The 56281-nt window shown below is 66.3% G+C and carries 52 protein-coding genes (2 of these 52 running past the window's edge); 26 read left to right on the top strand and 26 right to left on the bottom strand.

The features are described 5' to 3' along the window. Positions 1–112, bottom strand: partial view of a signal recognition particle protein gene (gene ffh, locus ACQR1X_RS28390; RefSeq protein ID WP_434900080.1) — the start only. 1436 nt of this gene lie to the left of the window's left edge; only the first 112 of its 1548 coding nucleotides appear in the window; it begins with the start codon at positions 110–112; the stop codon falls past the left edge of the window. A 337-nt stretch (positions 113–449) separates the two neighbouring features. On the opposite strand from ffh, the gene ACQR1X_RS28385 reads away from it, so the two are divergent. Then, the gene (locus ACQR1X_RS28385) at positions 450–1442 is read left to right on the top strand and encodes an MBL fold metallo-hydrolase (protein ID WP_434900079.1); all 993 of its coding nucleotides are present in this window, start codon (positions 450–452) and stop codon (positions 1440–1442) included. 197 nt (positions 1443–1639) lie between these two features. On the opposite strand, the gene ACQR1X_RS28380 is transcribed toward ACQR1X_RS28385, so the two are convergent. Together ACQR1X_RS28380 and ACQR1X_RS28375 are read right to left on the bottom strand one after the other, a co-directional pair. Then, the gene (locus tag ACQR1X_RS28380; protein WP_434891438.1) at positions 1640–2350 is read right to left on the bottom strand and encodes an SIMPL domain-containing protein; all 711 of its coding nucleotides are present in this window, start codon (positions 2348–2350) and stop codon (positions 1640–1642) included. Between the two features lie 5 nt (positions 2351–2355). Next, complete coding sequence (locus tag ACQR1X_RS28375; protein WP_316180301.1) at positions 2356–3126, bottom strand: GyrI-like domain-containing protein; 771 nt, start codon at positions 3124–3126, stop codon at positions 2356–2358. 170 nt (positions 3127–3296) lie between these two features. Here ACQR1X_RS28375 and dapF point away from each other — a divergent pair, with 170 nt between their 5' ends. Continuing rightward, positions 3297–4163 (top strand): diaminopimelate epimerase, encoded by an 867-nt coding sequence (gene dapF / locus ACQR1X_RS28370; protein WP_316215508.1) that lies wholly within the window; start codon positions 3297–3299, stop codon positions 4161–4163. Then, complete coding sequence (mtaB, locus tag ACQR1X_RS28365; RefSeq protein ID WP_434900078.1) at positions 4160–5470, top strand: tRNA (N(6)-L-threonylcarbamoyladenosine(37)-C(2))-methylthiotransferase MtaB; 1311 nt, start codon at positions 4160–4162, stop codon at positions 5468–5470. Before dapF ends, mtaB begins: the two co-directional genes overlap by 4 nt. 102 nt (positions 5471–5572) lie before the next feature. Here the strand turns inward: mtaB and ACQR1X_RS28360 are convergent, their stop codons facing one another. After that, a complete protein-coding gene (locus tag ACQR1X_RS28360) occupies positions 5573–6469 on the bottom strand; it encodes an RluA family pseudouridine synthase (protein ID WP_434900077.1) in 897 nt (298 codons plus the stop codon). A gap of 59 nt (positions 6470–6528) precedes the next feature. Here ACQR1X_RS28360 and ftsY point away from each other — a divergent pair, with 59 nt between their 5' ends. Both ftsY and ACQR1X_RS28350 read left to right on the top strand, forming a co-directional pair. Then, on the top strand, positions 6529–7476 hold the full coding sequence (gene ftsY / locus ACQR1X_RS28355; RefSeq protein ID WP_315800717.1) for a signal recognition particle-docking protein FtsY: 948 nt from the start codon (positions 6529–6531) through the stop codon (positions 7474–7476). An 85-nt stretch (positions 7477–7561) separates the two neighbouring features. Further along, on the top strand, positions 7562–8164 hold the full coding sequence (locus ACQR1X_RS28350) for a septation protein A (RefSeq protein ID WP_315800716.1): 603 nt from the start codon (positions 7562–7564) through the stop codon (positions 8162–8164). 215 nt (positions 8165–8379) lie between these two features. Here ACQR1X_RS28350 and ACQR1X_RS28345 read toward each other — a convergent pair whose 3' ends face one another. From ACQR1X_RS28345 to ccmA, 5 genes are all read right to left on the bottom strand, one after another. Continuing rightward, the gene (locus tag ACQR1X_RS28345; protein ID WP_434881662.1) at positions 8380–8976 is read right to left on the bottom strand and encodes a DsbE family thiol:disulfide interchange protein; all 597 of its coding nucleotides are present in this window, start codon (positions 8974–8976) and stop codon (positions 8380–8382) included. Beyond that, complete coding sequence (gene ccmD, locus ACQR1X_RS28340; protein ID WP_316215512.1) at positions 8973–9152, bottom strand: heme exporter protein CcmD; 180 nt, start codon at positions 9150–9152, stop codon at positions 8973–8975. The genes ACQR1X_RS28345 and ccmD overlap by 4 nt, the downstream gene beginning before the upstream one ends. A 1-nt stretch (position 9153) precedes the next feature. After that, positions 9154–9930 (bottom strand): heme ABC transporter permease, encoded by a 777-nt coding sequence (locus tag ACQR1X_RS28335; RefSeq protein WP_434893699.1) that lies wholly within the window; start codon positions 9928–9930, stop codon positions 9154–9156. A gap of 93 nt (positions 9931–10023) precedes the next feature. Beyond that, positions 10024–10692: a heme exporter protein CcmB gene (gene ccmB / locus ACQR1X_RS28330; protein WP_315715915.1), complete on the bottom strand. Its 669-nt coding sequence runs from the start codon at positions 10690–10692 to the stop codon at positions 10024–10026. Between the two features lie 313 nt (positions 10693–11005). Continuing rightward, a complete protein-coding gene (gene ccmA / locus ACQR1X_RS28325) occupies positions 11006–11635 on the bottom strand; it encodes a heme ABC exporter ATP-binding protein CcmA (protein ID WP_434900076.1) in 630 nt (209 codons plus the stop codon). Between the two features lie 223 nt (positions 11636–11858). On the opposite strand from ccmA, the gene acnA reads away from it, so the two are divergent. From acnA to ACQR1X_RS28310, 3 genes are all read left to right on the top strand, one after another. Then, the gene (acnA, locus tag ACQR1X_RS28320; protein ID WP_434900075.1) at positions 11859–14579 is read left to right on the top strand and encodes an aconitate hydratase AcnA; all 2721 of its coding nucleotides are present in this window, start codon (positions 11859–11861) and stop codon (positions 14577–14579) included. Between the two features lie 188 nt (positions 14580–14767). After that, positions 14768–15550 (top strand): DUF1223 domain-containing protein, encoded by a 783-nt coding sequence (locus ACQR1X_RS28315; RefSeq protein WP_315800925.1) that lies wholly within the window; start codon positions 14768–14770, stop codon positions 15548–15550. A gap of 418 nt (positions 15551–15968) precedes the next feature. After that, on the top strand, positions 15969–16334 hold the full coding sequence (locus ACQR1X_RS28310; protein ID WP_315800711.1) for a DUF2794 domain-containing protein: 366 nt from the start codon (positions 15969–15971) through the stop codon (positions 16332–16334). A gap of 41 nt (positions 16335–16375) precedes the next feature. Here the strand turns inward: ACQR1X_RS28310 and ACQR1X_RS28305 are convergent, their stop codons facing one another. The 4 genes from ACQR1X_RS28305 to ACQR1X_RS28290 all read right to left on the bottom strand — a co-directional run bounded on the left by ACQR1X_RS28305 (position 16376) and on the right by ACQR1X_RS28290 (position 21432). Next, the gene (locus tag ACQR1X_RS28305; RefSeq protein WP_315800710.1) at positions 16376–16903 is read right to left on the bottom strand and encodes a GNAT family N-acetyltransferase; all 528 of its coding nucleotides are present in this window, start codon (positions 16901–16903) and stop codon (positions 16376–16378) included. A 156-nt stretch (positions 16904–17059) separates the two neighbouring features. Then, complete coding sequence (locus ACQR1X_RS28300; RefSeq protein WP_315800709.1) at positions 17060–17851, bottom strand: Bax inhibitor-1/YccA family protein; 792 nt, start codon at positions 17849–17851, stop codon at positions 17060–17062. Positions 17852–18127: 276 nt separating this feature from the next. After that, positions 18128–20698, bottom strand: coding sequence for an ABC transporter permease (locus ACQR1X_RS28295; protein WP_434890069.1), 2571 nt, complete (start codon positions 20696–20698; stop codon positions 18128–18130). Next, positions 20695–21432, bottom strand: a complete 738-nt coding sequence (locus ACQR1X_RS28290) for an ABC transporter ATP-binding protein (RefSeq protein WP_315800707.1) — start codon at positions 21430–21432, stop codon at positions 20695–20697. The genes ACQR1X_RS28295 and ACQR1X_RS28290 overlap by 4 nt, the downstream gene beginning before the upstream one ends. Positions 21433–21487: 55 nt before the next feature. On the opposite strand from ACQR1X_RS28290, the gene ACQR1X_RS28285 reads away from it, so the two are divergent. From ACQR1X_RS28285 to ACQR1X_RS28235, 11 genes are all read left to right on the top strand, one after another. After that, the gene (locus ACQR1X_RS28285) at positions 21488–22120 is read left to right on the top strand and encodes an arylesterase (RefSeq protein WP_434900074.1); all 633 of its coding nucleotides are present in this window, start codon (positions 21488–21490) and stop codon (positions 22118–22120) included. 205 nt (positions 22121–22325) lie between these two features. Beyond that, positions 22326–22865 carry an RNA 2',3'-cyclic phosphodiesterase gene (gene thpR, locus ACQR1X_RS28280; RefSeq protein ID WP_315800705.1) on the top strand — a complete coding sequence of 180 codons (540 nt, stop codon included), beginning with the start codon at positions 22326–22328 and terminating at the stop codon, positions 22863–22865. 191 nt (positions 22866–23056) lie between these two features. Then, the gene (zapE, locus tag ACQR1X_RS28275; RefSeq protein ID WP_316215518.1) at positions 23057–24238 is read left to right on the top strand and encodes a cell division protein ZapE; all 1182 of its coding nucleotides are present in this window, start codon (positions 23057–23059) and stop codon (positions 24236–24238) included. A 227-nt stretch (positions 24239–24465) separates the two neighbouring features. Next, entirely contained in the window at positions 24466–25434 is a 969-nt protein-coding gene (gene mdh / locus ACQR1X_RS28270) for a malate dehydrogenase (protein ID WP_315800703.1), read from the top strand. 127 nt (positions 25435–25561) lie between these two features. Beyond that, on the top strand, positions 25562–26758 hold the full coding sequence (gene sucC / locus ACQR1X_RS28265; RefSeq protein ID WP_315800702.1) for an ADP-forming succinate--CoA ligase subunit beta: 1197 nt from the start codon (positions 25562–25564) through the stop codon (positions 26756–26758). 55 nt (positions 26759–26813) lie between these two features. Beyond that, a complete protein-coding gene (sucD, locus tag ACQR1X_RS28260; protein ID WP_172112915.1) occupies positions 26814–27698 on the top strand; it encodes a succinate--CoA ligase subunit alpha in 885 nt (294 codons plus the stop codon). 139 nt (positions 27699–27837) lie between these two features. Next, on the top strand, positions 27838–30795 hold the full coding sequence (locus ACQR1X_RS28255; RefSeq protein ID WP_316215519.1) for a 2-oxoglutarate dehydrogenase E1 component: 2958 nt from the start codon (positions 27838–27840) through the stop codon (positions 30793–30795). 136 nt (positions 30796–30931) lie between these two features. Continuing rightward, positions 30932–32158, top strand: coding sequence for a 2-oxoglutarate dehydrogenase complex dihydrolipoyllysine-residue succinyltransferase (gene odhB, locus ACQR1X_RS28250; RefSeq protein WP_434900073.1), 1227 nt, complete (start codon positions 30932–30934; stop codon positions 32156–32158). A gap of 67 nt (positions 32159–32225) precedes the next feature. Further along, a complete protein-coding gene (locus ACQR1X_RS28245; protein ID WP_434900072.1) occupies positions 32226–32972 on the top strand; it encodes an SDR family oxidoreductase in 747 nt (248 codons plus the stop codon). 45 nt (positions 32973–33017) lie between these two features. Then, positions 33018–34421 (top strand): dihydrolipoyl dehydrogenase, encoded by a 1404-nt coding sequence (gene lpdA / locus ACQR1X_RS28240; protein ID WP_434900071.1) that lies wholly within the window; start codon positions 33018–33020, stop codon positions 34419–34421. 130 nt (positions 34422–34551) lie between these two features. Beyond that, positions 34552–35091, top strand: a complete 540-nt coding sequence (locus ACQR1X_RS28235) for a hypothetical protein (protein ID WP_316180326.1) — start codon at positions 34552–34554, stop codon at positions 35089–35091. Positions 35092–35292: 201 nt separating this feature from the next. Here ACQR1X_RS28235 and ACQR1X_RS28230 read toward each other — a convergent pair whose 3' ends face one another. Next, entirely contained in the window at positions 35293–35883 is a 591-nt protein-coding gene (locus ACQR1X_RS28230; protein ID WP_315800696.1) for a DUF4337 domain-containing protein, read from the bottom strand. A gap of 82 nt (positions 35884–35965) precedes the next feature. Further along, positions 35966–36868 (bottom strand): tyrosine recombinase XerC, encoded by a 903-nt coding sequence (locus ACQR1X_RS28225; protein ID WP_410051389.1) that lies wholly within the window; start codon positions 36866–36868, stop codon positions 35966–35968. A gap of 434 nt (positions 36869–37302) precedes the next feature. Between ACQR1X_RS28225 and ACQR1X_RS28220 the strand changes: the two genes are divergently transcribed. Further along, a complete protein-coding gene (locus ACQR1X_RS28220) occupies positions 37303–39513 on the top strand; it encodes a primosomal protein N' (protein ID WP_434900070.1) in 2211 nt (736 codons plus the stop codon). A 120-nt stretch (positions 39514–39633) separates the two neighbouring features. On the opposite strand, the gene ACQR1X_RS28215 is transcribed toward ACQR1X_RS28220, so the two are convergent. Together ACQR1X_RS28215 and ACQR1X_RS28210 are read right to left on the bottom strand one after the other, a co-directional pair. Then, positions 39634–40179, bottom strand: coding sequence for a septal ring lytic transglycosylase RlpA family protein (locus ACQR1X_RS28215; protein WP_316215523.1), 546 nt, complete (start codon positions 40177–40179; stop codon positions 39634–39636). Between the two features lie 235 nt (positions 40180–40414). Further along, entirely contained in the window at positions 40415–40756 is a 342-nt protein-coding gene (locus tag ACQR1X_RS28210; RefSeq protein WP_316215524.1) for a hypothetical protein, read from the bottom strand. Between the two features lie 77 nt (positions 40757–40833). Here ACQR1X_RS28210 and ACQR1X_RS28205 point away from each other — a divergent pair, with 77 nt between their 5' ends. From ACQR1X_RS28205 to ACQR1X_RS28180, 6 genes are all read left to right on the top strand, one after another. Beyond that, a complete protein-coding gene (locus ACQR1X_RS28205; protein ID WP_315800691.1) occupies positions 40834–41394 on the top strand; it encodes a F0F1 ATP synthase subunit delta in 561 nt (186 codons plus the stop codon). Beyond that, positions 41394–42926, top strand: a complete 1533-nt coding sequence (gene atpA / locus ACQR1X_RS28200) for a F0F1 ATP synthase subunit alpha (protein ID WP_172112905.1) — start codon at positions 41394–41396, stop codon at positions 42924–42926. The genes ACQR1X_RS28205 and atpA overlap by 1 nt, the downstream gene beginning before the upstream one ends. Before the next feature lie 155 nt (positions 42927–43081). Further along, on the top strand, positions 43082–43960 hold the full coding sequence (locus ACQR1X_RS28195) for a F0F1 ATP synthase subunit gamma (RefSeq protein ID WP_434900069.1): 879 nt from the start codon (positions 43082–43084) through the stop codon (positions 43958–43960). A 96-nt stretch (positions 43961–44056) separates the two neighbouring features. Then, entirely contained in the window at positions 44057–45499 is a 1443-nt protein-coding gene (atpD, locus tag ACQR1X_RS28190; RefSeq protein WP_172112903.1) for a F0F1 ATP synthase subunit beta, read from the top strand. 98 nt (positions 45500–45597) lie between these two features. Beyond that, complete coding sequence (locus tag ACQR1X_RS28185) at positions 45598–46005, top strand: F0F1 ATP synthase subunit epsilon (RefSeq protein WP_315715938.1); 408 nt, start codon at positions 45598–45600, stop codon at positions 46003–46005. 164 nt (positions 46006–46169) lie between these two features. After that, complete coding sequence (locus tag ACQR1X_RS28180) at positions 46170–47858, top strand: adenylate/guanylate cyclase domain-containing protein (protein WP_434900068.1); 1689 nt, start codon at positions 46170–46172, stop codon at positions 47856–47858. A gap of 85 nt (positions 47859–47943) precedes the next feature. Here the strand turns inward: ACQR1X_RS28180 and ACQR1X_RS28175 are convergent, their stop codons facing one another. The 9 genes from ACQR1X_RS28175 to ACQR1X_RS28135 form a co-directional block, all read right to left on the bottom strand. Next, entirely contained in the window at positions 47944–48450 is a 507-nt protein-coding gene (locus tag ACQR1X_RS28175; RefSeq protein ID WP_316180337.1) for an RNA pyrophosphohydrolase, read from the bottom strand. 141 nt (positions 48451–48591) lie between these two features. Further along, positions 48592–49098: an RNA pyrophosphohydrolase gene (locus tag ACQR1X_RS28170; protein WP_316180339.1), complete on the bottom strand. Its 507-nt coding sequence runs from the start codon at positions 49096–49098 to the stop codon at positions 48592–48594. Between the two features lie 88 nt (positions 49099–49186). Next, a complete protein-coding gene (locus ACQR1X_RS28165) occupies positions 49187–50407 on the bottom strand; it encodes a divergent polysaccharide deacetylase family protein (RefSeq protein ID WP_434900067.1) in 1221 nt (406 codons plus the stop codon). Between the two features lie 182 nt (positions 50408–50589). After that, positions 50590–51942, bottom strand: a complete 1353-nt coding sequence (locus ACQR1X_RS28160) for a S41 family peptidase (protein WP_315715943.1) — start codon at positions 51940–51942, stop codon at positions 50590–50592. Further along, complete coding sequence (locus ACQR1X_RS28155) at positions 51939–53309, bottom strand: murein hydrolase activator EnvC family protein (protein WP_316180342.1); 1371 nt, start codon at positions 53307–53309, stop codon at positions 51939–51941. The genes ACQR1X_RS28160 and ACQR1X_RS28155 overlap by 4 nt, the downstream gene beginning before the upstream one ends. 33 nt (positions 53310–53342) lie before the next feature. Next, on the bottom strand, positions 53343–53825 hold the full coding sequence (rlmH, locus tag ACQR1X_RS28150; protein WP_315800684.1) for a 23S rRNA (pseudouridine(1915)-N(3))-methyltransferase RlmH: 483 nt from the start codon (positions 53823–53825) through the stop codon (positions 53343–53345). A 56-nt stretch (positions 53826–53881) separates the two neighbouring features. Then, positions 53882–54238, bottom strand: coding sequence for a ribosome silencing factor (gene rsfS, locus ACQR1X_RS28145; RefSeq protein WP_315800683.1), 357 nt, complete (start codon positions 54236–54238; stop codon positions 53882–53884). A gap of 310 nt (positions 54239–54548) precedes the next feature. Beyond that, the gene (locus ACQR1X_RS28140; RefSeq protein WP_315800924.1) at positions 54549–55172 is read right to left on the bottom strand and encodes a nicotinate-nucleotide adenylyltransferase; all 624 of its coding nucleotides are present in this window, start codon (positions 55170–55172) and stop codon (positions 54549–54551) included. 63 nt (positions 55173–55235) lie between these two features. Then, positions 55236–56281 carry the 3' portion of a glutamate-5-semialdehyde dehydrogenase gene (locus ACQR1X_RS28135; protein WP_316180345.1) on the bottom strand. Its footprint extends 244 nt past the window's final position, so only the last 1046 of its 1290 coding nucleotides appear in the window; the start codon falls outside the window, past its right edge — the gene reads right to left on this strand; it ends in the stop codon at positions 55236–55238.

The raw sequence follows: 56281 nt of genomic DNA, 5'->3' as shown, positions 1-56281 counted from the left end.
GCGCCCGGCGGACCTCGCGCATCGCGGCGTCGACATCGGCTTCCGAGAGCGAACCACGCCCCGTCAGCCGATCGAGAATGCCGCCAAGCCTTTCCGACAGATTGTCGAACAATGCCGTATCCTTTGCCCTTGCCGGGCGCTCGCTTCATTGCCGCCCGTCATCGCCGCGTGCTGCGGCCGATGACGACCATATAGAACTCGGCAGACCTGCCGAAACCATCAATCCAAACACCTTTGCGCCCGAGGGCGCACAGCGCTGTCGGGCGGTGACCTCCGGCCTCCAGGGCCGGGCGGTGGCTCGAAAAGACGAAACTTTCCGAAATTCGGCCGGGTTAAACCCTCCACAGCCGGAAAAGTCAAGGAAACTTGCTTCTCGCCGTCCCGTTGCCGGACCCTGTACGGCCGCTTACCTCTTGTGCCAGTTCAGCTTTCCCTTCGCGAGGACGACCTTGCTGCGCCGTTCCAGGACCTATTCCGGCCCCGTCACCGACCATTTCGACGGCAAGCGCTTCTACGATCCCGACGGCGTTCCGCCCAAATCCCTCTCCCAGGTGCTGCGCTGGCAATTCGACCGCAACGGCAAGCGTTCTCGCTGGCCGTCCTGGGCGCCGAGCCCGCACGCCGACACGCCGCCGCACCGGATCGACGGCGAGACGGTGCGGCTGTCCTTCATCGGCCATGCCAGCTGGCTGGTCCAGACCGGCGGGCTCAACATCCTGGTCGATCCTGTCTGGTCGGAGCGGGTGTCGCCATTCGCGTTCGCCGGTCCCCGGCGGCACAATGATCCCGGCATCGCTTTCGACGCCCTGCCGCACATCGACGTCGTGCTGGTGTCGCATGGGCACTACGATCATCTCGACATCCGGACCTTGTCGAAGCTGACCGCGCGATTTTCGCCGCGGGTTGTCACGCCGCTGGGCAACGACCTCACGATGATCGACGCTGACGCCAAGATCCGCGCCGAGGCGTATGACTGGCACGATCGCGTGACCTTGAACGAGGAGGTCGCGGTGACGCTGGTGCCGACGCGGCATTGGACGGCGCGCGGCCTGTTCGACCGCAACAAGGCGCTGTGGGCGAGCTTCGTGCTGGAGACGCCGCGCGGCCGGCTCTACATCGTCTGCGATTCCGGTTACGGCACGGGCAAGCATTTCCGCCGCGTTGCGGAGCAGCACGCGCCGATCAGGCTCGCGATCCTGCCGATCGGCGCCTACGAGCCGCGCTGGTTCATGCGTGACCAGCACATGAACCCGGAGGATGCCGTGCAGGCGCTGCAGGATTGCGGCGCGGAGGCCGCGCTGGCGCATCACCACGGCACGTTCCAACTGACCGACGAGGCGATCGACGCGCCCGTCCACGCGCTGCACGCCGCGCTCGATTCGGCCGGCATCCCACGCGAGCGTTTTGGCGTGCTGAAGCCGGGGCAAGTGTTGGAGATTTAGTCCGCTGTCGCAACAACAATGGTGTCGTCCCGGCCTTGAGCCGGGACCCATAACCACCGAATCAAGTTTTGCGAAGGCCGGCAGCTCCATCTCGCGCGATAACATCCGCCGCGGCGTATGGGTCCCGGCTCAAGGCCGGGACGACACTGAGTTTGTCGTGGCCGCGTCGCGTCTCACAGTATGAGACAGACTTATACCTACTGCGCCGGCTTGATCGCCCAGGTCACGTTGACCGTGATCGACAGCGTCTCCTCGCCCTGTGCCACCGGTGTCGGCGTCGCGGCCATCGGCGCGGCGAAGGTCTTGGCGCGGAACACCGGCGCCGGAGCGCCGTCCTCGGCGATGTTGAGCGGCTGGCCGAGCGTCACGCCAGCGGCCTTGGCGTAGATCTCGGCCTTGCGGCGCGCGTCGGCGACGGCCTTCTCGCGCGCCTGGTCGAGCAGCTTGGACGGCTCGGCGACGCTGAAATAGATGTTGCCGACGTCGTTGGCGCCGGCGCCGACCAGCGTGTCGATGACGCTGGCGACCTTGCCGACATCGTGCACCTTGATGGTGACGCGATTGCTGGCGCGATAGCCGGTCACGGCCGGCTGGCCCGGCCGGTTCTGCGCATATTGCGGCTGAATCGACAGCCGCGACGTCTGATAGTCCTTGTCGGCGATCCCCGCGCTCTTCAGCGCCTGGAGCACCTTGGCCATCGCGGCATTGTTGGCCTCGGCGGCCTCGCGCGCCGTCTTCGCATCCGACGCCACCCCGGCGTCGATCTGCGCCAGATCCGGCGGCGCCGTCACGCTGGCCTCGCCGCTGACGGTGATTGCCGGGGTGTCCTGGCGCGCGATGTCGTCCGCCAGCGCCGGCAGTGTCGTAGCGGCCGCCAGTGTGGCAACAAACATCGATCTGATCATCATGGTGCTCACTTCAGCGGCACGTAGACGTTGATGACGAGCTTGTCCTCGGCCGTCTTCAAGGGGTCGGTCAAATACTCCTCGATGAAGGTGTCCTTGGCCTCCAGCCGGCGCTCATCAAGGTGGTTGGTGATCGCCTCGTAGGTGTTGTCCATGTTGTCGTAGGAGCCGCGATGGACGAACTTCAGCGCCTTGCCCTCGGGCGACTGGCCGATGCTCATGCCCTTGCCGAGCGTCTTCGGCTCCTGCTCGATCGGCATCTCGGCCAGGAAGGTGAAGCCGGTGTCGTCGGTCGAGGTGTAGACGATCATGCCGTTGCCGGCGGGCTTGATGCCCTGCTTGTCCAGCGTGGCCGACAGCGACTTGAAGGAGTCGATCAGCGTATCGAATGCGTTGTCCCAATTGGCGGTGCCCTTGACGAGGACGACCTTCTTCGCCTCGAGCTTGATCTCGTCACCGAAGGCGTCGCCCGCCTGGGCCGGCGCCGCGGCCGGCGGCGGCGTGGCGGGGGACTGGGCCGCGGTCGGAGATGACGACGGCGCGGGGCTCGCGCTGGCGGCCGGCGTCGGGCTGGTCGCGGGCGCGGGACTGGCCGACGCGGCAGGTGCAGGAGAGGCCGGTGCCGAGGGAGCCGGTAGCGCGCTCGGGGCTGGCGCAGGCGTGGCCGATGCCGCCGGAGCCGGCGAGGCCGACGGCGCCTGGGCTCGGGCGGGCGTGCCGCCGAGCAGGAGCGCGACCGAGCTCACGGCCAGAACAAGGCGGAAAGTGCTGAGATTCATTCGACTATTCTCCAGTGGCCGTGCTGCTTTGCCCGGTTCGTGCCGGCGAATGAACCGGTCCTAACATGCTCGGCGGCGCGGCGTCCCATGACAGATGCGTCATGTCGCTCTGCAGGCTGGTCAATGCCGCGCCATTCGCCATATAAGGCGGACACAATTTGGATATTTTCATGAGCGCGCTGGCCAACCACAGCTTCGTCAAGATGAACGGGATCGGCAACGAGATCGTCGTGGTCGATCTGCGCGACGTGAAGCATGTCGTCACGCCGGACGAGGCGCGGGCGGTGGCATCCCGCGTGCCCTACGACCAGCTGATGGTGCTGCAGCCGCCGCGGCTCGACGGCACCGAAGCGTTCATCCGCATCTACAACAATGACGGCTCGGAGTCTGGCGCCTGCGGCAACGGCATGCGCTGCGTGGTGCGCCAGGTGTTCGGCAAGACCGGCCAGACCAGCGCGACGTTCGAGACCCGCGCCGGACTGCTGAACTGCTGGCAGGGCCCGGCGCCCGACCTCTACACCGTCGACATGGGCGTGCCGAAGTTCGGCTGGCAGGAGATTCCTCTCGCCGAGGAATTCCGCGACACCCGCTACATCGAGCTGCAGATCGGCCCGATCGACGCCCCGATCCTGCATTCGCCGTCGGTCGTCAACATGGGCAACCCGCACGCGGTGTTCTGGGTCGAGGACATAAACGCCTATGATCTGGAGCGCTTCGGGCCGCTGCTGGAAAACCACCCGATCTTCCCCGAGCGCGCCAACATCACGCTGGCCCACATCGTCGACCGCGACCACATCACGATGCGGACCTGGGAGCGTGGCGCCGGGCTGACCAGGGCCTGCGGCTCGGCGGCGTGCGCGACCGCGGTCGCGGCGGCCCGTCTGAAGCGCGCCAACCGGATCGTGCAGATGACGCTGCCCGGCGGCGAGCTGACGATCGAGTGGCGCGAGCGCGACGATCACGTGCTGATGACCGGGACCGCGACCTTCGAATATGAGGGGCGGTTCGAGCCAGAGCTGTTCGCCAGCGTCGCATGAGCGTCGATGTCGTCACCTTCGGCTGCCGGCTCAACGCGTTCGAATCCGAGCTGATCGCGAAGCATGCCGAAGCGGCCGGCGCCGACGACACCATCGTCATCAACAGCTGCGCCGTCACCAACGAGGCGGTGGCGCAGGCGCGGCAGTCGATCCGCAAATTGAAGCGCGAGCGCCCCGCGGCGCGCATCGTCGTGACCGGCTGCGCCGCGCAGACGCAGGCTGGCATGTTCGCTGCCATGCCCGAGGTCGACCGCGTCATCGGCAATGACGACAAGCTGCGGCCCGATGCGTGGCGCGCGACGGCGCAGGCGCTGGCCTCGCCACGATTCGGCATCGAGGCTTTCGAGAAGGTCGCTGTCTCCGACATCATGGCGGTGACGGAGATGGCGCCGCATCTGGTCGACGGCTTCCAGCGCGGCCTGCCGCGGGTGTTCGTCCAGGTGCAGAACGGCTGCGACCATCGCTGCACCTTCTGCATCATCCCGTTCGGCCGCGGCAATTCGCGCTCGGTGCCGATGGGCGCCGTGGTGGATCAGGTGCGGACGCTTGTCGAGCGCGGCCATGCCGAGATCGTGCTCACCGGCGTCGACCTGACGAGCTACGGCGCGGATCTGCCGGCGACGCCGAAGCTCGGCAGATTGGTCAAGCAGATCTTGCGCCACGTTCCGGAGCTGCAGCGTCTACGCATCTCCTCGATCGATTCGATCGAGGCCGATGCCGACCTGCTCGATGCGCTCGCGGATGATGCCAGGCTGATGCCGCATCTGCATCTGTCGCTGCAGGCCGGCGACGATCTGCTCCTGAAGCGCATGAAGCGGCGACATTTGCGCGCCGACGCGATCGCGTTCTGTGACCAAGTGCGGCGGCTGCGTCCGGATATCTCGCTCGGCGCCGATCTGATTGCGGGATTTCCGACCGAGACCGAGGAGATGTTCTCGCGCTCGATCGACCTGGTCGAGGAATGCGGCCTGACGTTTCTGCACGTGTTTCCGTATTCGCTGCGCCCGGGCACGCCGGCGGCGCGCATGCCGCAGGTGGATGGCGCCGTCATCCGCGATCGCGCCAAGAGGCTGCGGGCCGCGGGAGAGGCGGCGTTGCTGCGGCGTCTGGATGCCGAGATCGGCAGCGAGCGCGAGGTGCTGATCGAGAGCGAGACGCAGGGGCGGACGGAGCACTATCTGCCGGCGGCCGTCCGCGGCGCTGTGCCGGGGACGGTGCAGCGGTTGATGATCGTCGGGCATGATGGCGCGAGGCTGTTAGTCCAGGACTCCGTCATGCCCGGGCTTGACCCGCCTGCGCGGCCGTAGCCGCTTCGGGGCGGCGAAGGCCCGGACATCCACGCCGCCTTGGGCAACTGAGACGTGGATGGCCGGGACAAGCCCGGCCATGACGAGTGGAGAGAGACGGGCTCACTCCCCGTTCCACCCGCACAGCCGCAGCCGCTCATGCATGTGCAGCGGCGCTGGTGCGACGACCTGCACCGGGGGCTTGTTCTTCGACAGCGGGATCGAAATCTCCCGCGCATGCAGATGCAGCCGCGGCTCGCCGAAGCGCGGCCCGTTGCCGTAGATGTTGTCGCCGACGATCGGCCAGCCGGATGCGGCGGAGTGCACGCGCAGTTGATGCGTGCGGCCGGTGACCGGTTCCATGGCGAGCCAAGTGAGCTTGGGTGTCTTGGTGGATTGAGGTTCGCTCTCTCCCCCGGCACCCTGCGCTCCCTCCCCCCTTGTGGGGGAGGGTTGGGGAGGGGGGTGGCTCCGGGCGACACTGCCCGTGGGGACCCCCGCCCCCGCCCCCTCCCCGCGAGGGGGAGGGGAGTCGGTGTCGCAAGTCGAGATCGAGATCTGAGGTGGGGGAGTGAGAGAATATGACCTCCCCAACACCCGCCATTTCGTCACTGCCGGCTGGCCCTGCGGGTCCGGTTTCTGCCACCAGCCGCGTTCGGCGTTGAGCTTGCCGAGCGGGAGCTCGATCACGCCCTCGTCAGCGTCGGGCCCGCCTTCGACGACAGCCCAATAGGTTTTCGAAATCTTGCCATGCTTGAACAAAAGCCCGAGCGACGCCGTTGCCTTGCGATGACGGCCGAGCACGAGACATCCGGAGGTTTCCTTGTCGAGCCGATGCGCGAGCACCGGCGGGCGCGGCAGGCCGAAGCGCAGCGCGTCGAACGAGGCTTCGAGGTTCGGCCCGCCCTTCGGTCCCTTGTGTACGGGAATGCCGGCCGGCTTGTCGATCACCAGCATCAGCCCGTCGCGGTGGAGCACGCGGGCGAGCATCTCCTCGTCGGTGGGTTGGTTAATGTCCATGGAAACCGTAACGCGGGTGTGAGCTTTCGTTTGCGAATGGAAAGGGCTAACACCACGCCATGAACGATACCACCTCCGAAACACCCAAGCTGTCGTGGTGGCGGCGACTGTCGGCCGGACTGAAGCGCACCTCCGGCGCGCTCGGTACGGCCGTGGCCGATCTCGTCACCAAGCGCAAGCTCGACCGCGCGATGCTCGACGACATCGAGGACGTGCTGCTGCGCGCCGATCTCGGCACCCAGGTGGCGGCGCGGATCGCGGAAGCCGTAGGCCACGGCCGCTACGACAAGGCGATCAGTGCCGACGAGGTCAAGGCGGTGGTCGCGACCGAGGTCGAGAAGGTGCTGTCGCCGGTGGCGAAGCCGCTCACGATCGACGCTGGCCACAAGCCGTTCGTCATTCTCGTCGTCGGCGTCAACGGCTCCGGCAAGACGACCACGATCGGCAAGCTGGCGCAGAAATTTGCCTCCGAAGGCAAGCAGGTGATGCTGGCCGCGGGCGATACCTTCCGCGCCGCCGCGATCGAGCAGCTCAAGGTGTGGGGCGAGCGCACCAGGGCGCCGGTCGTCGCCGGCGCGCAAGGCTCTGATTCCGCGAGCCTGGCGTTCAACGCCATCACCGCGGCCAAGGAGCAGGGCCGCGACATCCTGCTGATCGACACCGCCGGCCGGCTGCAGAACAAGGCCGAGCTGATGAACGAGCTCGAGAAGGTGGTGCGTGTCATTCGCAAGGTCGACACGTCGGCGCCGCATGCGGTGCTGCTCGTGCTCGACGCGACGGTGGGACAAAATGCGCTGTCGCAGGTCGAGGCGTTTCATCGTACGGCAGGCGTCACCGGCCTCGTGATGACCAAGCTCGACGGCACGGCGCGCGGCGGCATCCTCGTGGCGCTGTCGGAGAAGTTCAAGCTGCCGGTGCACTTCATCGGCGTCGGCGAGGGGGTCGAGGATCTCTCACCGTTCGCCGCGAGAGATTTTGCGCGGGCGATCGCCGGCATCGAGGATTGACGTCGCCACGCCCGGGCTCCGGCCCACCGCCAGATCGAGACGACCGGATCAACCGCTGCCGTGGCTGCAGCCAACAGGATATGGAATGGACAAGACCCAGCCGCACCCGCTGTTCAAGCTCGCGACCGAGCTCGGTCCGCTGATCATCTTCTTCGTGGTCAATGCCAAGTTCAACCTGTTCGCGGCGACCGGCGCGTTCATGGTCGCGATCATTGCGGCGCTGATCGCGTCCTACGTGGTGACGCGGCACGTCCCGCTGATGGCGCTGGTGACCGCCGTCGTCGTCATCGTGTTCGGCACGCTGACCCTGGTGCTGCACGACGAGACCTTCATCAAGGTCAAGCCCACCATCATCTACGGGCTGTTCGCGGCCGTGCTCGGTGGCGGGCTCTTGTTCAATCGCTCCTTCATCGCGATCATGTTCGATCAGATGTTCAATCTGACGCCCGCGGGCTGGCGCATCCTGACGTTTCGCTGGGCGCTGTTCTTCGCCGCGATGGCGGTGCTGAACGAGATCGTCTGGCGCACGCAGAGCACCGATTTCTGGGTCGGCTTCAAGGCGTTCGGTGTCGTGCCGCTGACCATGATCTTCGCCATCGCCCAGATGCCGCTGATCAAGCGCTACCACCTCGACCCGGCCTCGTTGGAAGCCAGCGACGCCGCGGAAGGGGATGTGAGCAAGGGGTAGTTGCGGCAAACTCTGCTGTCGTCCCGGCCTTGAGCCGGGACCCAGAACCACAGGCTTGAGTTTGGGGCAGGCGCGTCGTTAACATCTTGCCCACCACGACGGCCGCGGAGTATGGGTCCCGGCTCAAGGCCGGGACGACACCGTGGGTCGTTGCGCGAGCTCGGCAGTCACGTCCACTTGCAACGACGAGAAACTAACGACTTGCCGACCGCGAACTAACTCCCTGCCTTCAGCGCCTTCTCGATTTCCGGCTTCAGCACGGCGTCGATGTTCTGCGCCGTGATCGGGCCGACCAGCTTGTAGACGATGGTGCCTTCGCGGCCGACGACAAAGGTCTCGGGCACGCCGTAGACGCCCCATTCGATGCCGGCGCGGCCGTTGCCGTCGACGCCGACGACGTCGTAAGGGTTTCCGTAGCGGCCGAGGAAGCGGCGGGCGTTGTCGGCGCCGTCCTTGTAGTTGATGCCGATGATCTGGAAGCGCTTGTCGCGGCCGAGCTCGACCAGCAGCGGCGCCTCGTCGTGGCAGGGCACGCACCACGATGCCCAGACATTGACGATGCTGACCTTGCCCTTGAGCGCAGCCGGGTCGAGGCCGGGCACCGGCGTGCCGTCCCTCGCCAGCTCTGGCAGCGCCGGCAGCGGTGTGGCCGGCGCAGGGCGGCCGATCAGCGCGGAGGGAATCTGCGACGGATCGCCATTGCCGAGGCGCGACCAGAACAGCGCCGCCAGCCCGAGGAACACCACCAGCGGCAGCAGCATGAGAAATGAGCGGCGCCGCGGCGCCGGCTCTGTCGCAGCCTGTTCGGTCATTGGATATCCGTCGCGGCGCGGCCGGAACGGCGGCTGATGCCGCTGTCCTCGAGCGCGCGCAAGCGCGCCTTCTGGGTGCGGTAGTCGATGACGATCCAGCCGATCAGCAGCATCACGACCAGCGCCGCGGCAAGATAGGAGGTGGCGATGAAGGAGGTATAGGGGCCAAGGTCCATGTCAAGCCGCTCCCGCGATCCGGCCTGCGGCATCGGCGGCCGGCGCAGCCGCCGTGTAGGCGCGGGCCTGCATCATCTGCAGGCTGCGGACACGCCGGCGCAGGATCTCGTTGCGCATCGCGGCGACGTGCAGCGTCACGAACAGGAAGGTGAAGCCGACGGCCATCACCAGCAGCGGGATCAGGAAGGCCTTGTCGAGCGCCGGACCGCCCATCCGCATCACCGACGCCGGTTGATGCAGCGTGTTCCACCAGTCGACCGAGAACTTGATGATCGGCAGATTGATCGCGCCGACCAGCGTCAGCACCGCGGCGGCGCGTGCCGCGCGCGTGGGATCCTCGACCGCGCGCCACAGCGCCATCAGGCCGAGATACATCAAGAACAGGATCAGCACCGAGGTCAGCCGCGCGTCCCATTCCCAATAGGTGCCCCACATCGGCCGGCCCCACAGCGACCCGGTGAGGAGCGCGAGGAACGTGAAGCTGGCGCCGATCGGGGCGGCGGCCTTGGCGGCGACGTCGGCCAGGGGATGCCGCCACACCAGGGTGCCGAGCGAGGCGATGCTCATGATGCTCCAGACGAACATCGACAGCCAGGCATTGGGCACGTGGATGAACATGATCTTGACGGTCGCGCCCTGCTGATAGTCGTCGGGCGCCACTGCGGAGAGGTACAGGCCGGCACCCAGCAGCGCGGCCGTGACCAGCGCCAGCCACGGCAGCAGCCGCGCCGCCAGCGCAAGGAACCGAGTGGGATTGGCGAGGTCGATCAGCGACATGAGACCCTTGTTAAAGGCGGACGCGGTTGCAGGCAATCAGCACGGCGTCGCTAGGTAAGAGTTGATCATGGTCAAACCCCGGCGGGCGGTGGGTCAATCCAGCCCGTTCCGCAAGCTTGTCGCAGCGGCGAACGGGCCGATCACGAAACTCACCAGCGACAATGCGCACAGGATCGAGAACGGCGCCCCGAACGGCAGCGGGCCGACGATGGCCGCCTGCGACGCCGCGACGCCGAAGATCAGCACGGGGATCGAAAGTGGCAGCACCAAGACCGCCAGCAGCAGCCCGCCGCGGTGCATGGTCACCGCCAGCGCGGCACCGATCATGCCGATGAAGGTCAGGGCAGGCGTGCCCGCCAATAACGTCAGCGCGACGGCGCCAGTCGCCGTGGCGTCGAGGTTGAGCAGCAGGCCGAGCACGGGCGTCGCGATCACCAGCGGCAGGCCGGCGGCGAGCCAGTGCGCCAGCGCCTTGGCGGCGCAGGCCAGCTCCAGCGGTGTCCGGCTCATCACGACCAGGTCGAGCGAGCCGTCCTCGTGGTCGGCGGTGAACAGCCGGTCCAGGGTGAGCAGGCTGGAGAGCAGGGCGCCGAGCCAGAGGATGGCGGGGCCGAGCCGGGTCAGCAGCGCCAGGTCGGGCCCTACCGCGAACGGCATCAGCACCACGACGGTGAGAAAGAACAGCACGCCGATCAACGCGCCGCCGCCGATGCGCAGCGCGATCTTGATGTCGCGGCGGATGAGGGCACCGAGGGCGGTCATGCGGGGAGGGCCTGGGCTGATGGCGCATTGCGCGGGAGTGAGCCGTGCTCCGACCGCCGGCACACTTCGCTCCCTCCCCCCTTGTGGGGGAGGGCTGGGGAGGGGGGTGGCTCCGGGCGAGACCGCCCGTGGGGACCCCCGCCCCCGACCCCTCCCTGCAAGGGGGAGGGGGGCGCGCATCGATAGGATGGGTGGAGCGATGGGGTTGCGCTCAGTTCGATAGGCCACGTCGTATGGCACCCCCCTCCCTGACCCTCCCCCACAAGGAGGGAGGGAATGGAGGGGCCGGCGGGCGTCGTGAAGAAGGGGGGCATCATCCGATCGTTCCGATCCGCAACTCGCGCGTGTCGATGCCGAGCGGGCCGTGCGTCGCCGCGACGATCAGCCCACCCCCAGCGAGATGCTCCCGCATCAGCCCGGCGAACATCGCCTGTCCGGCGACGTCGAGCGCGGCGGTCGGCTCGTCGAGCAGCCACAGCAGGCGGGGCACCGCGACCAGGCGGGCCAGCGACAGACGGCGGCGCTGGCCGGCCGACAGATAGGCGGCGGGCAGGTCGATGGCGTGGGCGATGCCGACGGCCGCGAGGCAGTCGGAGATCGGCCGCGTGACCCCGCCGCCGAGGAAGTCGGCCCAGAAGGTCAGGTTTTCGCGCACGCTGAGCGCCGGCTTCAGCGCGTCGCGGTGGCCGAGATAATGCGCCTGCTCGGGCACCGTCAGCTCGCTCTCACCGCCCTCGATGGCGATGGAGCCGCCCGCCGGGAGCAGCAGGCCGGCAATCAGCCGCAGCAGCGATGTCTTGCCCGCACCATTGTGTCCGGTCACTGCCAGCGCCTCGCCCGCGACTGCTTCGAAGGCCAGTCCTGCGAACACCTCGCGGCCGCCGCGCACGCATCTGACGTCGCGGCCGAACAGCTTCGGAGACAGTGTTGAAGTCGCCTGCATGGCCTGTCGTGAGCGCCCTTACGAAATTGATGGCTAGCGCGTGAGAATTTGTGGGTGATGCCACGTCGGGACTTGCTTGTCTCTGTGGCGGCGCAGTTAGAAAGCTTCTATAAGCCCGACCTTGATGCAGCACACAATCGTCCGCTGCAAGCCATCCGGCGCCTCGCGCTGACGGTTCTTAAATACCCCCTCCGGGTATGCAGATCAATTGGGATTTCCACGCATGACCTCGCTCGACAGCTTCAAGTGTCGCAAGACCCTCAAGGTCGGAACGAAGAGCTACATCTATTACAGCTTGCCCACAGCCGAGAAGAACGGTCTCAAGGACATCTCGAAGCTGCCGTACTCGATGAAGGTGCTGCTCGAGAATCTGCTGCGCAACGAGGATGGCCGTACCGTCACCAAGGACGACATCGTCGCGGTGTCGAAATGGCTGCGCAAGAAGTCGCTGGAGCACGAGATCGCTTTCCGCCCGGCACGCGTGCTGATGCAGGATTTCACCGGCGTCCCGGCTGTCGTCGACCTCGCGGCGATGCGCAACGCGATGCAGGCGCTCGGCGGCGATGCCGAGAAGATCAACCCGCTGGTGCCGGTCGATCTCGTCATCGACCACTCGGTGATCGTGAACTACTTCGGTGACAACAAGGCGTTCGGCAAGAACGTCGCCGAGGAGTACAAGCAGAACCAGGAGCGTTACGAATTCCTGAAGTGGGGCCAGAAGGCGTTCTCGAACTTCTCCGTCGTGCCGCCCGGCACCGGCATCTGCCACCAGGTCAATCTCGAGTATCTGGCGCAGACGGTCTGGACCAAGAAGGAGAAGATGACGATCGGCCGCACCAAGGGCACCTTCGAGGTCGCCTATCCGGATTCGCTGGTCGGCACCGATTCGCACACCACCATGGTCAACGGTCTGGCCGTGCTCGGCTGGGGCGTCGGCGGCATCGAGGCCGAGGCCTGCATGCTCGGTCAGCCGCTGTCGATGCTGCTGCCCGACGTCGTCGGCTTCAAGCTGACCGGCGCGCTGAAGGAAGGCGTCACCGCGACCGACCTCGTGCTGACCGTCACCCAGATGCTGCGCAAGCTCGGCGTGGTCGGCAAGTTCGTCGAGTTCTTCGGCCCCGGCCTCGACCATCTCTCGGTCGCCGACAAGTCGACCATCGCCAACATGGCTCCAGAATACGGCGCGACCTGCGGCTTCTTCCCGGTCGACACCGCGACGATCGATTATCTCAAGACCTCCGGCCGCAAGGCGCCGCGCGTCGCGCTGGTCGAGGCCTATGCCAAGGCGCAGGGCCTGTTCCGCACCGCCAAGTCGCCCGACCCGGTGTTCACGGAGACGCTGACGCTCGATCTCGCCGACGTCGTGCCGTCGATGGCCGGTCCGAAGCGTCCCGAGGGCCGCATCGCGCTGCCTGCCGTGGCCGAAGGTTTCGCCACCGCGCTGGCCGGCGAGTACAAGAAGCCCGATGCGGCCGAGCAGCGCTTCCCGGTCGAGGGCAAGGACTTCGATATCGGCCATGGCGACGTCGTCATCGCCGCCATCACCTCCTGCACCAACACCTCGAACCCGAGCGTGCTGATCGGCGCCGGCCTCTTGGCCCGCAACGCCGCCGCCAAGGGCCTCAAGGCCAAGCCGTGGGTGAAGACCTCGCTCGCCCCGGGCAGCCAGGTGGTTGCCGAATACCTTGCTAATTCGGGCCTGCAGAAGGACCTCGACAAGGTCGGCTTCAATCTGGTCGGCTTCGGCTGCACCACCTGCATCGGCAATTCCGGCCCGCTGCCGGAGGAGATCTCGAAGTCGATCAACGACAATGGCGTCGTCGCGGCGGCCGTGCTGTCGGGCAACCGCAACTTCGAAGGCCGCGTCTCGCCGGACGTGCAGGCCAACTACCTGGCCTCGCCGCCGCTGGTCGTCGCCTATGCGCTGGCCGGCACCGTGACCAAGGACCTTGCGGTCGAGCCGATCGGCATCGGCAAGGACAAGAAGCCGGTCTACCTGAAGGACATCTGGCCGACGACCAAGGAGGTCAACGACTTCGTCAAGAAGTTCGTCAAGGCGTCGATCTTCAAGAAGCGCTACGCCGACGTGTTCAAGGGCGACACCAACTGGCGCAAGATCAAGACCGTCGAGAGCGAAACCTATCGCTGGAACATGTCGTCGACCTACGTGCAGAACCCGCCGTATTTTGAAGGCATGAAGAAGGAGCCGGAGCCGATCAAGGACATCGTCGAGGCCCGCGTGCTGGCGCTGTTCGGCGACAAGATCACGACCGATCACATCTCGCCGGCCGGTTCGATCAAGCTGACCTCGCCCGCCGGCAAGTTCCTCAGCGAGCACCAGGTTCGCCCGGCCGACTTCAACCAGTACGGCACCCGCCGCGGCAATCACGAGATCATGATGCGCGGCACCTTCGCCAACATCCGCATCAAGAACTTCATGCTCAAGGGCGCCGACGGCAACATCCCAGAGGGCGGTCTGACCAAGCACTGGCCCGACGGCGAGCAGATGTCGATCTACGACGCCGCGATGAAGTATCAGGAAGAGGGTGTGCCGCTGGTGGTGTTCGCCGGCGCCGAATACGGCAACGGCTCATCGCGCGACTGGGCCGCCAAAGGTACCCGGCTGCTCGGCGTCCGCGCCGTGATCTGCCAGAGCTTCGAGCGCATCCATCGCTCCAACCTGGTCGGTATGGGCGTGCTGCCGCTCACCTTCCAGGAAGGCACGTCCTGGTCCTCGCTCGGCCTCAAGGGCGACGAGAAGGTTACCATCAAGGGCCTGCAGGGCGACCTGAAGCCGCGCCAAACCCTGACCGCCGAGATCGTCTCGGCCGACGGTGCGGCGCAGCAGGTGCCGCTGCTCTGCCGGATCGATACGCTCGACGAGCTCGACTACTACCGCAACGGCGGCATCCTGCACTACGTGCTGCGCAAGCTCGCCGCTTAACCAAAGCGCGATGCGACAGTTTGGCTCACTCTGAAGTGAGTAGCGGGTGATGAAGGAGGCGGCCTATGACAAAGGCCGCCTCCTTTGCATTTTCGGTTTGTTAACTACGAGGACGGCATCGCGGATGCAGTGATGCGCAGGGCGCAGCGGACGGTGGTCCAGACGGGACAGTGGCGATGAGTGGACAGATGTCGTGGTGGTCGCGCGCAGCGCTGAGTGTCTGTGCGGTCATCGCTTTCGTCCGGCCAGCCGCGTCCGATCCCCGTGCGGTGATCGAACTCTTCACCTCTCAAGGCTGTTCGTCCTGCCCGCCGGCTGACAAGATCCTCGGCGAGCTCGCCAGAGATCCTTCGGTCATCGCGTTGTCGCTGCCGATCGACTACTGGGACTATCTCGGCTGGAAGGACACGCTGGCCGACTCCCGCTTCACGGCCCGGCAGCGGGCCTATTCTCGTGCGCGCGGGGACCGCGAGGTCTATACGCCGCAGGCGGTGATCAACGGCTCTGTGCATGTGATCGGCAGCGACCGCGAGGCGATCGAAGGCGCGATCGAGGAAACCGTCCAGGGCGGCGCGGTGATGTCGGTGCCGGTGAGGCTGTCGGTCGACGGCCAGGAGCTCTCCGTCTCGGTCGCCGCGGCCAGCGAGCATGCGCCGCGCCGGCACGGCGAGGTCTGGGTCTGCTCGATCTCGCGGGTGGTCCCGATCTCGGTCGGGCGCGGCGAGAACAGCGGCCGCGACCTGACCTATTACAACGTCGTTCGCGGTCTCCAGAAGCTGGGTGACTGGACCGGGTCGCCGGTCAGCTGGAGCGTGCCGCTGGAGAAGATCGCCCGCGAGGGCGTCGATGGCACCGTCGTCTATGTGCAGGACGGCAGTCGCGACCGCCCTGGGCCGATGCTCGGCGCCGCCTTTTCCGAGTTGCCGTTGGGCGGACGGGCTTCAGCAACGGCGCGTGGTCCCGAGCGCTGATCTTCCGTCGTTCCGATCTTCGTTTTCGCTGACCTGCGTGAGGCGCGTCACGTCCGTGCGACGGCGCGCCGCGACATCTTCCGGCAGCTCACGCCAGAAAAGCAAAAGGACCAACTTGCGTTGGCCCTTTGCCTTACTTGTGAATAGACCCGATCCTGACGACCCCGGGGGGCTGGGGGCTGAGGAATCCGGAACCGAAAGGACCGGGCCAACGCACACGAATCTTATGCCGAAGGTCGGGGGCGGTCGGTGGGCGGAAAGACGGCGCGATTATGATTCCGCTAACGATCCCGTGACGCTTGCGTGTTCGCGGAACTGATGACCTCGCAGGCTCGGTCGAACTTCAACAACGAAAACGGCCCCTTGCGGCTTCTGCCGGATGGCGCGATCATGTCACACAGATGACAGGAGGACGCCAATGAACCTCACGCCGGAGGACGCCGACCCCAGCGAGAACCGCGCGGCGGCGCGCAGTGCGGCCGCAGCGCCGAACCGGGTGACGTTCGACCGCCTGGAGCTGAACCGCATCCTGAACCTCTACGGTCGCATGGTCGCCGACGGTGAGTGGCGCGACTATTCGATCGACTTCCTGCGTGACCGGGCCGTCTTCTCCGTGTTTCGCCGGGCGTCCGAGGTGCCGATCTACCGCATCGAGAAGGATCCGCGTCTCGCACGCAAGCAGGGCATGTACAGCGTGATCTCGGCCACCGGGCTGATCCTGCGCCGCGGCCACGAGCTTGAGCGCGTGTTGCTGGCGATCGCGCCGAAGCCGGCGCTGGTCTGATCCGACCCGCCGGGTGATCACGACATTTCGACCGGCGTCGCTTACGCCGGGACGTCGCTGCTCCCGGCCCCGAGCGGGCGCTGCATCATCACAGTATCGAGCCAGCGGCCGAATTTCAGGCCGACGCTCGGGTGGGTGCCGATCATCTGGAAGCCGCAGGCGGTATGCAGCCCGACCGAGCCGGCATTGGCGGAGTCGCCGATGACGGCGATCATCTGGCGAAAGCCTCCCTCCTCACAGGCGTCGATCAGCTGCCGCATCAGTCGCATCCCGATGCCGCGACGCTGGCTGGCGGGAGCGAGATAGACCGAGTTCTCCACCGTGAAGCGATAGGCAGGGCGGGGCCGGTAGGGCCCGGCATAGGCATAGCCTACCACCTCTCCGTCCAGCAGGGCGGCGAAATAGGGGAAGCCGCCGTCGCGGAGCGCCCGGAAGCGGCGCGTCATCTCCGCCAGATCCGGAGGGTCGAGCTCGAAGGTGGCCGTGCCCTCGCGGACGGCCTGGCCGTAGATGGCGGTGATGGCCGGGAGGTCGGCCTCCTGGGTGGGCCGGATTTCGATGTTCGACATGGGGTGCAAGCATACCCATGCGGACGCGGCGATCAATCCGGCCTCGCGGCATGGCTGCCGCTGCGGCTTTGCGCCGGTCGCAATCGGGGTTTGTGCAAACGAAAAGCCCCGGCGGTGAGGCCGGGGCTTCGAAGGTCGCTCGTTCGAGCGGTTGGATCAGTCGCGCTGTCCGAGCAGCTGCAGCAGCAGCGTGAACAGGTTGATGAAGTTCAGGTACAGCGACAGCGCGCCGGTGATCGCTGCGCGCTCGGCGATGTCGCCGCCCGCGGAGGCGTAGCCGTAGATGTACTCGTTCTTCAGGCGCTGCGTATCCCAGGCGGTCAGGCCGGCGAACACGAACACGCCGATCACCGAGACGATGAACTGCAGCATCGAGCTCGCCAGGAACAGGTTCACCAGGCTCGCCAGCACGATGCCGATCAGGCCCATGAACAGGAACGAGCCCATGCCCGTCATGTCACGCTTGGTCGTGTAGCCGTACAGGCTGAGCGCGCCGAACGTCGCCGCGGTGATGAAGAACACCCGCACGATCGAGGTGTGGGTGTACACCAGAAAGATCGACGACAGCGAGATGCCCATCAAGGCCGAAAACACCCAGAACAGGAGTTGCGCGGTCGACGGCGCGAGGCGGTTGATGCCGGCCGAGATCGCGAACACCATGACCAGAGGGGCAAGGATGAACAGCCACTTCAGCGGGCTCACGAACATCGCGTAGCCGAACTGCGTCAGATAGGCGTTGCCGAACTTGAACACGCCGGCCGCCGGATCGCCGGTCACCGACGCCATGTAGACGCCGAGCGCCGCGAGGCCGGTGATGGCCAGGCCGATGCTCATGTAATTGTAGATGCGCAGCATGTAGGCGCGCAGACCGGCGTCGACGGTCGCGGCATCGGCGCGCCCGGCCACCCGGCCAAAGGGTGAAGCATAGTTGCGGTTGAGGTCCGACATGGTCGAATTCCCGTTGGTTGCCCGGCAGCCCGATCCTGGCAGGACCTTCAGCCGGTTCTCGAAAAACCCTATCTCATACCCGCTGCCATCGATATTAAATTTGCGTCATCGGCAAATTCGCCATCTTTGGCAGGTCTCTGAGCCCATTCCCTAGATGGGAAACTAGCATATCCGCCGCAAGCTTCCACGCGCGGCTGAATGTCGCTCCGAACGCGTCTCAGCCGTATAAATCGCGTTAACCGTGCGGCATGAGCGCGCAAGCGCTCGATCAAGCCGCTAGAGATTCCGAAGAACCGTCGCCGGCTTCTGGTTCAGCGCGAGCAGGGTGCCGGCCAGTCCGAGGCCGACGGTCACGATCAGCGCCGCCAAGACGACCAGCGCGGCGCTGCCCGCCTGCCAGGCGAAGCTCAAGGTCATCAGCCGGGTCACGATCAGCCAAGCGGAGACCGAGCCGGCGATGACGCCGAACGCGGCGGTGGCAAACCCGATCATCAGATATTCGAGCGCGTAGGCGCCGAGCAGCCGCAGCCGCGTCGCGCCCAGGGTCTTCAGGATGACCGCGTCGTAGACCCGGTGGCGGTGGCCGGCGGCCAGCGCGCCGCCGAGCACCAGGATGGCCGAGATCAAGGTCACCGCGCTGGCGCCGCGGATGGCGAGCGCGAGGTTGGAGACCACCGAGCCCACGGTCTCCATCACCTCTCGGACCCGCACGCTGGTCACCATCGGGAAGGCGTCGGCCACCTTGCGGATGACACGGGCATCCTCGGCGGCATCGGAGCGCGCTTCGGTCAGGGTCGCGACATGGGTGTGCGGCGCGCCCTTGAAGGCATTCGGGGAGAACACCAGCACGAAGTTGATGCCGAGCCCCTGCCAGTCGATGGTGCGCATGTTGCCGATCCGCGCCGTGATATCGCGTCCGAGCACGTTGACGACGATGTCGTCACCGAGCTTGAGGCCGAGGCCGTCGGCGATGCGCTTCTCGATCGAGACCAGCGGCGGTCCGCTGTAGGTCTCGCTCCACCACTCGCCCTCGACCACCTTCGAGCCCTTGGGAATCTCGGCGGTATAGGTCAGGCCGCGATCGCTCTGCAGCACCCATTCGGTGTCCGTCGTCGCCTTGAGGTCCTCGGCGCGGACGCCGCGGGCGGCGACGATGCGCCCGCGCAGCATCGGCACGTCTTCGACAGCGGATTGAGGGGCGAGGTCCTTGAGGAAGCCGCGGAAGCGGTCGGCCTCGCCGGAGGGGACGTCGATGAAGAAAAACGACGGCGCCTGCTCCGGCAGTTGCGCCAGGAATTGGCGCCGCAGATTGCCGTCGATCTGGGTGATTGTGACCAGCACCGCGAGACCCAGTCCGAGCGACAGCACCACGGACGGTGTCAGCGCGCCCGGGCGGTAGATGTTGCTGACCGCCAGCCGCAGCATCGGGAAGCGGCTGCGCGGCAGGGCGCGCGCAATTGCCATCACCGCGGCGGCAATGCCGCGCAACAGCACGAACACCAGCGCGGCGGCGACGACGAACACCGCGGCGATGCGCTTGTCGTAGGACAAGCCGATCACGACCGCGATCAGCAGCGCGACGGTGCCCGCGATCAGCACCAGATAGCTCCAGCGCGGCCGGTGCCATTCGGCGATGACCGCCTCGCGGAACAACGCCGCCACCGGCACGTCGCGTACGCGCCCGAGCGGCCACAGACCGAACGCCAGTGCGGTGAGCAGGCCATAGACGAAGGACAGCGCCAGCTCGTCGGAATGAATAGCCGGGATCACGGGCAGCGGCAGGATGTTGCCGAACAGCCCGACGATGGCGAAGGGCAGGGCCGCGCCGGCGCAGAGGCCGATGATCGAACCGATCGTGGCGAGCACCATCACCTGCACGAGGTAGATGCCGAACACGTCGCGGCTGGTGGCGCCGAGGGCCTTGAACGCCGCGATCACCTCGGTGCGGCGGTCGACATGGCTCTTGACCGCGTTGGCGACGCCGACGCCGCCGACCAGCAGCGCGGCGAGACCGACCAGGGTGAGGAACTGGGTGAAGCGGCCGATCGTCCGCTCGAGCTGCGGCGAGGCATTGCTGCGGCTGCGGATCTCCCACCCGGCCGACGGCAAGGTCAGGCGGGTGTCGGCGATGAAGGACGCTGCGGCGTGGTCGTCCTTGGCATTGTCGGGCAGCCGGACCCGGTAGGTCCAGCGCACCAGGCTGCCCGGCTGCAGCAGCGACGTGGCGCGCAGGCCGGCCTCGCTGATCAGGAAGCGCGGCCCAAGGCCGATGCCGCCGGACAATTTATCTGGCTCGGCCTGGAGCGCGCTGCGGATCTGGAAGCGGACGGTGTCGATGCTGACGGTGTCGCCGACCTTGAGGTCGAGCCGCGCCAGCAGTGCCGGATCGGCCGCCGCGCCGAACACGCCGTCGCGTTCGGCGAGAATGTCCGGTAGCGGCAGGTCGGGCTGCAGCTCGGCCTTGCCCAGCAGCGGATAGGCGCCGTCGACCGCCTTGAGCTCGACCAAGGCCAGCTTGGCGTCACCGGCGCGCACCATCGCCCGCAAGGTTGCCGCCAGCGAGACCTGGCCGCGCGTCCGCAGGAAGGCGATCTCCTCGGGCTTGGCCTCGCGCTGAAACAGCGAGAAAGCGACGTCGCCGCCGAGCAAGGTCCGGCCCTCGCGGACCAGCCCGTCATTGAGGCTGGCCGCCACCGAGCCGACACCGGCGATGGCGAGCACGCCGAGCGCGATGCAGGCGATGAAGACGTAGAAGCCGCGCAAGCCGCCGCGCAGCTCGCGCAGCGCGTAGCGCACCGGCAACGCGGCCATGCGGCCGCCCGCGATCGGTTCGGACACCGTGCTCATGCGTCGGCTTGCTCGTGTGCGTCGCTCTCGGCTTCGATCCGTCCCGAGCGCAGCCGCACCACCCGGTCGCACCGATGCGCGAGGCCGCTGTCATGGGTCACCAGCACCAGCGTCATGCCGCGCTCGGCATGCTTGGTGAACAGCAGGTCGACGATCTGCTGGCCGGTGGTCTCGTCGAGATTGCCGGTCGGCTCGTCGGCCACGAGAATTGCGGGGTCGGGAGCGAGAGCGCGGGCCAATGCCACGCGCTGCTGCTCACCGCCGGAGAGCTGCGTCGGATAGTGATGCAGACGGTGGCCGAGCCCGACCTGCTCGAGCTCGCGGGCGGCACGCTCCGCGGCGCCGGCATGGCCGGCCAGCTCGAGCGGCACTGCCACATTCTCCAGCGCGGTCATGGTCGGGATCAGGTGGAAGGACTGGAAGACGATGCCGACCTGGCGACCCCGGAACCGGGCCAGGGCGTCCTCGTCCAGGGCATTGAAAGCGGTGCCGCCGACCACCACCTCACCACTGTCAGGACGTTCCAACCCCGCCATCACCATCAGCAGCGTGGACTTCCCCGATCCCGAGGGGCCGATCAGGCCGATCGTCTCGCCCTGTCCCACCCGCAGGCTGATGTCCTTGAGGATATGAACACGTGCCGCTCCGGTGCCGAGCGAGAGGTTGACGTTGGAGATGGTAATGGTGTCCGGCGCAAGGCCGGCCAAACGCGAGGTTTCGATGAGACTGTCCATGGCTCGGTCATATGGCAACTCCGCAAGCCGGGTCGAGAGGCGCGGACATATCTTCGTGCACATACTCGTGTTGATGCTCGCCTTGATGACAGTCGGGCCCGCGTTTGCGGGCGCTGACGACGTCAAGCCGATCAAGCTGGTCGTGCTCGGCGATTCCTTGAGCGCGGGTCTTGGCCTGTCCGCCTCGGATGCGTTTCCAGCCAAGCTGCAGAAGGCGTTGCAGGCCCAGGGCCTGCCGATCGACCTCACCAATGCCGGCGTATCCGGGGACACTTCGTCCGGCGGCCGCGACCGGCTCGACTGGTCGGTGCCTGACGGGACCGAGGCCGTCATCGTCGAGCTCGGCGCCAACGATGCGCTGCGCGGCATCGATCCCGCGGTGACGCGCAAGGCCTTGACCGAGATCGTGACCCGGCTGAAGGCGCGGGGCATCGCCGTCATGCTGTGCGGCATGCTGGCGCCGCCGAACTACGGCAGCGACTATGCCGCGAAATTCAACGCGATCTATCCCGATCTGGCCAAGGAATTCGGCGTCCCGCTGTATCCGTTCTTTCTCGACGGTGTCGCCGCCGACCCCAAGCTGAACCAGGCCGATGGCATCCACCCCACTGCGGCGGGCGTCGACATCATCGTGTCCAGGCTGTTGCCTACGGCGGAAGCATTCCTGCGTCCACTTCGTGGGCAATGACGGAACGAAGCGCCGCGTCGATCATTTGCGATAACCTTAAGGGCCGGGTTTTCCGCAGCTTTTACCGGCGTTAACCCGCCTTCCGTCGCGGAGTCATATAAGTTCGGTAGGAATGATGCATTGGCGATTCGTCGTCGATCATTTCTCGAAGGCATGATCTCGTCAATTTTCGAGATCAGCCTCCAGCATCGGGAGTCCTGAAACGATGCCGCGTCTGTTTACTGGACTGGAAATCCCGGCCGAGGTTGGCCACACGCTTTCCGGTTTGCGGGGTGGCCTCCCAGGCGCCCGCTGGATCGATCCCGAAAATTACCATGTGACGTTGCGCTTCATCGGTGACATCGACGGCGCCTCCGCCAACGAGATCGCCTCGATGCTGTGGCGGGTGAACCGCAAGCCGTTCGAAGTGACGGTGCAGGGTCTCTCCAGCTTCGGCGGCCGCAAGCCGCGCGCCGTCGTTGCCAACGTCGCGCCGAGCCGCCCCCTGATCGAGCTGCAGGCCGAGCTCGAGCGGCTCATGCAGCGGATCGGGCTCGATCCGGAAGGTCGTAAATTCGTGCCCCACGTCACGCTGGCGCGGCTGCACGATGCGTCGAGCCAGGACGTCGCCGACTATCTCTCCGTCCGCGGCTATTTCCCGAGCCGCGTGTTCACGGCCGAGCGCTTCGTGCTGTTCTCGTCGCGCGCCTCGACCGGCGGTGGCCCCTACGTGGTCGAGGACGCCTACGACCTTTCCCCGGGGTGAGGTCTGGAGCGCGGTCGTTCAAGCCAGCCGCTCGCTGAGGCCGGGAGCGAAGACTAACGTCGTTAGCCCCGGACTAACGGTCACGGCGGCGTTTGCGTGCCATATACCACGACCTCACGGCTCCGACGCATGGCGGCTTCCACCATTTGCGGATTGCATTTTCCGTAAGTCTCGTGACCTAGAGTGGGCTCATGCTGTCCACTCCGTCAGACGCGTTCCGCGCGCAATATCAGTCTTTGGTCGATACCGGTGCGATCGAGGCCGACCTCGCCCAGGCCGAGGTCGCCGACGCCCTGGCGGCGCTGGAGCGCCGCCTCTCGACCTACAAGCCGACGCGCAAGCAAGGCTTGTTCGGCCGCCTTTTTGCCGACAAGAGCGAGCCGCCGAACGGCCTCTATGTCCACGGCGAGGTCGGGCGCGGCAAGACCATGCTGATGGACCTGTTCTTCCAGAACTGTCCCGTCGAGCACAAGCGCCGCGCCCATTTTCACGAATTCATGGCCGAGGTGCACGAGCGCATCTACGGCTACCGCCAGAACATCGCGCGCGGCGAGCTCGCCGATGCCGACGTGATCGGGCTCACGGCACAGGCGATCTTCGATCAGGCCTGGCTGCTCTGCTTCGACGAATTCCATGTCACCGACATCGCCGACGCGATGATCCTGGGACGTCTGTTCGCCAGGCTGTTCGAGCTCGGCACCGTGGTGGTGGCGACCTCGAACGTCGCGCCCGAAGACCTGTACAAAGGCGGCCTCAACCGCGCGCTGTTCCTGCCCTTCATCAAGCAGATCGCCGACCATATGGACGTGATGCGGCTGGATGCGCGCACCGATTTCCGGCTGGAGAAGCTGGCCGGCGTGAAGATGTGGCTGGTGCCGGCCGATGTCGACGCGCGAGCGGCGCTCGACAAGGCCTGGGCGCGGCTCACGGGGCATGCCAAGTGCAAGCCGCGCGACATGACGATCAAGGGGCGTATCCTGCATGTCCCGTGCTCCGCCAACGGCGTCGCCCGCTTCGGTTTTACCGATCTCTGCGAGAAGCCGCTGGCAGCCTCGGACTATCTGCGGCTCGCGCACGACTATCATACGATCCTTATCGATCACGTTCCGGTCATGGATCTGGCCGAGCGCAATGCCGCCAAGCGGTTCATCACCCTGATCGATACGCTCTACGACAACGCCGTGAAGCTGATCGCGTCCGCCGAAGCCGACCCGATTTCGCTCTACGTCGCGACCGAGGGCATCGAGGCCATGGAGTTCAAGCGGACCACCTCGCGCCTGATCGAGATGGGCTCGGACTCCTACCTGGCCCTGCCGCACGGGCGGAAGGACTCGGCGGCATCCGGGACTTCCACGGGGTTGGTCGAAACCTGACAAATACCGGAGTTTTGGCGAGCGCCTGCCGCCGGGCACACAGCCGCGAAAAGGCCACGCCAATCATGCTGAAAGGATCATCAGCAGCCGTCGCCCGGTCCTGATCGAAATCAAGGCACGCCCGCCAATTGGCCATAGCGTGACTTGAACGGCCCGGGCGAAAGGGATAACCACCCACTCGACTTTTCAACCTCCCTCACCCCTTCGGGTTCAAAGGAAAATTTGCCATGGCGCGCGACAAGATTGCTTTGATTGGCTCCGGTCAGATCGGCGGAACGCTGGCTCACCTCGTCGGCCTCAAGGAGCTCGGCGACGTCGTGATGTTCGACATTGCCGAAGGCGTTCCACAGGGCAAGGCGCTCGACATCGCGCAGTCCTCGCCGGTCGACGGCTTCGACGCGCACTTCACCGGCGCCAACTCCTACGAGGCGCTCGACAACGCCAAGGTGTGCATCGTCACCGCCGGCGTGCCGCGCAAGCCGGGCATGAGCCGCGATGATCTGCTGTCGATCAACCTGAAGGTGATGGAGCAGGTCGGCGCCGGCATCAAGAAGTACGCCCCCGATGCGTTCGTCATCTGCATCACCAACCCGCTCGACGCGATGGTCTGGGCCCTGCAGAAGGCCTCGAACCTTCCGGCGAAGAAGGTCGTCGGCATGGCCGGCGTGCTCGACTCCGCGCGCTTCCGCTACTTCCTGGCTGATGAGTTCAACGTCTCGGTCGAGGACGTCACTGCCTTCGTGCTCGGCGGCCATGGCGACACCATGGTGCCGCTGACCAAGTACTCGACCGTCGCCGGCATTCCGCTGCCGGATCTCGTCAAGATGGGCTGGACCTCGCAGGCGCGCATCGACGAGATCGTCGACCGCACCCGCAATGGCGGCGCCGAGATCGTCAACCTGCTCAAGACGGGCTCCGCCTACTACGCCCCGGCGGCGTCGGCGATCGCGATGGCCGAGAGCTATCTGCGCGACAAGAAGCGCGTGCTGCCCTGCGCGGCGCATCTTAACGGCGAGTTCGGCGTCAAGGACATGTATGTCGGCGTGCCCGTCGTGATCGGCTCCAAGGGTGTCGAGCGCATCGTCGAGATCGAGCTGGCCGGGAAGGACCGCGAGGCGTTCGACAAGTCGGTCGCTGCCGTCCAGGGCCTGGTCGACGCCTGCAAGAAGATCGCGCCCGACCTGCTCGGCCGCTGATCAGGGGTCATTCACGGGGCGTAGTCTCGCCCACATCGAGTTGCAGGATGTTTGGTATATGGTATACCAGGCATCCTAACAACAATTCTGGTCGTCACCCCATCGCGGGTTCGGGGAGCAAGCGCTTATGAACATTCACGAATATCAGGCCAAGGCACTGCTGCACGAGTTCGGCGTGCCGATTTCCAAGGGCGTGCCGGTTCTCCGTCCGGAGGACGCGGATGCAGCGGCGAAGACGCTCGGTGGCCCGGTCTGGGTCGTGAAGAGCCAGATCCACGCCGGCGGTCGCGGCAAGGGCAAGTTCAAGGAGGCCTCTGCCGGCGACAAGGGCGGCGTCCGCCTCGCCAAGTCGATCCAGGAGGTCAACGAGTTCGCCAAGCAGATGCTGGGCGCCACGCTGGTGACCGTGCAGACCGGTCCGGACGGCAAGCAGGTCAACCGCCTCTACATCGAGGACGGCTCGGACATCGACAAGGAATTCTATCTGTCGCTGCTGGTCGACCGCGAGACCTCGAAGGTCGCCTTCGTGGTGTCGACCGAAGGTGGCGTCAACATCGAGGACGTCGCCCACAGCACGCCTGAGAAGATCATCACCTTCTCGGTCGATCCGGCCACCGGCGTCATGGGCCATCACGGCCGCGCCGTCGCCAAGGCGCTGAAGCTCTCCGGCGACCTCGCCAAGCAGGCCGAGAAGCTGACCACCCAGCTCTACAACGCCTTCGTCGCCAAGGACATGGCGATGCTCGAGATCAACCCGCTGGTCGTCACCAAGCAGGGCCAGCTGCGCGTGCTCGACGCCAAGGTCTCGTTCGACTCCAACGCGCTGTTCAAGCACCCGGAAGTCGTCGCGCTGCGCGACGAGACCGAGGAGGACGCCAAGGAGATCGAGGCATCGAAGTACGACCTCAACTACGTCGCGCTCGACGGCACCATCGGCTGCATGGTCAACGGCGCCGGCCTCGCCATGGCGACGATGGACATCATCAAGCTGTACGGCATGGAGCCCGCCAACTTCCTCGACGTCGGCGGCGGCGCCAGCAAGGAGAAGGTCGCGGCGGCGTTCAAGATCATCACCGCCGACCCGAACGTGAAGGGCATCCTGGTCAACATCTTCGGCGGCATCATGAAGTGCGATGTCATCGCCGAGGGCGTCGTGGCCGCGGTCAAGGAAGTCGGCCTGAAGGTGCCGCTGGTGGTGCGCCTCGAAGGCACCAATGTCGATCTCGGCAAGAAGATCATCAGCGAGTCCGGTCTGAACGTGCTGCCCGCCGACAATCTCGACGACGCCGCGCAGAAGATCGTCAAGGCCGTCAAGGGAGGCTGAGCGCCGTTTCAGGCGCTCGCTCATTCCTCACCGCAACGCTTTTAGAGAAAGCACGATGTCCATCCTCATCGACAAGAACACCAAGGTCATTTGCCAGGGCTTCACCGGCAAGAACGGCACCTTCCACTCCGAGGCGGCGATCGCTTACGGCACCAAGATGGTCGGCGGCACCTCGCCGGGCAAAGGCGGCTCGACCCATCTCGGCCTGCCGGTCTTCGACACCGTCAAGGAGGCCCGCGAGGCCACCGGCGCCGACGCATCCGTGATCTACGTGCCGCCGCCGGGCGCGGCCGACGCGATCTGCGAGGCGATCGACGCCGAGGTCCCGCTGATCGTCTGCATCACCGAGGGCATCCCGGTGCTCGACATGGTCCGGGTGAAACGCTCGCTTGTGGGATCCAAGTCGCGCCTGATCGGGCCGAACTGCCCGGGCGTCATGACCGCCGGCGAGTGCAAGATCGGCATCATGCCGGCCAACATCTTCAAGCCCGGCTCGGTCGGCATCGTGTCGCGCTCGGGCACGCTGACCTATGAAGCGGTGTTCCAGACGACGTCCGAGGGCCTGGGCCAGACCACGGCGGTCGGCATCGGCGGCGACCCGGTCAAGGGCACCGAGTTCATCGACATGCTCGAGATGTTCCTGGCCGACCCCAAGACGACCTCGATCATCATGATCGGTGAGATCGGCGGCTCGGCCGAGGAGGACGCGGCGCAGTTCATCAAGGACGAGGCGAAGCGCGGCCGCAAGAAACCGATGGTCGGATTCATCGCCGGCGTCACCGCCCCTCCCGGCCGCCGTATGGGCCATGCCGGCGCGATCATCTCGGGCGGCAAGGGCGATGCCGGCTCGAAGACCGCTGCGATGGAAGCTGCTGGTATTACAGTCTCTCCGTCTCCGGCGCGGCTTGGCAAGACGCTTGTCGAAAAGTTGAAATCCTGATTCAGGACTTAGTGCTTTTCGGCGCGAATATTTACAATAAATAAGGTAAACGGTCCTAACCCGAGCCTGATCCGCGTCCCCCGCGGGTCAGGCATTGCGCCGTTTTGATTGGGCGCATCGAAATTACCAGGACGCCACCATGTCTCGCCAAGATGCGAACGCCGCCTTCGCCCTGTCGTCTTTTCTGCAGGGCACCAATGCCACCTACATCGATGAGATCTACGCCCGCTACGAGAAGGACCCCGCTTCGGTCGACCCGGAGTGGCAGGAGTTCTTCAAGAGCCTGAAGGACGCGCCAGCCGACGTGCAGAAGAATGCGTCGGGCCCCTCCTGGGCGCGCAGCAACTGGCCGGTCTCCCCCCGCGACGACTTGACCTCGGCGCTGGACGGCAACTGGGCCGTCGTCGAAAAGAAGGTCGGCGAGAAGCTCGCCGCCAAGGCCCAGACGAAGGGCGTCGAACTGTCGGTGGCCGACGTCAATCAGGCCACCCGCGACTCTGTCCGCGCGTTGATGCTGATCCGCGCCTACCGCATGCGCGGCCACTTCCACGCCAAGCTCGATCCCCTGGGCATCGAGGCGCCGCGCAACCGTGAGGAACTCGATCCGCGCTCCTACGGCTTCACCGAGGCCGACTACGACCGCAAGATCTTCCTCGATCACGTGCTCGGCCTCGAATACGGCAGCCTGCGTGAGATCGTCGCGATCTGCGAGCGCACCTACTGCCAGACGCTCGGCGTCGAGTTCATGCACATCACGAACGCCGCCCAGAAGGCCTGGATTCAGGAGCGCATCGAGGGGCCGGACAAGGAAATCTCGTTCACCCGCGAGGGCCGTCGCGCCATCCTGACCAAGCTGATCGAGGCCGAGGGCTTCGAGAAGTTCTGCGACGTCAAGTTCACCGGTACCAAGCGCTTCGGCCTCGACGGCGGCGAGTCGCTGATTCCGGCGCTGGAGCAGATCATCAAGCGCGGCGGCAATCTCGGCGTGAAGGAGATCGTGCTGGGCATGCCGCATCGCGGCCGCCTCAACGTGCTGACCCAGGTGATGGGCAAGCCGCACCGCGCGCTGTTTCACGAGTTCAAGGGCGGCTCGGCCAATCCCGACGCGGTCGAAGGCTCCGGCGACGTCAAGTACCACCTCGGCGCCTCCTCGGACCGCGAGTTCGACGGCAACCGCATCCATCTGTCGCTGACTGCCAATCCGTCGCATCTGGAGATCGTCGATCCCGTCGTGCTCGGCAAGGTCCGCGCCAAGCAGGACCAGCATGGCGATCCGCCGGACATGCGCATCTCGGTGCTGCCGCTCTTGATGCATGGCGACGCTGCGTTCGCCGGCCAGGGCGTCGTGGCGGAGTGCTTCGCGCTGTCCGACCTGAAAGGCTACCGGACCGGTGGCTCGATTCATTTCATCGTCAACAACCAGATCGGTTTCACGACCTATCCGCGCTATTCGCGGTCGTCGCCCTATCCGTCCGACGTCGCCAAGATGATCGATGCGCCGATCTTCCACGTGAACGGCGACGATCCGGAAGCCGTGGTGTTCGCGGCCAAGGTCGCGATCGAGTTCCGGCAGAAATTCCACAAGCCGGTCGTGATCGACATGTTCTGCTATCGCAGGCATGGCCACAACGAGGGCGACGAGCCGGCCTTCACCCAGCCGGTGATGTACAAGAAGATCGGCGCCCATGCGTCGACCCTGGAGATCTACTCCAAGCGCCTGGTCGCCGAAGGCGTCATGACCGAGGGCGAGGTCGAGAAGGCCAAGGCCGACTGGCGCGCCCGTCTCGACGCCGAGTTCGAGGCCGGTACGTCCTATCGCCCGAACAAGGCCGACTGGCTCGACGGCAAGTGGGCAGGCTTCAAATCCGCCGACCAGGAGGAGGAGGCGCGCCGCGGCGTCACCGGCGTCGAGATCGACCGCCTCAAGGAGATCGGCCGCAAGATCACCAAGGTGCCGGACGGCTTCCGCGTGCACCGGACGATCCAGCGCTTCCTCGAGAACCGCGCCAAGGCGATCGACAGCGGCATCGGGCTCGACTGGGCGACCGGCGAAGCGCTGGCGTACTGCTCGCTGCTGCTCGAAGGCCACAAGGTTCGTCTCTCCGGTCAGGACAGCGAGCGAGGCACCTTCTCGCAGCGCCATTCGGTGCTGATCGACCAGGAGGACGAGAGCCGCTACACGCCGTTCAACCATCTGGCGCCGGAGCAGGGCCACTTCGAGGTCATCAACTCGCTGCTCTCGGAAGAAGCCGTGCTCGGCTTCGAATACGGCTACTCGCTCGCAGAGCCGACCGCGCTGACCCTCTGGGAGGCACAGTTCGGCGACTTCGCCAACGGCGCCCAGGTGTTGTTCGACCAGTTCATCTCGTCGGGTGAGCGTAAATGGTTGCGCATGTCCGGCTTGGTCTGCCTGCTGCCGCACGGCTACGAGGGCCAGGGCCCCGAGCATTCGTCGGCACGCCTCGAGCGCTATCTGCAGATGTGCGCCGAGGACAACATGCAGGTGGTCTATCCGACCACGCCGGCGAACTACTTCCACGTGCTGCGGCGACAGTTGCATCGCGAGATCCGCAAGCCGCTGATCGTAATGACGCCGAAATCGCTGCTGCGCCACAAGCGCGCGGTGTCGCGGCTCGAGGAGCTCGCCAAGGGCACGACGTTCCACCGCATCCTGTACGATGACGCGCAGATGCAGGCGGACGACAAGACCAGGCTGGTGCCGGACGAGCAGATCCGCCGCATCGTGCTGTGCTCGGGCAAGGTCTATTACGACCTCTATGACGAGCGCGAGAAGCGCGGGCTGAACGACGTCTACCTGATGCGCGTCGAGCAGCTCTATCCGGTGCCGCTCAAGGCGCTGGTCGCCGAGCTCGGCCGCTTCAAGAACGCCGAAGTGGTGTGGTGCCAGGAAGAGCCGCGCAACATGGGCGCCTGGCACTTCATCGAGCCCTATCTGGAATGGGTGATGAACCAGACCGGCGGCAAGAGCAAGCGTCCGCGCTATGCCGGCCGTGCCGCCTCTGCAGCGACCGCGACGGGCCTGATGTCGAAGCATCTCGCCCAGCTGAAGGCGCTGCTCGACGAAGCCTTGAACTGAACCTGCCTTTTTGACGCGCCCCGCAACCTGCGGGGCGCAAGTACATCGCGTTGATCGTCCGTCCCGCATCGCTTGCTCGCCGCAAGGCGATGGCGGACAGGCTTTATGACCGCACGGGTTATTGAGGACAAAGACCATGACTGAAATTCGCGTTCCGACGCTGGGTGAATCCGTCACCGAAGCCACCATCGGCCGCTGGTTCAAGAAGGCCGGCGACGCCGTGGCGGTCGACGAGCCCCTCGTCGAGCTCGAGACCGACAAGGTGACGATCGAGGTGCCCGCGCCGTCGGCCGGCACCTTGGGTGAGATCATCGCCAAGGATGGCGAGACCGTCGCCGTTGGCGCGCTGCTCGGCCAGATCACCGATGGCGCGGCCGCTGCTGCTCCCGCCGCGGCTCCGGCGAAGCCCGCCGCGGCTGCCCCTGCTGCCGCTCCAGCGCCGGCCAAGGCGCTGCCCGCCGATACGCCGCAGGCCCCGTCGGTGCGCAAGCTCTCCGCCGAGAGCGGCGTCGATGCCACCACCGTGCCGGGCTCTGGCAAGGATGGCCGCGTCACCAAGGGCGACATGCTGGCGGCGATCGAGCGCGCCGCCTCCGCCCCGACCCCGGTCAATCAGCCGGCGGCTTCCGTGCAGGTGCGTGCGCCGTCGCCGGCGGATGACGCCGCGCGCGAGGAGCGCGTGAAGATGACCCGGCTGCGCCAGACCATCGCGCGCCGCCTCAAGGACGTGCAGAACACCGCGGCGATGCTGACGACCTTCAACGAGGTCGACATGACCAACGTCATGGCGCTGCGCAGCCAGTACAAGGATGTGTTCGAGAAGAAGCACGGCTCGAAGCTCGGCTTCATGGGCTTCTTCACCAAGGCCGTCGTGCAGGCGCTGAAGGACATCCCGGCCGTGAACGCCGAGATCGACGGCAGCGATCTCATCTACAAGAACTACTACCACATCGGCGTCGCCGTCGGCACCGACAAGGGACTGGTCGTCCCGGTCGTGCGCGACTGCGACCACAAGTCGATCGCCGACATCGAGAAGGGCATCGCCGATTTCGGCCGCCGCGCCCGTGACGGCCAGCTCAAGATCGACGAGATGCAGGGCGGCACCTTCACGATCACCAATGGCGGCATCTACGGCTCGCTGATGTCGACCCCGATCCTGAACGCGCCGCAGTCCGGCATTCTCGGCATGCACAAGATCCAGGAACGGCCGGTGGTGGTCGGCGGCAAGATAGAGGTCCGGCCGATGATGTATCTGGCGCTGTCCTACGACCACCGCGTCATCGACGGCAAGGAAGCGGTGACCTTCCTGGTGCGCGTCAAGGAGAGCCTGGAGGATCCGGCGCGGCTGGTGCTGGATCTCTGAGATTCGCGAGGACTTGAAGACATGAGGCGCGCTTCATGAGCGCGCCTCACACCTAACGGGGGCCATCATGACCGACAGGGTTGCAGTGATCACCGGCGGCAGCCGCGGCATCGGCCGCGCCACCGCCATTGCCGCCGCAGCGCGCGGCTTCAAGATCGTGGTCGGCTATGCCTCCAACGAGGCGGCGGCGCAGAGTACGGTGGCCGCGATCGAGGCCAAGAACGGCAAGGCCATCGCGGTGAAATGCGACGTCGGCCGCGAGCACGACATCCTCGCGCTGTTCAAGGCCGCCGACAAGTTCGGCACGCTCGGCGCGCTCATCAACAATGCCGGCATCGTCGGCCCGACCTCGCGCGTCGACGAGATGAGCGCGGAGCGCATCGAGCGGCTGATGGCGGTCAACGTCACCGGCAGCATCCTCTGCGCCCGCGAGGCCGTGAAGCGGATGTCGACGCGGCATGGCGGCCAGGGTGGTGTCATCATCAACCTGTCGTCGGTCGCCGCCAAGCTCGGCTCGCCGAACACCTATGTCGACTACGCCGCCTCGAAGGGGGCGATCGATTCCTTCACCATCGGTCTGGCCCACGAGGTCGCGAGCGAGGGCATCCGCGTCGCCGCCATTCGCCCCGGCCTGATCGACACCGACATTCACGCCTCCGGCGGCGAGCCCGATCGCGCCCATCGCCTCGCGCCGATGGTGCCGATGAAGCGCGTCGGCACCGCGGAGGAAATCGCCAATGCCATCGTCTGGCTGCTGTCGGACGAGGCTTCCTATGTCACTTCGGCCATTCTCGACGTGTCGGGCGGACGCTGACGACCGTCATCATCTCTGACTACAAAGCTTACGGAACATTCGATCATGGCTAACTACGATCTCGTCGTCATCGGCACCGGCCCCGGTGGTTATGTCTGCGCCATCCGCGCGGCGCAGCTCGGCATGAAGGTGGCCGTGGTCGAGAAGAACGCCACCCTCGGCGGCACCTGTCTCAATGTCGGCTGCATGCCGTCGAAGGCGCTCCTGCACGCGTCTGAATTGTTCGAGGAGGCCGGGCACTCCTTCGCCAAGATGGGCATCAAGGTGCCGGCGCCGGAGATCGATCTGCCGGCGATGATGAACTTCAAGCAGCAGGGCATCGACGGCAACGTCAAGGGCGTCGAGTTCCTGATGAAGAAGAACAAGATCGACGTGCTCGTGGGCAAGGGCAAGATCCTCGGCACCGGCAAGCTGCAGGTCACCGGCAATGACGGTGCTGCGCAGACCGTCGAGACCAAGAACATCGTCATCGCCACCGGCTCGGACATCGCGCGCCTCAAGGGCATCGAGATCGACGAGAAGCGCATCGTGTCCTCGACCGGCGCGCTGTCGCTGGACAAGGTGCCGTCGAGCCTGCTCGTCGTCGGCGCCGGCGTGATCGGCCTTGAGCTCGGCTCGGTGTGGCGCCGCCTCGGCGCCAAGGTCACCGTGGTCGAATTCCTCGACCGCATCCTGCCCGGCATGGATGGCGAGATTGCCAAGCAGTTCCAGCGCATCCTCGAGAAGCAGGGCTTTGCGTTCAAGCTTGGCGCCAAGGTCACCGGCGTCGACACGTCGGGCGAGACGCTGTCGGCGACCATCGAGCCCGCAGCGGGCGGAGCGGCTGAAAAGATCGAAGCCGATGTCGTGCTGGTGGCGATCGGCCGCGTGCCCTACACTGAAGGACTCGGTCTGCAGGAAGCGGGCGTCATCATCGACAATCGCGGCCGCGTCCAGATCGATCATCATTTCGCGACCAGCGTGCCCGGCGTCTACGCCATCGGCGACGTCGTCGCGGGCCCGATGCTCGCGCACAAGGCCGAAGACGAGGGCGTCGCTGTCGCGGAGATTCTCGCGGGCCAGGCCGGCCACGTGAACTACGACGTCATTCCGGGCGTGGTCTACACCACGCCCGAAGTGGCCTCCGTCGGCAAGACCGAGGACGAGTTGAAGCAGGCCGGCGTCGCCTACACCGTCGGCAAGTTTCCGTTTACCGCGAACGGCCGTTCCAAGGTCAACCAGACCACTGACGGTTTCGTGAAGATCCTCGCCGATGCGAAGACTGACCGCGTGCTCGGCGCCCATATCATCGGCCGCGAGGCCGGGGAAATAATTCACGAGGCCGCCGTATTGATGGAGTTCGGTGGCTCTGCCGAGGATCTTGCGCGCACCTGCCACGCGCATCCGACGCGCTCGGAGGCCGTCAAGGAAGCCGCGCTTGCGGTGGGTAAGCGGGCCATCCATATGTGATGGACGCCCGGAGGCGCCTTAGGTGGGTGCGACAAAACGCCCCGCTTATGACGCTGAACCGAACGGCAAGGCGCGAGGTCCTATCGTCATAGCGGCCTCAACCCTCGGGGCCCGGCGGAGATGGAGTCCGATGCTGCGCCGCCTGCTTCAGCCGTTCTGGGTTCTGCTTGCGATCATCTTCCTGATCGAGGCCTGGCTGTGGGACCATCTGGAGCCGGTCGTGGCGCGCATCGTCGCCGCGATTCCGCTGCGGAGCTTGAAACACTGGCTTGCCGCGCGGATCGAGACGCTGTCTCCGGCGCTGACCTTGATCGTCTTCGTCGTGCCGGTCGTGCTGCTGTTTCCGCTCAAGCTGCTCGGCATGTGGCTGCTGATGCACCATCAGTGGAAGCTCGCGCTGGCCACGATCGTGTCCGGCAAGATCGTCGGTGTCGGTGTCACCGCATTCATCTTCGACGTCACGCGCAGCAAGCTGCTGCAGATGGGCTGGTTCGCCTGGCTGTATGAGGCCGTGCTCACGCTGCGCAGCAAAGCCTCGGCCCTCGTCGAGCCGATCAAGCAGCGTGTCCGTGAGGTCGTCGGCGAGTTGCTTCGGGGCAATACCCGCGGCTGGTCGGCCCGCGTGGTTCGCCAGATCCTGCGCTTCCGCCGCAGCGTGCAGGCGCGCTGATCAAGAAGAGCCATTGGGCGGCATCATTCGCCTGCTCACCACCCGCGTCATTCCGGGGCAATCCTCCGTGTGCAGCCGCAAAGCGGCAGCGTGCCGGCGATTGAGCCCGGAATCTCGAGATTGTTGAGAATGAACGCAAGCCAAGCTCGAGATTCCGGGTTCAAGGCCTGTGGCCTTGCCCCGGAATGACGGCTTTCGTGGCTAATGCAGATGCAGCAGATGCGGCTGGAACAGGCCGAGCAGCGTCATGGCGATCCCGATCAGTGCGAGCCCACCGGAGGCCCAGGCCAGCACGATCATTCCCGTAATGATCGTCGCCGACGCCAGCACGATGCCGATCTGGAAAGCGGCCGACGCCAATTCGTAGTGGTGATATTTCGCCGTCGCCTCGTCGCGCTCGTGCTCGGCGTGCTTGGCGCGTTCAGCGAGCTGCTCGCTGCCTTCGCCGGTCTCCGGCTCCGAACGATAGCGCGCGGCATTCTTCTGCCAGTCATCGATCTGCTTCTGCAACGCCGCCTTGGCCGCCTCGTCCGGCAGCGCCGGCAGGTTCAGCTTGCCCTGCTCGGCCGCGGTCTGCACCACGGTGCGGCGCACGGTCTTGGCCTGGAAGAAGGCCCAGAGGTTGGATGCCTCGACGTTCTTGCTGATCGATTCGGTCTGCGCGCCCTTGCCGAGCGTTTCCGACAGCGCCAGGAACAGCGCGATGACGGCGATCAGCAGCGCGATCTTCTTGTTCTCGCCGGAGGCATGCTCGGCGTGCTCCGCATGCTCCATGCTCTCATGTGCGCTCATCTGTTCCCCTCCGGATCAAGCGAGGGAGACGATTGCCGGAACCACGGTGGTCGCGCAAGGGAAACGATGTGACGGAACGGTGTCAGCGCCGCGGATGCGCCGACGCGTAGACCTGCAGCAGCCGTTCAGAATCGATGCCGGTATAGATCTGCGTGGTCGACAACGAGGCGTGGCCGAGCAGCTCCTGGATCGCGCGCAGATCGCCGCCGCGCGACAGCAGGTGCGTGGCGAAGGAGTGGCGCAGCGCGTGCGGCGTGGCGCTGTCGGGCAGGCCGAGCGCGCCGCGCAGCCGCTCCATCGCGAGCTGAATGATGCGCGGGCTCAACGGACCGCCCTTGGCGCCGACGAACATCGGCCCAGCTCCCGGAAGCGGGTAGGGGCAGAGCCTGGCGTACTCGTCGATCAGCTGCAGCACGTTCTGCAGCACCGGCACCATGCGCGTCTTGTTGCCCTTGCCGGTCACGACCAGCACGTCGCCTTCGCCCGGCCGCGGCACCTCGCGGCGTTTCAATCCGAGCGCCTCGGAGATGCGCAGGCCGGAGCCATACAGCAGCGCCATGACCGCGGCGTCGCGCGCCAGCACCCAGGTCTCGCGGGTCTCGCCGGCACGCTCGTCGGCATCGGCGAGGCGCTTGGCGGCGTCCATCGGCAGCGGCTTCGGCAGGCTCTTGGCGATCTTTGGCGCGCGGATTCCCGAGAGGGCGCCGACCTTGCCTTTGCCCTCGCGCTCCAGGAAACGACCGAACGAGCGCAAGCCTGCCAGCGTCCGCATCAGGGAGCGTCCGGCGATGTCGTCGGCGCGCCGCATCGCCATGAAGGCCCGGATGTCGGCGGCTTCCAGCACCGCAAAGCGCGCCAATGTCACCGGCTCACCCCAATGGGTGCAGAGGAATTGCAGGCATTGCCGCAGGTCGCGGGCATAGGCCTCGACCGTCTTCGGGGACAGCCGGCGCTCGCTGCGCAGATGCGCCAGCCACTGCATCATCGCGCGCACCACGCCGTCATCGGCGCCGATCAGGTCGGAGAGCTCCGGCGCATCGTCGGCATCCGTTTCAGGTGGTCGCGTCTGCTTTGCCATGCGTGCGTGCCCAGCGATGGGACGAGGTCCTGCGAGCTTGTCGGCCGCCGCGAATGCGGTCTGCGCCTCTCCCCGCCTGCGGGGGGGAGGTCGGATTGCATCGTCAGATGCAATCCGGGTGAGGGGGTACAGGTCTCACGGCGAACACGTCCCGTGCGTCTGCCCCTCATCCCAGCCCTCTCCCCGCAAGAGCGGGGCGAGGGAGCGCAGCGGCGCTCGCGGCGAGAAGCTCGGTCTCAACCCGTCGGTTCATCTATATATATCGCATCCTCGTCCTTTACCGTTCGCTAACTTTGCCGGGCGGCTTTCGCTTCAGCCCGAGCAAGGCTATCTCCGCCCTCATGGACCGCCCGACCGATCTCTTTCCAGGTGCAGTCAGCAGGGCCGGCGTGGTCGACGTGCTGGTTCCGGTCGCGCTCGACCACACGTATTCCTACCGCGTGCCGCGCGGCATGGCGCTGAAGCCCGGCGATGTCGTCGGCGTGCCGCTGGGGCCGCGCGAGGTGCTGGCGGTGGTGTGGGCGGAGAACGCCAATCCCGATCCGCGACTGCACAACAGGCTGAAGGACGTCAGCGAGAAGTTCGACGTGCCGCCGCTCAAGCCGGAGCTGCGGTCGCTGGTCGACTGGGTCGCCAATTACACGCTGTCGCCGCGCGGCATGGTGCTGCGGATGTGCCTTCGCATGGGCGAGCATCTCGGGCCGGAGCGCGTTCGCCTCGGCGTCCGGCTGGTCGGCGAGCCGCCAAAGCGGCTGACGCCGGCGCGGCGGCGGGTGATCGAGGCGGTGTCGGATGGCCTGCTGCACGGAAAGTCCGACCTCGTCCGCGAGATCGGCGTCTCCAGCAGCGTGATCGACGGCCTGGTCGACGAGGGGACGCTGACGGTCGAGGCGATGCCGCGGGCCTTGCCGCCGCCGACGCCGGACCCGTCCTTCGCCCAGCCCGAGTTCTTCGATGCACAGTTGGCCGGCGTCGAGGCGATGCGGGCGCTGGCTGCCAATGGCGGCTTTCAGGTCGCGCTGCTCGATGGCGTCACCGGCTCCGGCAAGACCGAGGTGTATTTCGAGGCGGTGGCCGAGACCGTCCGCCGCGGCCGGCAGTCGCTGATCCTGATGCCGGAGATCGCGCTGACCGGGCAGTTCCTCGACCGCTTCTCGCGCCGTTTCGGTGTGCGCCCGCTGGAATGGCATTCCGAGCTGACGCCGCGCACGCGCCAGCGCAACTGGGCGGCGATCGCCGCCGGCGAGGCGCCGGTCGTGGTCGGCGCGCGCTCGGCGCTGTTTCTGCCCTACGCCGATCTCGGCCTGATCGTCGTCGATGAGGAGCACGACCAGGCCTACAAGCAGGACGAGGGCGCGCACTACCACGCCCGCGACATGGCGGTGGTGCGCGGCCACATCGCCAAATTCCCGGTCGTGCTGGCGTCAGCGACGCCCTCGGTCGAGACCGAGGTCAATGCGCGCAAGGGCCGCTACCAGCGCGTCGCGCTGCCGTCGCGCTTCGGCGGCCAGCACATGCCGCACATCGAGGCGATCGATCTCAGGCGCGAGCCGCCGCCGCGCGGCCGCTACATCTCGCCGCGGCTGGCGGGCGAGATCCGCACCGCGATCGAGCGCGGCGAGCAGGCGCTGCTGTTTCTCAATCGCCGCGGCTATGCGCCGCTGACCTTGTGCCGCGCCTGCGGCCACCGTTTTGCTTGCACCATCTGCGACGCTTGGCTGGTCGACCATCGTTTTCGCCAGCGCCTGGTCTGCCACCATTGCGGGTTCTCGATGGCCCGGCCGCCGGCCTGTCCGCATTGCGCCGCCGAGGAATCGCTGGTCGCGGTCGGCCCGGGCGTCGAGCGGCTGCAGGAGGAGGCGGCCGCGCTGTTTCCCGACGCGCGCAGCATGGTGCTGTCGAGCGACCTGATCACCTCGATCGAGACCATGCGCGCCGAACTCACGGAGATCGCGGAAGGCCGCGTCGACCTCATCATCGGCACCCAGCTCGTGGCCAAGGGCCACAACTTCCCTCGGCTCAATCTGGTCGGCGTGGTCGACGCCGATCTCGGCCTCGGCAACGGCGATCCGCGCGCCGCCGAGCGCACCTGGCAGCTCCTCAACCAGGTGATCGGCCGTGCCGGCCGCGAGCAGGGCAGGGGGAGGGGCTATCTGCAGACGCACCAGCCCGAGCATCCCGTCATGAAGGCGCTGATCGCCTGCGACCGCGAGGCCTTCTACACCAGCGAAATCGACGTTCGCGAGCGCACGGGTTACCCGCCGTTCGGCCGGCTGGCGAGCCTGATCATTTCGGCAGGGGACAGGCCGACCGCGGAGGGCTTCGCGCGCCGGCTGGTGGCGTCAGCGCCTTCAGAGGAGGGCGTGCTGCTGCTCGGACCGGCCGAGGCGCCGCTCGCCGTCATCAAGGGCCGCTACCGCTTCCGGCTGCTGCTCAAGTCGGCGCGCAATTTCGATCTGTCGGATTATCTGCGCCACTGGCTGGCGCATGCGGAGAAGCCCAGGGGCAATCTCAAGCTCGAGGTCGACGTCGACCCGCAGAGCTTCTTGTAGCACAAGGCACGCCATCACCGCCGTCATTGCGAGGAGCGAAGCGACGAAGCAATCCAGAGTCCCAAAGGAGCCCTGGATTGCTTCGCTGCGCTCGCAATGATGCGCGGATAGATGGGTGACTTACGACACCACCTCGGCCGTGACGCGGCCGACGCCGGCGCGGGTCAGGCCGATGGCGCGGGCGGCGCCCGTCGAAAGGTCGAGCACACGGCCGCGGATGAATGGGCCACGGTCGTTGACAGTGACGATGACGCTCTGGCCGCCATGAGTAACGCGCAGCTTGGTGCCGAACGGCAGCGAGCGGTGGGCGCAGGTCATGGCGTTGGCGTTCATGCGCTGGCCGGACGCGGTGCGGCTGCCGGACTCGTTGCCGTAGTACGATGCCATGCCGGAGAAGGTGCGGCCCGTTCCGGACGACGGCGCGACCGATGCGTTGGCGTTCATCCAGGACGAGTTGTTCGACCAGCCGTTCGAAAACGAGTCTGCCGCGGGCTGGGCGGCCTGGCGCGCCATATGATGATGGTGGTGGCGCGCGTGGTGATGGTGGTGCCTGGACCGGGCCGAGGCTTCGGTGGCGCTGCCGCCGACGATCAGCGTCACGGCAACAGCGAGCGCGGTGCGCGAGCCGGCGATCTTGCCAGCCGAGAGGTTCTTCAGTTTCAGCATCTGGATCTGTCCCTCGAAACAGTATTGCTGCGTTCTGCAGCCAGTGGACCCCCGTCAGGTGTTGAGGCGCGCGCCGTTTGATGTCGCAATGAGGCACGAATGGGGCAGTAGAAATTGTTCCGCTCGGATCGGAATATCTTGGGACTGGTGATCTTCATCACCGAAAATTCCGTAATCCGCCCGCTTAACGCTTCATTAACTAATTAATACTTTCAAGTACTGTCGTGTTAAGTCGTCATTGAGGTTGTGAAGATGTTGCCAAGTAATTGATATCGATCCGGCCGATCGCCGCTGGAGCCGCCAAGGCGGCAGTCAAGGCCAATCGGACATAGCGGCCATGCAGCAACAGGCGGAACGAATACGCGGATCGTCGGTACTGGGTTCGGGGTGCACCGCCGGCGGCGATCGCGCCGCTTCCGGGTCCGTCCCGGGCTCCGACCGCAGCGCGGCAACAAGGTGCCGAATAGCGGGCCACCGCTTGTTGCGGCTGCGCGTACGCTATGTTAGCAAAGCGCCGCTTTTCGTGATCAAGCTGCTCTTGCGGCGATCGAAAATCAAAGTCCTGCTTGAATTCCAAGGGCTTAACTGGTTTGCGCCGCAGCGGCGCGCCGGTGTCCCTCTTGTGGGTTGGGCGCATATAAAAAGAGCACGTCTGTGGCTGCTGAAGATCCCTCCGTATCCGGTGTGTCCGGTCGTTACGCGACGGCCCTGTTTGAACTGGCCCGTGACGAAAAGTCCGTCGATGCGGTCAAGGCCGATCTCGACAAGTTCAATGCCCTTCTCGATGAGAGCGCCGACCTCAAGCGCCTGGTCCGCAGCCCGGTGTTCGGCGCGGACGTGCAGCTCAAGGCGCTCAATGCGGTGCTGGACAAGGCCGGCATCGCCGGCGTCGCCGCCAACGTGCTGCGTGTGCTGACCACCAACCGCCGCCTGTTCGCGGTCGCCGACGTGATCCGCGCCTTCAACGCGCTGGTCGCCAAGTATAAGGGAGAGGCCACGGCCGACGTCGTCGTCGCCGAGCCGCTCTCGGACAAGAATCTCGACGCCTTGAAGGCCTCACTGAAGACGGTGACCGGCAAGGACGTCGCGCTCAACGTGAAAGTCGATCCAGCGATTATCGGCGGGCTCGTCGTCAAGCTCGGCAGCCGCATGATCGATAGTTCGCTTCGCACCAAACTCAACTCGATCAAGCACGCGATGAAAGAGGCAGGCTGATGGACATCCGCGCCGCGGAAATTTCCGCGATCCTCAAGGACCAGATCAAGAATTTCGGGCAGGAAGCCGAAGTCACCGAAGTCGGACAGGTGCTGTCCGTCGGCGACGGTATCGCCCGCGTCTACGGTCTCGACAACGTCCAGGCCGGTGAGATGGTCGAGTTCGAGAACGGCACCCGCGGCATGGCGCTGAACCTCGAGACCGACAACGTCGGCGTCGTCATCTTCGGCGCCGACCGCGAGATCAAGGAAGGCCAGACCGTCAAGCGCACCCGCGCCATCGTGGACGCGCCGGTCGGCAAGGGCCTGCTTGGCCGCGTCGTCGACGCGCTCGGCAACCCGATCGACGGCAAGGGTCCGATCCAGTTCACCGAGCGCAAGCGCGTGGACGTCAAGGCGCCCGGCATCATTCCGCGCAAGTCGGTCAACGAGCCGATGGCCACCGGCCTGAAGGCAATCGACGCCCTGATCCCGGTCGGCCGCGGCCAGCGCGAGCTGATCATCGGCGATCGCCAGACCGGCAAGACCGCGATCGCGCTCGACACCATCCTGAACCAGAAGCCGCTGAACGTCGCTGGCGCTCCCGAGAGCCAGAAGCTGTACTGCGTCTACGTCGCCGTCGGCCAGAAGCGCTCGACCGTCGCCCAGTTCGTCAAGGTGCTCGAGGAGCAGGGCGCGCTGGAATACTCGATCGTCGTCGCCGCGACCGCCTCCGATCCGGCCCCGATGCAGTATCTCGCGCCGTTCACCGGCTGCACGATGGGCGAGTACTTCCGCGACAACGGCATGCACGCCGTCATCATCTATGACGATCTGTCCAAGCAGGCCGTCGCCTATCGCCAGATGTCGCTGCTGCTGCGCCGCCCGCCGGGCCGCGAAGCCTATCCGGGCGACGTGTTCTACCTGCACTCCCGCCTGCTGGAGCGCGCTGCGAAGCTCGGCAAGGACCATGGTCTGGGCTCGCTGACCGCGCTGCCGGTCATCGAGACGCAGGCCAACGACGTGTCGGCCTACATTCCGACCAACGTCATCTCGATCACCGACGGCCAGATCTTCCTGGAGACCGATTTGTTCTTCCAGGGCATTCGTCCTGCGGTGAACGTCGGTCTGTCGGTGTCGCGCGTCGGCTCCTCGGCGCAGACCAAGGCGATGAAGAAGGTCGCCGGCAAGATCAAGGGCGAGCTGGCGCAGTACCGCGAGATGGCCGCGTTCGCGCAGTTCGGCTCCGACCTCGACGCCTCGACCCAGCGCCTGCTGAACCGTGGTTCGCGCCTGACCGAGCTCCTGAAGCAGCCGCAGTTCTCGCCGCTGAAGATGGAAGAGCAGGTCTGCGTGATCTGGGCCGGCACCAACGGCTATCTCGACGCGCTTCCGCTCGGCAAGGTGCGCGCCTTCGAGGACGGCCTCCTGTCGCTGCTGCGCGGCAAGAATGCCGACCTCCTGAACGCGATCCGCGACAGCAAGGATCTGTCCGACGACAGCGCCGCCAAGCTGAAGGCGGTGGTCGAAGGCTTCGCCAAGACCTTCGCCTGATCGCTAGAGGTCGTGGCCGGCTCCGGCCGGCCATCCACGCCTTCGGGGTGGACAACGTGACATCTCATGCCCAGCATCAGGCCGGGCATGACCAATCTCAGGGTTGAGCGGTCGGGTCTCCAGGGGATCGGCCGCCGGGGTGAGCTAGACGAACAATGGCGTCACTGAAAGACATGCGGGTCCGCATCGCCTCGACCAAGGCGACGCAGAAGATCACCAAGGCCATGCAGATGGTCGCCGCCTCCAAGCTGCGCCGCGCGCAGCAGGCGGCCGAAGCGGCGCGTCCCTATGCCGAGAAGATGGACGCCGTGATCTCCAACATCGCGAGCGCCACCATCGCCTCCGCCGGCGGCCCGAGCCTGCTCGCGGGCACCGGGCGCGACCAGGTGCATCTGCTGCTGGTCTGCACCGGCGAGCGCGGCCTGTCCGGCGCGTTCAACTCCTCGATCGTGCGTCTGGCGCGCGAGCGTGCGCTAGCCCTGATGAACCAGGGCAAGGAAGTGAAATTCTTCTGCGTCGGCCGCAAGGGCTACGAGCAACTGCGCCGTCAGTTCGACAAGCAGATCGTCGAGCACATGGATCTGCGCTCGGTTCGCCAGATCGGTTTTGCCAATGCCGACGAGATCGCCAAGAAGGTGATCGCCCGCTTCGAGGCCGCCGAGTTCGACGTCTGCACGCTGTTCTATTCGCGCTTCCGCTCGGTGATCGCGCAGATCCCGACGGCACAGCAGATCATTCCGCTGGTGGTCGAGGCGCGGCCTGCCAATGCTGCGCCGCTGGCGCCTTACGAATACGAGCCGGAGGAGGACGAGATCCTCGCCGGGCTGCTGCCGCGCAATCTCGCCGTGCAGATCTTCCGCGCGCTGCTCGAAAACAACGCCTCGTTCTACGGTGCGCAGATGTCGGCGATGGACAATGCCACGCGCAACGCCGGCGAGATGATCCGCAAGCAGACGCTGATCTACAACCGCACGCGTCAGGCGATGATCACCAAGGAACTGATCGAAATCATTTCGGGCGCCGAGGCGGTCTAGCCAGATCGCGTCGCGCCTCTTTGAAGCGCAACCCAGGAACATATCCCGGTCGAGCCGACCGTGGTTTCGTATACGGATCGTAAGGAGAGACACTCAATGGCTACCGCAGCCAACCAGATCGGTCGCATCACCCAGGTCATCGGCGCCGTCGTCGACGTGCAGTTCGAAGGTCACCTGCCGGCCATTCTCAATTCGCTCGAAACCAAGAACGCCGGCAACCGCCTTGTGCTCGAGGTCGCCCAGCATCTCGGTGAATCCACCGTCCGCACGATCGCGATGGACACCACCGAAGGTCTGGTGCGCGGCCAGGAGGTGACCGACACCGGCTCGCCGATCCGGGTGCCGGTCGGCGAGGGCACGCTCGGCCGCATCATGAACGTGATCGGCGAGCCGATCGACGAAGCCGGCCCCGTCAAGGCGGAAGGCCTGCGCCCGATCCACGCGGACGCGCCGAGCTACACCGACCAGTCGACGGAAGCTGAAATTCTCGTCACCGGCATCAAGGTCGTCGACCTCCTGGCGCCCTATGCCAAGGGCGGCAAGATCGGCCTGTTCGGCGGCGCCGGCGTCGGCAAGACCGTGCTGATCCAGGAGCTGATCAACAACGTCGCCAAGGCGCACGGCGGTTACTCGGTGTTCGCCGGCGTCGGCGAGCGTACGCGAGAGGGCAACGACCTCTATCACGAGTTCATCGAGTCCAAGGTCAACGCCGATCCGCACAATCCGGATCCGAGCGTCAAGTCGAAGTGCGCGCTGGTGTTCGGTCAGATGAACGAGCCGCCCGGCGCCCGCGCCCGCGTCGGCCTGACCGGCCTCACCGTCGCCGAGCACTTCCGCGACCAGGGCCAGGACGTGCTGTTCTTCGTCGACAACATCTTCCGCTTCACGCAGGCGGGCTCGGAAGTGTCGGCGCTGCTCGGCCGTATCCCGTCGGCGGTGGGTTATCAGCCGACGCTCGCCACCGACATGGGCGCGCTGCAGGAGCGTATCACCACCACCAACAAGGGCTCGATCACCTCGGTGCAGGCGATCTACGTGCCGGCCGACGACTTGACCGACCCGGCGCCGGCGACGTCGTTCGCGCACTTGGACGCGACCACCGTGCTCAACCGCGCGATCTCGGAAAAGGGCATCTACCCGGCGGTGGACCCGCTCGACTCCACGTCGCGCATGCTGTCCCCGCTGGTCGTCGGCGAGGAGCACTATCAAACCGCGCGCATGGTCCAGCAGATCCTCCAGCGCTACAAGTCGCTGCAGGACATCATCGCCATCCTGGGTATGGACGAGCTCTCGGAAGAGGACAAGCTGACGGTGGCCCGCGCCCGCAAGATCGAGCGCTTCCTGTCGCAGCCGTTCCACGTCGCCGAAATCTTCACGGGATCGCCGGGCAAGTTCGTCGACCTCGCCGACACCATCAAGGGCTTCAAGGGCCTGTGTGAAGGCAAGTACGACCACCTGCCGGAGGCCGCCTTCTACATGGTCGGCAACATCGACGAGGCGGTCGAGAAGGGCAAGAAGCTGGCGGCGGAAGCCGCCTAAGGGCGAATGGCGAATAGGGAGTAGCGAATAGGGTTATCCGCTGCTCCCTTCTCCATTCACTACTCGCCATTCGCTATTCGCTACTCGCAGGTTTCCTCATGGCTACTTTCCATTTCGATCTCGTCTCGCCGGAAAAGATCGCCTTCTCGGGTGAGGTCGACCAGGTCGACGTTCCCGGCCAGGAGGGTGATTTCGGCGTGCTCGCGGGCCACGCGCCGTTCGTGGCGACGCTGCGGCCGGGCATCCTGACAGTGACATCAGGCGGATCGCAGCAGAAGATCATCGTGCTCGGCGGTCTTGCCGAGATCTCGGACAAAGGTCTGACGGTTCTCGCCGACGTCGCCACGTCGCTGAAGGAGCTCGACCAGACCGCCTTCGCGGCCGAGATCGCCGGCATGGAATCCAAGCTGAACGAGAAGCAGGGCAACGAGCTCGATCGCGCGATCGAGCGGCTCGATCACTTCAAGACGATCCAGCAGCAGCTCAATACGACCGCGCTGCATTGATCCAACCGCACGACGTATGAATGAACGTTCATGGCCGGGCTCTGCCCGGCCATTTTCGTTTGGGGCTCGAACGTCGTGCGCCGGTCGATGACTACTTCAAGGGGCCGGTTGCATGCTCACCGATCTGACGGCATGCTCCCGGCCGATCCAGCGGGCGCGGTGACATGGCAGGACAGATCGTCTTGAAACGCAAGATCGCGGCGATTTTCGCCGCCGATATCGCCGGCTATTCGCGCCTGGTCGCGGAGGATGAAGAAGAAACGCTACGGCGACTGGCGGCCTATCGCGAGGTCGTTGACGACTTCATCGCGCGCGCCGGCGGCCGCATCTTCAACACCGCCGGCGATGCGGTGCTCGCGGAATTCCCCAGCGCGGTCGAAGCGGTGCGTTGCGCGATCGACATCCAGGAGAGCCTGCGCACGCGCAACATGGCCTATCCGCCGAGCCGGCAGATGAGCTACCGCATCGGCATCACCATCGGCGACGTCGTCGAGCGCGACGGCGATCTGCTCGGCGACGGCGTCAACATTGCAGCGCGCCTCGAGGGCCTCGCCGACGTCGGCGGCATCTGCATCTCGCGCGCCGTCCATGAGCAGGTTGCCAACAAGCTGTCGGTGCAGTTCGCCGACATGGGCGCGCGGGAGGTCAAGAACATCCCCACCCCGGTGCACGCCTTTCGCGTGGCGATGCGCCGCGAGGACGGCACCTACGCGCCGCCGGAAGAAAAGAAAGCCGCCCGCGGCGGCGGGCTCCGCATGATCTGGCGAATTACGGCCGCCCTGGTTGCGCTCGGCGCGGTCGGGGTCGGGACCGAGCTCTACCTGGATTATCGCGATCCGCATCCCGCGCAGCGCGATGCCGCCAAGGCGGCGGCGGAAGCGTTGGCCCGGCTGTCGGCCACGCCGGCTTCGCCGTCCTCGGTCCCGTCTTCATCTCCATCCGCCGCGCCGAAGCAGTCATCCGTCGCCATGCAGCCGGCCGACTCGCCGCAGCCGCAACAGTCGCCCTCGCCTTCATCCTCTGTCGCTGCCGAGAAGTTTGCACCTGAAGCCGTGCCGTTCGTGAGCGAGCGGACTCGCATTGCGCTGGCGCGCGACTACGTGCCGGCGCCCGAGCACAAGGCGTTCGCGACCACGATCAACGGCGTCAGCGCCTACGTCACCGGGCAGGCGAGCGACGACGCGGCGAAGTCGGCCGCGCTGGAGCAGTGCCAGCAGCGCGCGGACAACGCGAACGGACCGCGCAAATGCGAGCTCTACGCCGTTGGTGACAATGTCGTCTACGTGCACAGCAAGCCGCCGTTGCCGCCGCAGCCCTGGGTGCGCCACGACCCGCTGACCGAACGCGCCTTCAGCGCGGCCGAGATGCCGCTGGTGCGTGATACCGGCCGCGCCCGGCTCGAAGCGAACTACGGGACGGCGCGACGGACCAAGGCGATCGCGCTCGGGCCCGGTGGCCAGTTCTTCTACAGCGTCGGCGGCGACCTCGTCGACGACGTGGTTCGGCGCAATCTGGAAGCCTGCGGCGCTCAGGCGGGAACCGCCTGCATCATCGTTGCGCTCGACGATGCCTTCGTGGTGCCGATACCGACCGTGATGAAAGCCACCGGCTTCTTCCACGCGGCCATCCATCAGGCGATCGCCCCGGAGGCGCGCGAGGAGGTGGCGCGGCGCCTCGAGGCCGCGACGTCGGGCTGGAATGCAGTCGCGGTCGGAACGGCCGGCCACCCCGGCTTCAGCCTCAATGGCGACCGTGAGGAGACGGCGATCGGCGGCGCGCTGGCCGACTGCGCCACGCGCGACAGCGACTGCCGGGTGATTGCGATCGGGCCGTTCACGGTCGAGGACAATTGAGCCGGCGAACTCTCTCGACATCGCTGTTCCGAGGCGCGCTGAGCGCGAGATCGGAATGACGCAGAGCCTCACTCTTCGACGTGGATCAGTCGCCAGCTTCGGTGAGATGCGCAAAGGCCTCCGCCACCGCACGATAGACCTCGCGGCGGAACGGCACCACCAAGTCCGGCACGCGCGCGAGCTGCTCCCAGCGCCAGGCGTCGAACTCGGCCGGCTGGCCGTTGCGCGGCGTCACCGGATCGATGTCGGCCTCCCGGCCGGTGAAGCGCATCGCGAACCACTTCTGGCGCTGGCCGCGAAAGCGCGCGAGCCGGTGGTTGGGATCCTCGAATGGCGGAAATTCGTAGGTCAGCCAGTCGGTCTCGGCCAGGATATCGGCGTCGCGGATGCCGGTCTCCTCCCACAGCTCGCGCCGCGCCGCCGCCTGCAGATCCTCGCCGGGGTCGACGCCGCCCTGCGGCATTTGCCATTCGAGGCCGGGAAGGACGATCTCCGGCCCGTCGTCGCGGAATCGGCGCCCCAGGAACACGAGCCCTTCGGCATTGAGCAGGGCGATCCCGACGTTCGGACGATAGGGTCTGGTCTCGGTCATCCGCAAATCCATGAACTGTCGATCGCATAGCAGGGCATCATGACGGCATCGTCGCGATGCATCTGCAGAGATTCCCTGCAGCCCGTGCGCAGATGCGGACTAGCGGCTGTCGGGTATCGCGTCGAGGGCGCGGATCGTGATTCAATCGCCGGCGAGCGGAGCGAATTCCTGGACCACGCGCTCATAGACCGGTCGCTTGAACGGCACGATCAGCCCCGGCAGGTTCTTCATCGGCTCCCAGCGCCAGCTGACGAATTCCGCCTTGTGGTGGCCGCCGCCGGGCCGCTCGACGTCGATCTCGGCATCGGATCCGGTGAAGCGCAGCGCGAACCATTTCTGGCGCTGGCCGCGATAGCGCCCCTTCCAGGCGCGGCCCGCGACCGTGCGCGGAATGTCGTAGGTCAGCCAGTCGCCGACCTCGGCCAGCTTCTCGACAGAGCGCACGCTGGTCTCTTCATACAGCTCGCGCTTGGCCGCCTCCCAGGCATCCTCGCCGGGATCGACGCCGCCCTGCGGCATCTGCCAGACATGGGTGTCGTCGACATGCTCGATCCCGCCGGCGCGGCGACCGATGAAAACCAGCCCCTCCGAATTGATCAGCATAATGCCGACGCAGGTGCGGTAAGGCAGGTCCTCGTAGCGCGTCATTCCGGTCTCGGCCTTCCTGCGGGGACCCTGCGCCTCGCCGCGCAGGCCTCACGCTGTCACGTCGCCAGTCGGGCCGGCGCACGTTCGTTCAGTTCGATTTTGATTTCAGCATCGCGGTTGTCAATGGCACCAGCAGAATGCCCTTGCGGTCGAGCCCCTTGATCCAGGTGGCGATGCGGTCGATCGAGACTGGCAGCGCCGAGGCGGTCCCGACGGCGACGCCACGTTCCTTGGCCAGGCTTTCGAGCTTGGCGAGCGCATTGTCGATCTCGACCGGGGTCGGCACCGCGTCGATGGTGACGTCGCCCTTCGCGAACGGCATCGCGAGCCCCGTGGCGAGTGACGCCGCCACGCTGCGCGGGGCTGCGCCATCGTCGAACAGGGCCAGGCCGCGCTTGGCGGCCTCGTTCACGATCGGCTGCATCGCCGCTTCCGTTGCGACGAAGCGCGCACCCATGAAGTTGCCGATGCCGACGTAACCCTGCAGCCGGCTCATGTGCCAGAACAACCGGTCGATGTTCTGGTCCGGTCCGAGTGTGGCGAGCAGCGTCTGCGGACCCGGATCGTTGTCGGGATAGTCGTAGGGCTCCATCGGGACCTGCAGCAGGATCTCGTGGCGCTGCGCCCGGGCGCGCTCGGCGAGTTTGGTCGGATCGGAGCCATAGGGCGTGAAGGCCAGGGTGACCGCGGGCGGCAGCTTCATGATCGCGTCCGCCGTCTTGGCGGCGCCGACGCCGAGGCCGCCGATCACGATCGCGACGGCCGGCATGCGCGCCGCCTTGGCGCGGTCGGCCTCGGCCGCATAGGCGGTGAACGGCTTCAGCCCGTCGGCCATCACCGGGATCATGCCGTAGCGCGACTTCTCCAGCAGCCGCGGGTCGACGCCGGGCATCTGGCTCGCAGCCGGCGTGGCCGATCCAGGCTCTGCCGTCTCGCCACCGGCACCGATCGCGACCTCCTGGCGGGCGCCGCTGGAGCCGTCGATGATGGTGACCGTCTTGCGCTCGCCGCCCTCCTGCTTGGCCGCGGGGGCCGCGCCGTGGTCGGCCTTTGCGTCTGGCTTGCCATCCGGCTTGGCGGCAGCCTTGTCGTCGGCGGGCTTTGCGCCCTCGTTGATCGCGACGCGGGCGACCGGCTCGCCACCGAGTGGATTGTCGTTGAACATCGCAAAGCCGGCAAACGCGACCAGGAACAGCCCCAGCAGCATCGCAAGGGCCTGCAGGGCCGTGAAGGGAAGCCGAACGCGGCGCCTGCGACGCTTTTCCGTCTGTCCGAGCGGGGCGCTCAGTTCGTCGGCCGTCTCTGTCATCGAAATTCCCGAATCAATCGGGTCGACGATACCACGGCAGGGATTCGGACGCAGGGCCAGTGTCCGAAAGCCCGTAGATCGGCGGAGCCGCAAACGAGAAGCCGTCCAAAAAACAAAGGGCGGCCTGGAAGCCGCCCTTCAAACCCACTTCGCGTCTGTCGGCCGCCGCTCCGGCGGCGGCCTCAGTTCGCCGCCTTGGCCGGCTTGTCGGCCGCGGCCTTTTCGGTCGGCGCCGGGGTGTTGGCGCTGTTCTTGATGCCATGGAGCAGGTCGGCAGCCATTTTGAGCGCCTTGTCGTCCTTGGTGTCCGGCGGCACGTAGGACTGCGAGCCGGTCTTCTCGTCGCCGTCGTTCTTGAGATGGCCGCGCAGCGACGCCTCGCCCTTGGTGTCGGTGCGCGATTTCAGCTCATCCGGCACGTCCTGCAGCACCTCGATGTCGGGCACGATGCCCTTGGCCTGGATCGATTTGCCCGACGGCGTGTAGTAGCGCGCGGTGGTCAGCCGCAGCGCGCCGTTGCCGGCGCCGAGCGGGATGATGGTCTGCACCGAGCCCTTGCCGAACGAGCGGGTGCCGACCAGCGTCGCGCGCTTGTGGTCCTGCAGCGCGCCGGCCACGATCTCCGACGCCGACGCCGAGCCGCCATTGATCAGCACGATGACCGGCTTGCCCTTGGTGAGGTCGCCGGCATGTGCCGCGCGGCGCTGCGTCTCCTCGGCATTGCGGCCGCGGGTCGAGACGATCTCGCCGCGCTCCAGGAACGCGTCGGAGACGGTGACCGCCTCCTCGAGCAGGCCGCCCGGGTTGTTGCGCAGGTCGATGATGTAGCCCTTCAGCTTGTCACCGATCTGGTTCTGCAGGTCGGCGATGCTCTTCTTCAGGCCCTCGGTGGTCTGCTCGTTGAAGGTGGTGATGCGGATATAGGCGATGTCGTCGCTCTCGGTGCGCGAGCGCACCGAACGGACGCGGATGTTGTCGCGGGTCAGCGTCACGTCCAGCGGATTGTCGGCGCCCTTGCGCACGACCTTCAGCTTGATCTTGGTGCCGACCGGGCCGCGCATCTTCTCGACCGCCTGGTTGAGGGTCAGGCCCTGCACGGCTTCGTCGTCGAGATTGGTGATGATGTCGTTGGCCTGGATGCCTGCCTTCGAGGCCGGCGTATCGTCGATCGGCGACACCACCTTGATCAGGCCGTCTTCCATCGTCACCTCGATGCCGAGGCCGCCGAACTCGCCGCGGGTCTGCACCTGCATGTCGCGGAAGCTCTTCGCATCCATGTAGCTCGAATGCGGATCGAGGCCCGAGAGCATGCCGCTGATCGCGGACTCGACCAGCTTCGAATCGTCGGGCTTCTCGACATAATCGCTGCGCACCCGCTCGAACACGTCGCCGAACAGGTTGAGCTGGCGATAGGTATCGGCGGTCGCGGCGCGCGCCGTCGATCCCATCAACACCGCGCGCGGTTGCGAGACGAACAGGGTCAATGCCGCACCGGTGGCCGCGCTCAGGAGAATTACCGAAGTCTTACGCATCATCCGCGTACCTTTTCGCCTTCATTTGCGGCCCACCATGGGCCTGGATCGATTGGAGTGCCGTCCTTACGGAACTCGACATAGAGCACTGGTTGACTCGCGTTGGTAGCGAGAATGGAGGCAACCTGGGAGCTGTTACCCATGATCGCGACCGGCTCTCCCGTCTGAACAAACTGCCCGATGTTGACGGAAATGCGCTCCATCCCGGCGATCAGGACATGATACCCGCCACCGGCGTTGAGGATCAAGAGTTGTCCGTAGCTACGGAAGGGACCCGCATACACAACCCAGCCATCACACGGGGTTGTGACCTGAGCCCCTGGCCGGGTTGCCAAAGAAATGCCTTTATCCGAGCCGCCGGCACCGTCCGATGCGCCAAATTCGCGGATCTTGGTGCCGTTGACCGGAAACGCCAGCATGCCCTTGGTCGAGGCGAACGCGATCGCGGGCGCCTTGCGGCCTGGGTTGCGCAGCGCATTCGCGTCCGGCTTGCTGTTGACCGGCACCCCCTGCAGGCTCGCCGTCGAGGCAGCCTTGGCCGCGCTCTTGAGGTCCAGCTCCATCGTCGTGATCAGCCCCTGCAGCGAGTCGATCTGCTGGGCCAGCACGGCGGCGCGCGCGCTTTCGGCTTCCATGTCCTTCTCGGCCGAGCTCTGCTTGCGCTGGCGTTCCTCCACCAGGGCCGCGAGACGGGTCTGATCGGTGCGCAGCCTGTCGCGGTCGCCGGCGAGCTTGTCGCGTTCGCTGGCGATCGTCTTGCGGATGGCGACGAGCTCGCCGAGATCGGTCGAGAGCTTTTCGGCTCGGCTTCGCATCTCGGGGATCACCGAGCCCAGCAGCATCGCGGTCCGCAGGGATTGCAGCGCATCCTCGGGACGGACGAGCAGGGCCGGCGGGGTGCGGCGGCCGGCGCGCTGCAGTGCGGCAAGAACCTCGATGATCTCGGTCCGCCGCGTTTCCAGCGACGTCCGCAGATCCTGCTCGCGGCCGTCGAGCCCGCGCAGCCGCGTTTCGGCCTCGGCAACGCGCACTTCGACGCTCCGCACCTGCGCCGCGACGTCGATCAGTTGCTGGTTGAGCTTGCCGCGATCCTCGCCGAGCGCGGCGATGTCGGCCTTCAGCCGCTCCTGGGCCTCAGCGGCGGCCTTCTGGGCCGCGCGGGCGGCCTCGAGCTCCTGTTCGCGCTGCTTCAACTGCTCCGGGGTGGCCGGCGTCGGTGATGCCGTACCAGGGATGGAGGGCCGGAGTCCGCTCTGCGCCAGCGCCGGACATCCGGAGAACACCACAACGAGCGCGATGAGCGACGCACGGCAGGACTGGCCGCCGCGGACAGGTCTTGGGGAGCAGGAGAGGGGCCGCGCAGCGAACATCGAGGTCCTTATTGTGCTCCCATCGTCCCTTGTTCAAGCGCGGTGATAGGGGTGACCGGCAAGGATCGTAGCAGTACGGTAAATCTGCTCGAGCAGCAGGACGCGGACGATCTGGTGCGGCCAAGTGGCGGCGCCAAACGCAACCCCGAGCTTGGCTCTGCGCCGCAAATCGGGCGAAAGTCCGTCGGCGCCGCCGATTGCGAAGACGGCAGCCGGAATGCCTTCGTCCCGCCAGCGCCCAAGATAACCCGCAAAGGTTGTGCTGTCGACATTCCGGCCACGCTCGTCGAGGCAGACGAGCACGGACTTGTCCGGGACCGCCGCCGATATCGCGGCGGCCTCCTCGGTCATGCGTGTCGCCGCATCGCGCGCGCGGCTTTCCGGGATTTCATGGATGTCGAGGCCGCGAAAGCCGAGCTTTCGGCCGATGTCGTCGAAACGCTCGCGGTAGCGCTCCGCGAGCTCCCGCTCGGGACCCTGCTTCAACCGGCCGATGGCGACCACGATCAGGCGCATGCGCACGGACTAGCACGTGCGCGCCACGATTCGCATCCGCCGCGGCGTGGGGCCGCCTAGACCGCCTTGGCCGGGTTCGGCCCTTGAGTCCACAATCGCTCGAGATTGTAGAACTCGCGAACCTCGGGTCGGAACACGTGCACGATCACGTCGCCGGAATCGATCAGCACCCAATCGCAATTGGGCAGGCCCTCGATGTGGAGCTTCTTGGTGCCGGCTTCCTTCAGGCCCTTGGCGACGTTTTCCGCGATCGACCCGACGTGCCGGTTCGAGCGGCCCGTGGTGATGACCATGTAGTCCGAATACGCCGATTTGCCGCGAAGATCGATCGTGATCGTCTCCTCCGCCTTCATGTCTTCGAGGCGGGAGAGGATCGTGCGCAAGGTCTTGTCGGCGCCGGGTTGCGCCTGCAAGGCCGCATCTTGGGTCGACGTCTTACGCGCTGACTTGGCTGTCGCCGACTTGGTAGTCGTTGCCTTCGTCTTGGGTAAGGCCGACTGGGACAATACAGATGTGGTCAGGGACCATTCCTTTCACTGTATCGCAGGCCGAATCCAACCCGGCCTGCTGACCATACTAGGCATGTGGGGTTAATGGTTTCAACAATCCAGTACCCCGGTCGTCCGGCCCGACAGCGTCAACGCCGTCCCGCTTCGGACCGTAGCGGGGGACGGAAAGTTCCATGCATATCCGGTGCCGCGCGCGATGGGAATGCGCGGCCATTCAGAACGACTTCCAACTGCCGTCCGGGTTCCTCAGCCCCGTCGAGGACAGGCTGAGCTTCAGGCCGGTGAGGTAGACCCAGGCTGGAGCGGCGCGGTCGGCCAGACGGCTGGCTTGCGCTTCCGGTATACGATACCGCGCCAGGGCGCGTGCGGCGGGCGCGTTCAGGGCGCGGAAGCTGCGGGGCGGACGATCGACCACGGCCATCGGCACCTGGGCCGCGATGTGCTGCCACTTCTGCCAGCGATGGAACTGCGCGAGATTGTCGGCGCCCATGATCCACACGAAGCGCAGGCGGGAGGCACGCCGGCGCAGATAATCGATCGTGTCGGCAGTGTAGCGGGTGCCGATGACGGATTCGAGACAGCTGATCTCGATGCGGGGATCGGCGGCGACCTTGCGCGCCGCTTCGGCGCGTTCGGCCAGCGCATGCAGCCCGCCATTGTTCTTGAGCGGATTCCCCGGCGTGACCAGCCACCAGACACGGTCGAGCTGCAGCCGCTTCAGCGCGAACAGGCTGATCGCGCGGTGCGCCTGGTGCGGCGGATTGAACGAGCCGCCGAGCAGGCCGATGCGCATGCCGTCACTGTAGGGCGGCAGCGCCTGGCGGATCGCAAGGCGCATGGCTGTGGTGTCGGTCACGGCTGCCCCCTGCTGCTCGTGCGACTCAACCACAAGATGCGGCCGTCATGGCCGCGTCTGCCCGGTGCCGTGGATCCGGTATTTGAAGCTGGTGAGCTGCTCGACGCCGACTGGGCCGCGCGCATGGAATTTGCCGGTGGCGATGCCGATCTCGGCGCCAAAACCAAATTCGCCGCCGTCGGCGAACTGGGTCGAGGCGTTGTGCAGCACGATCGCCGAGTCGACCTCGTTGAGGAACTTGTCGGCGGCCGCATTGTCGTCGGTGACGATCGCATCGGTATGATGCGAGCCATGCGCGTGGATGTGAGCGATCGCGCCATCGACGCCGTCGACGACCCTCGCGGCGATGATGGCGTCGAGATATTCGGTGTCCCAATCCTCGTTGCTGGCCGGCTTCACCCGCACATCGGCCGCGCGCACGGCATCGTCGCCACGCACCTCGCAGCCGGCGCCGATCAGCAGGTCGACCAGCGGCTTGATCTTGTCCTGCGAGGCGCGATCGATCAGCAAGGTCTCGGCCGCGCCGCACACGCCGGTGCGGCGCATCTTGGCGTTCAGCACGATCGACTTGGCCATCTCCAGGTCGGCGGCGCCATCGACATAGACGTGGTTCACGCCTTCGAGATGCGCGAACACCGGCACGCGCGCCTCGGCCTCGACGCGCGCGACCAGGCTCTTGCCGCCACGCGGCACGATCACGTCGACACCGCCGTTCAGGCCCGACAGCAGCAGCCCGACGGCCGCGCGGTCGCGCGTCGGCACCAGCGTGATCGCGGCCTCCGGCAGGCCCGCCTCGCGCAGGCCTTCCACCAGGCATTCATGGATGGCGCGGCAGGAGCGGAACGAGTCCGAGCCGCCGCGCAGGATCACGGCATTGCCGGACTTCAGGCAGAGCACGCCGGCGTCGGCCGCGACGTTGGGGCGGCTCTCGAAGATCACGGCGATCACGCCAAGCGGCACCCGCACGCGTTCGATGGTCATGCCGTTCGGCCGCTGCCAGCTCTCGGTGACCACGCCGACCGGATCGGCGACGCCACGTACCACGGCGATGCCGTCCGCCATCGCGGCGACGCGGGCCGGGGTCAATGTCA

The sequence above is a fragment of the Bradyrhizobium sp. HKCCYLRH3073 genome, from assembly GCF_051167995.1.
Classification (GTDB): Bacteria; Pseudomonadota; Alphaproteobacteria; order Rhizobiales; family Xanthobacteraceae; genus Bradyrhizobium.
The sequence above is the reverse complement of the archived record's forward strand: the minus strand, read 5'-3'. Positions and strand labels throughout refer to the sequence as shown.

Bases quoted from the DNA above. Each gene is read 5' to 3' on its own strand.
- ACQR1X_RS28255 (WP_316215519.1), top strand. From the start codon at position 27,838: ATGTCTCGCCAAGATGCGAACGCCGCCTTCGCCCTGTCGTCTTTTCTG.
- ACQR1X_RS28235 (WP_316180326.1), top strand. From the start codon at position 34,552: ATGCTGCGCCGCCTGCTTCAGCCGTTCTGGGTTCTGCTTGCGATCATC.
- ACQR1X_RS28375 (WP_316180301.1), bottom strand. From the start codon at position 3,126: ATGAATCTCAGCACTTTCCGCCTTGTTCTGGCCGTGAGCTCGGTCGCG.
- dapF (WP_316215508.1), top strand. From the start codon at position 3,297: ATGAGCGCGCTGGCCAACCACAGCTTCGTCAAGATGAACGGGATCGGC.
- ftsY (WP_315800717.1), top strand. From the start codon at position 6,529: ATGAACGATACCACCTCCGAAACACCCAAGCTGTCGTGGTGGCGGCGA.
- ACQR1X_RS28295 (WP_434890069.1), bottom strand. From the start codon at position 20,698: ATGAGCACGGTGTCCGAACCGATCGCGGGCGGCCGCATGGCCGCGTTG.
- lpdA (WP_434900071.1), top strand. From the start codon at position 33,018: ATGGCTAACTACGATCTCGTCGTCATCGGCACCGGCCCCGGTGGTTAT.
- atpD (WP_172112903.1), top strand. From the start codon at position 44,057: ATGGCTACCGCAGCCAACCAGATCGGTCGCATCACCCAGGTCATCGGC.
- zapE (WP_316215518.1), top strand. From the start codon at position 23,057: ATGCTGTCCACTCCGTCAGACGCGTTCCGCGCGCAATATCAGTCTTTG.
- ACQR1X_RS28220 (WP_434900070.1), top strand. From the start codon at position 37,303: ATGGACCGCCCGACCGATCTCTTTCCAGGTGCAGTCAGCAGGGCCGGC.
- ccmA (WP_434900076.1), bottom strand. From the start codon at position 11,635: ATGCAGGCGACTTCAACACTGTCTCCGAAGCTGTTCGGCCGCGACGTC.
- ACQR1X_RS28140 (WP_315800924.1), bottom strand. From the start codon at position 55,172: ATGCGCCTTGCGATCCGCCAGGCGCTGCCGCCCTACAGTGACGGCATG.
- ACQR1X_RS28360 (WP_434900077.1), bottom strand. From the start codon at position 6,469: ATGGACATTAACCAACCCACCGACGAGGAGATGCTCGCCCGCGTGCTC.
- ACQR1X_RS28230 (WP_315800696.1), bottom strand. From the start codon at position 35,883: ATGAGCGCACATGAGAGCATGGAGCATGCGGAGCACGCCGAGCATGCC.
- odhB (WP_434900073.1), top strand. From the start codon at position 30,932: ATGACTGAAATTCGCGTTCCGACGCTGGGTGAATCCGTCACCGAAGCC.
- mdh (WP_315800703.1), top strand. From the start codon at position 24,466: ATGGCGCGCGACAAGATTGCTTTGATTGGCTCCGGTCAGATCGGCGGA.
- ACQR1X_RS28165 (WP_434900067.1), bottom strand. From the start codon at position 50,407: ATGACAGAGACGGCCGACGAACTGAGCGCCCCGCTCGGACAGACGGAA.
- ACQR1X_RS28170 (WP_316180339.1), bottom strand. From the start codon at position 49,098: ATGACGCGCTACGAGGACCTGCCTTACCGCACCTGCGTCGGCATTATG.
- ACQR1X_RS28160 (WP_315715943.1), bottom strand. From the start codon at position 51,942: ATGATGCGTAAGACTTCGGTAATTCTCCTGAGCGCGGCCACCGGTGCG.
- thpR (WP_315800705.1), top strand. From the start codon at position 22,326: ATGCCGCGTCTGTTTACTGGACTGGAAATCCCGGCCGAGGTTGGCCAC.
- ACQR1X_RS28215 (WP_316215523.1), bottom strand. From the start codon at position 40,179: ATGCTGAAACTGAAGAACCTCTCGGCTGGCAAGATCGCCGGCTCGCGC.
- sucC (WP_315800702.1), top strand. From the start codon at position 25,562: ATGAACATTCACGAATATCAGGCCAAGGCACTGCTGCACGAGTTCGGC.
- ACQR1X_RS28305 (WP_315800710.1), bottom strand. From the start codon at position 16,903: ATGTCGAACATCGAAATCCGGCCCACCCAGGAGGCCGACCTCCCGGCC.
- atpA (WP_172112905.1), top strand. From the start codon at position 41,394: ATGGACATCCGCGCCGCGGAAATTTCCGCGATCCTCAAGGACCAGATC.
- ACQR1X_RS28310 (WP_315800711.1), top strand. From the start codon at position 15,969: ATGAACCTCACGCCGGAGGACGCCGACCCCAGCGAGAACCGCGCGGCG.
- ccmD (WP_316215512.1), bottom strand. From the start codon at position 9,152: ATGGACCTTGGCCCCTATACCTCCTTCATCGCCACCTCCTATCTTGCC.
- ACQR1X_RS28290 (WP_315800707.1), bottom strand. From the start codon at position 21,432: ATGGACAGTCTCATCGAAACCTCGCGTTTGGCCGGCCTTGCGCCGGAC.
- mtaB (WP_434900078.1), top strand. From the start codon at position 4,160: ATGAGCGTCGATGTCGTCACCTTCGGCTGCCGGCTCAACGCGTTCGAA.
- ACQR1X_RS28225 (WP_410051389.1), bottom strand. From the start codon at position 36,868: ATGATGCAGTGGCTGGCGCATCTGCGCAGCGAGCGCCGGCTGTCCCCG.
- ACQR1X_RS28300 (WP_315800709.1), bottom strand. From the start codon at position 17,851: ATGTCGGACCTCAACCGCAACTATGCTTCACCCTTTGGCCGGGTGGCC.
- ACQR1X_RS28345 (WP_434881662.1), bottom strand. From the start codon at position 8,976: ATGACCGAACAGGCTGCGACAGAGCCGGCGCCGCGGCGCCGCTCATTT.
- ACQR1X_RS28315 (WP_315800925.1), top strand. From the start codon at position 14,768: ATGTCGTGGTGGTCGCGCGCAGCGCTGAGTGTCTGTGCGGTCATCGCT.
- sucD (WP_172112915.1), top strand. From the start codon at position 26,814: ATGTCCATCCTCATCGACAAGAACACCAAGGTCATTTGCCAGGGCTTC.
- ACQR1X_RS28175 (WP_316180337.1), bottom strand. From the start codon at position 48,450: ATGACCGAGACCAGACCCTATCGTCCGAACGTCGGGATCGCCCTGCTC.
- ACQR1X_RS28335 (WP_434893699.1), bottom strand. From the start codon at position 9,930: ATGTCGCTGATCGACCTCGCCAATCCCACTCGGTTCCTTGCGCTGGCG.
- ACQR1X_RS28380 (WP_434891438.1), bottom strand. From the start codon at position 2,350: ATGATGATCAGATCGATGTTTGTTGCCACACTGGCGGCCGCTACGACA.
- acnA (WP_434900075.1), top strand. From the start codon at position 11,859: ATGACCTCGCTCGACAGCTTCAAGTGTCGCAAGACCCTCAAGGTCGGA.
- ACQR1X_RS28180 (WP_434900068.1), top strand. From the start codon at position 46,170: ATGGCAGGACAGATCGTCTTGAAACGCAAGATCGCGGCGATTTTCGCC.
- ACQR1X_RS28195 (WP_434900069.1), top strand. From the start codon at position 43,082: ATGGCGTCACTGAAAGACATGCGGGTCCGCATCGCCTCGACCAAGGCG.
- ACQR1X_RS28350 (WP_315800716.1), top strand. From the start codon at position 7,562: ATGGACAAGACCCAGCCGCACCCGCTGTTCAAGCTCGCGACCGAGCTC.
- ACQR1X_RS28245 (WP_434900072.1), top strand. From the start codon at position 32,226: ATGACCGACAGGGTTGCAGTGATCACCGGCGGCAGCCGCGGCATCGGC.
- ccmB (WP_315715915.1), bottom strand. From the start codon at position 10,692: ATGACCGCCCTCGGTGCCCTCATCCGCCGCGACATCAAGATCGCGCTG.
- ACQR1X_RS28155 (WP_316180342.1), bottom strand. From the start codon at position 53,309: ATGTTCGCTGCGCGGCCCCTCTCCTGCTCCCCAAGACCTGTCCGCGGC.
- ACQR1X_RS28185 (WP_315715938.1), top strand. From the start codon at position 45,598: ATGGCTACTTTCCATTTCGATCTCGTCTCGCCGGAAAAGATCGCCTTC.
- rlmH (WP_315800684.1), bottom strand. From the start codon at position 53,825: ATGCGCCTGATCGTGGTCGCCATCGGCCGGTTGAAGCAGGGTCCCGAG.